The sequence below is a fragment of the Aeromonas fluvialis genome (assembly GCF_000819885.1).
Lineage (GTDB): Bacteria > Pseudomonadota > Gammaproteobacteria > Enterobacterales > Aeromonadaceae > Aeromonas > Aeromonas fluvialis.
Map to the genome: position 1 here is coordinate 1 of NZ_CDBO01000032.1, position 44,619 is coordinate 44,619.

The window sequence follows — 44,619 nt, forward strand, 5'->3', positions numbered from 1 at the left end:
ACTGCAAGCCGGTTATCAATGAGACGGCTGACTGCGCTCGTTGACGCCCGACTGTCTCGCTCATCAACAAACAACATAAAGGGCCAGCCCTCACAGGCTGGCCCTTTGCATCATTGGAGTCACCGAACATGACCCGTCTTATCACCGGACTCGAGGTGCATCGCTATGCCCCCGAGCTCAACAAACTGCATCTGCGTAACCGGCAGACGTTACCCGCTCCCGGCATCACCACCATCAAAGAGGCCAAAGCCCGCCTGTTTGGCCGCTGGCAGCCAGGGCATCAGGTGACCATCACCGTGAGCCACCCCGACTACGTCAACCTCTCCCGGCTCTACCGAGGGCGACTGACAAACCTGACAGACCTCCCAGAGCACCTGACCAGACTACGCCAGCGCCACAACGTGCCTGGCACTATCATCCACACCCTGTTGAGGTATCGCTAATCATGACCACACCCCATCCCACATACTCTGCCACGCACTATCCAGAGCTACAGACTCTCACACCGCTCCCCAGCATTTGCTGGGGTCTGCCGCGTGATATCTCTCCACGCTTTGGCGCTCGTCTGATACAGAGTCGCTACCGGCTCGATTTTCTATCCGATCGAGCCAGTCTGATAGGTGAATGGAGTGAGGTGCAGATAGCCAATCTCGACCAGGCTTTCCCGGAGCTCATCAAGGCACTGGAAGCCAAGCTGCTGACCGGTGAACTAGATGCCCAGCGTCAGCACTGCATCACTATCCAGCACGAAGGGTTCACCTGCGAAGCCGATACCCTTGGCAGCCACGGCTATGTCTACGTGGCGATTTACCCCGCGATAAGCGCGGACATAACGCACTGCGCCAAGGCGTGACCGCATATCCACTGGTGGCCACACTAACACCGTGGTTATGATTCACTACTGACTCACCCAACTAAGAGAACTTCTGATCACCTATTAGCACATGCCTCTGACTAACTACGCCCAGAACACTCCAACAGCCTGAACACCACCAACTAACCCAGCGTTTTCCCCTTCACTAAATACCTCTCCAACCCTGCCGCGCCAACGCGGTGGGGCGATGGCGTATGGAGCACCATCATGTTGCATCACAAACTGATCGCCGGGGAGATCCCCGGCACCTATCTCGTCACTGAGCTGATTAACGAAGAGGACCTGTTGACTATCGCTAACCAGATTGCCCGTCAGAAACTGGCCAAGGGGGTCGCGATTACCGACCAACACTTGGCACAACAGGCACTGCAAACCCTATTGCAGAGTAGGGAGCACGAAGTATTTGCCATGCTGTTTTTGGATAACCAGCATCGGATCCTGGGATATGAAGAACTGTTTCGCGGCACGCTCAGCAGTGCCTCCGTCTACCCACGGGAAGTTGTTAAACGTGCGTTGGCGCTCAATGCTGCTGCTCTGATGCTGGTACATAACCACCCCTCCGGCCACCCGGAACCCAGTAGCGCGGATATCGAGATCACCCAACGATTGCAAAGCGCCTTGGCACTGGTGGATATCCGCACCTTGGATCATCTGGTTGTGGGCGGCGAAGGCATCGTGTCGCTGGCAGAGAGAGGAGTACTTGCCTAACGAATAAGGGCTCAGCCAAGCTATCCTTCGGCCTTGCTGAACCCTTTTCTTTTTATTTTTTCAGGTGAGGCGCAACAATAATCCTAGATTGGCCCCTTGAATATCCAGATCCTATCTAACCACATCACCGCCTCACATCCAGTATTAATCCACGCGCCCGGCAGGGGGCGCGACCTGGTGATCATACCAACAGGGCCGCCCTGGTGTTCACGGTTTCAATCCACGCGCCCGCGGGGGGCGCGACACTCCCTTTGCTCCATTTGTATTGAGCAATCAAAGTTTCAATCCACGCGCCCGCGGGGGGCGCGACTCATCGGCCTGGCGGGCACCCAGTTCACTGTCAAGTTTCAATCCACGCGCCCGCGGGGGGCGCGACCAGGGTCTTTGAATTAATAACACAAGGAGATGATGTTTCAATCCACGCGCCCCCGGGGGGCGCGACTTAGCATCTTCCTTACATTCGCTGGCTGGGTTGGGTTTCAATCCACGCGCCCGCGGGGGGCGCGACTGACTATCGCCATCTGAGCAATACGGATATCGGCGTGTTTCAATCCACGCGCCCGCGGGGGGCGCGACCAATTACAACCTTTCCAACCATATGCCAATGGCTGTTTCAATCCACGCGCCCGCGGGGGGCGCGACACTTCCAGAGGATCTAGTCCGGCACCAATAGCTAGTTTCAATCCACGCGCCCGCGGGGGGCGCGACGCCCACCGCCGCATAGGGGACCCCGCCATGGCCAGTTTCAATCCACGCGCCCGCGGGGGGCGCGACTTTTGATGGCGTTTTGGCGCTTGTCGGGATTGGTGTTTCAATCCACGCGCCCGCGGGGGGCGCGACCTACCCTGTGCGGGTTCGCCCGCTGGAACCCGAGTGGTTTCAATCCACGCGCCCGCGGGGGGCGCGACGCCTTGTACTTTTCTACGAGACGCAGATGGGGGAGTTTCAATCCACGCGCCCGCGGGGGGCGCGACTGCTGGTTGTTGAGCGCGAGCTGGTTCTTGAGCTGTTTCAATCCACGCGCCCGCGGGGGGCGCGACTGCTCGCCAGCTCTGCCAGCAGCAGGCCACAAATGTTTCAATCCACGCGCCCGCGGGGGGCGCGACCAGGGCGGCCAGCACCGGGGAGAGTACAAAGCGGTTTCAATCCACGCGCCCGCGGGGGGCGCGACGGCCCACTATGACCGCGCCATCCTGGATCGGCATGTTTCAATCCACGCGCCCGCGGGGGGCGCGACCGGGGTGAGCGGACTGATAGAGGCCCGCCAAAATGTTTCAATCCACGCGCCCGCGGGGGGCGCGACCATGGCAGTACGCCAGCCGCTGGCGCCCGGTGTTGTTTCAATCCACGCGCCCGCGGGGGGCGCGACGCTTACACCGGATGCGCCAATGACGTGGCGAACATGTTTCAATCCACGCGCCCGCGGGGGGCGCGACGGTGCGGGTGGCTTTTCTCCAGCGCTTCGAGCATGTTTCAATCCACGCGCCCGCGGGGGGCGCGACGAGGCTTCGACTGGGCAGCAGGGGGTAGAGCTTGTTTCAATCCACGCGCCCGCGGGGGGCGCGACTAGATGCCTTGGTCGCAGTGGCGCAGCATGTATTGTTTCAATCCACGCGCCCGCGGGGGGCGCGACACAGGCCCGCCTCGATGCCGAGCGCCGCGAACGCGTTTCAATCCACGCGCCCGCGGGGGGCGCGACCGGCAACGTCAACCGCTAACAGACAGCAGTGCAGGTTTCAATCCACGCGCCCGCGGGGGGCGCGACGTGACATCACTAGCTGGCATCGGAAAAACTTTGCGTTTCAATCCACGCGCCCGCGGGGGGCGCGACATGGTGGTCATCCCCTGGCGCTGCAGCTGGTTGAAGTTTCAATCCACGCGCCCGCGGGGGGCGCGACTCCCGACGGTGCGGGCAATCAGCTGGTCAAAGCTGTTTCAATCCACGCGCCCGCGGGGGGCGCGACGATGGATAGTGTGCTCGGGCGCATCATGCAGCTTGTTTCAATCCACGCGCCCGCGGGGGGCGCGACAATCGAGGCTGCCAAACCAAAGATTGTTGTGTGGGTTTCAATCCACGCGCCCGCGGGGGGCGCGACTTCGAGCACCACGTTGTTATGGAGGAGAGAATTGGTTTCAATCCACGCGCCCGCGGGGGGCGCGACTCAGGGGTCGTGTCAGCTAGGTCAACAAGGCAGAGTTTCAATCCACGCGCCCGCGGGGGGCGCGACTTAAAGTCACCCCTTTTGCCAGCCGCGCCAGCCTGGTTTCAATCCACGCGCCCGCGGGGGGCGCGACGCCCCCCTTCTTGGCGGGTGGCGACTCTTCCTGGCTGTTTCAATCCACGCGCCCGCGGGGGGCGCGACTGTTTGGATTAACGAGGCCCAGTTCCTCGACCTGTTTCAATCCACGCGCCCGCGGGGGGCGCGACAGTCTTCTTGCAAAGACAGAAACAGCCTATCGGAAAACGGTATTCTGCGCCAACCCATGTCAGTTGGATCACAGATAGTCGATCCCGAAAGGCTGCTTTTCAATATATCGCGATTTATCAATTAGTTAAAAAATTGCCAATCTTCCGGATTTTTAATGAGCACTAGCGGTTGGCGTTCAGATAATCAGGTCACTCTTGAAGATATCGAGGGCGGGTTTGGCGCCATGATGCTCCACCTTGCTGCGCCACTCCTTTCCGAGACGATAAAAACGCAGGCTATCGACATCCGGATCATAGGTCTTTAACAGTTGATCCCGAAACCGCACCCACTGATCTGGTTCCACTTCGCATTCAAACACCGAGTACTGTACGCGCACACCATAGTCCAGACAGATTTTTGCCAGATGGCGCAGACGCCGAGGCCCGTCAGGATCTTCCAGAGAAACATCGTAGGTCACCAATATCATCATGGCTGTACTACCTCACCGATGAACATAGGGCGGATATTCCGCCAAATCACCGCGCAGATGTTGCGCAAGCAACATGGCCTGCACATGCGGCAGCAGGCCGACGGCTACTTTTTCACCCAAGAACGGATGGGTAACTTCTTCCTGTTTTCTGGCTTGCCAGCTCTGTAACAACAACCGCCGGGTATCTTCCTTCATGGCGACTCCGCCCAGCATATCGGTTGTAAAATCACCCACCTTGACCTGCTGACGATTGATCAGGGTCAACACCAATCGATCCACTATCGGCGCTCGAAACTCCTCCAGCAAGTCCAACGCCAGGCTATCCCTTCCCGGCCGTTCTTCGTGCAAGAACCCCACTTGTGGATCCAGACCCACGCCCTGCAGCGCGCCACTGATCTCTTTCGAAAGCACGGAATACATAAATGACAACATGGCATTGACGGGATCCTTCGGAGGGCGCCGAGTCCGGCCATCAAAAGTGAACCCCGTTTGCGCGTTGATCAGCTGACTGAATACCCCGAAATAATGGCGGGCTGCCTCCCCTTCAAAACCCAGGATGCGCGCCGGATCGCTCTGGCTTTTCAACTCGGTTACGATCTGCCGTAACCGATGCGCCGCTGCAGAGACATCCGGATTTGAACCATACGTTCGAAGATGCCGTTGCAGCACTACCCGCGAGGAGTGCACCTTTGCCACGACAATGTTGCGGGCAATATGGTTTTCACGACTATCCCCACAATCCGCGAGGCGAAACTGGGCGCGCCGTAGCAAGACATTCCCGGTTTGTTTACCCACCACCCGGGCCTGAAAACGACCAAAGGCATCGTAAAACGCCAGTTGTGTGCCGTTTTCACCACAAAACCCCATCAACTGCGGCGATACCATCACATTGCCAAAGCAAAAGATGTTACCCACCGAATGAATGGGTATCTGCAACAATTTTTTGCGTTGCCCCTCGACCGTCTGCTCCACCAGCAGCGTTTCCCGCTCCTTGTGCAGATAGGCGCCATCACGAGTGATATAGAGACTGTTTTGCAATTTTTTCACTCGTCGTCCTCCTGCATTGAGAATAGATCCGCTACATAGGCCACTGAGCGATCCCTTGCCTGATATTCCGGCTGACACCACTCCCGCAACGAACAGGCCTGGCAGTGCTTGCCCGGTTTTACATGTGGGATCTCACCCGATTTCAGCAATAGGGCGACCTGCGCGATAACCTGATGCGTCCGCTCCCGCAATACCGCATCCAGCGCCACCTCCGTTCGACGCCGTATCTGCCAGTACCAGAGCGCACCCCGCTGTATAGACTGGCCGGTCATCTCCTCCAGACACAGCGCCTGGGCACACAACTGGATAGCATCGGCATCATGGCTCTTGGGTTTGCCACGCTTGTATTCCACAGGCAGCAGCTCCCCGCTGACCAGATCCTTTTCCAGCAGATCAAGCTTGCCGGTCAGACCAAGGCGGAGGGCACTGACCAGTACCCCACGCTCATAACGCACGCCCTTGCGCGTTTCCGGCTCGCCCTGATCCACGCGCTGATGCAGCAACTGCCCTTGTGCTGTCAGCCAGTTTTCGGCCCAAACTTGACCGTTATGAATCAGGGCACATTGCCTTGGGCAAAACGCATAATGCTGCAATGCCGAAAGTGGGATCAGGCGGGGATCGTCCATCGTTTTCACCAACAGTGATCATCCAAGGCAATGACAATCAAAAGCCTTCGATAATTTCCGGCATCAAGCCGTCAAGGGATTCGACAGAAATGTCACCTTCTGCATTAACCATCAGAGAACGATGTACCTTAGCCGAGGAGTATTGGCCTGCTTTACAATTGTGTTTCCACCAAATGACCTTGACGACTTCCATGCTACCTTCTGGCCGTGCAGATGAGGCATCATTCTCGAAAAGCCGGGGCAGTACAGATTTGAATATTTCAGCATCTGCATCACTGAAGCCGGTTTTTTCAGCCAATTGCGGATTAATACTGCCGTAGCACTCATAAATGCTCGTACCATCGACGCGATGCTTCATGCCCATGGTGTCAGAACTACGCTTGCTGCCATCGCCTTCACCATTCACGCTCTTGGTGATCTGAGTACTGGTGATGCTGACCGGTTCTTTACTAAATGCAGATTGCACCGTTACCGGGCCACGAATAGGGATGGAGACGCCACTCGCATCTGCTTCTTTGCCAAAGGCAAAAACCTGGCCGAAGGCGCGCACATCGAACCACTTGGCACAAGCCTTCTTGGCTGCGTCGTCCTTCTTGGTTTTTTTCGGGTTCCAGTTGTCTTTACCCAAACCATTCAGACTGGACTCGGCACGATTACGCAGACTGGTTTCGTCATCCGTTTTGCGATCATCAGATTGCACAAAGATGGATTGACCAGCCTCCTGCAGCCGATCACGCAACTTGCGTTTGATACAAACATCGGTGATCTCACCAAAGCCACCGTAATCGGTGCGCGGGCGATTGCCATTGAGCGGATCACCATTGGGATTGGCATTCTTCACACGCAGGACGAGGGCGAAATCGATCTTGTTTTGTAATGTGTTCATGTTGGCCTCCTAGGCTTATACGCTTTCTTCGGTGAGTTGTTCTTCGGATTCGGCCACTTCGCCCTTGCTCCAGAAACTGTGGCGCTGGGAATGAAACCCAAGCAGAAACTCGCCTGTCAGTGGCGTGTCACTGGTGCGTTCTGGAATTGTGTCAAGCAAAGCCACTACTTCATCCAGCAGCTTCTTACGCTTGGCAAGAAACCCCGCAGATTTGTCACTGCCCGCTTTTAGACGCGCCATATAGGGAGTTAAGGCCAACTCAATCGTCGTCCAGGTTGAGAACGGACGCGCCGCAAAGCGCTGCATGAATCGCGCTGCAGTGGTGTCGCGCTTCTTACCCTCTTCCGTCAAACGCAAGGCGTAGCTCTCAATGCTGTCGGCAATAGCCAGCAATTGTCCGTACAGATAGTCGCGAGTTTTTCGATCCTTCTCCAATTCCATTTGGTAGCCCCTCTCTTTGTGATATCCCTTGAACAAAGCGCAGGCGATGCCAAGGGTCTTTTCCCATTGGCCTTCGTAGCCTGACTCACTCTTCTTGAAACCGATCCTGTTAATGGCACGCTGAAAAACTGATTCGACAACATCACGCGGCATTTCTTGTCCGTCGACAATGCATGGGAGCAAACGCTCTACCGTCGATTTCAGTATCTTTTCATCGATGATCGTCTTTCGCTGAACGTCATCCCAGCGCCCGAACGCCGCAATGGCAATGTCGCGTGGCGATGGTGCACCTATAAACTTCTCATCCGCGCCGAAGTTCTGCGGCCACGCACATTTCGCATGCCAGTCTTCAATACGCCCCAAGAACTCTGAACCCTTCAGTTCGCGGTAGTAGGTAATGGCCATGCGCCCTGGCGTCGCAGAATCGACCCCCATGACCATGACGTCTGCTTCTGGCTTCAGTTTCGCGCCATAGCCAGCAATCGCACGAGCGAGCCGTAAGGCAAACAACTGCCCCGAATCGGAGAAGCCTTTGAACTCTTGGGGTGCCTCAGGCAGCTCATCGCTGAAAAGATCAAACGAACTGGCACATGGGTCGGGAATGGGCTGGCCGGAAACCGCCCAACTCACCACCGCCAAATCAGCTGCGCGGTTCTTGTAGCCTTGCCGTGCAATAAGCCAGCGTAGTGCGTTGTGGGCCTTCTGGCTTACTTCGAACCCGACGCTGCAAACCTGTTTCTCGTAATCAGCCTTGTCGTCGGTGAAGCGGCCTTTGAAGGTCAGGCCGCTAAAGTCATTGGCAGATATGAGCTTCGCTCCGTCTCCGGGGTAGCGCAGAAACCGAGGGTGATTTTGCGCCAAGCGTGTCGGCACCCCTGTCGCTACACACAAGCCCAAGCGACTGTTCTTGGCCTCATCAAACTTTGCCCAAGCCTCAATCAAGGTTTTGTCGTCCCATGTCCCGGAAGCATCATCCCCCGGAGTTTCTATACGCCACCGAACAAAAACCTTGTCATCCTCAACTTTTGTCTTCGCTCCGCTGCTGTTCTTGATACTCAGCGGGAAAATCCCTTCGGACGAGAGATCCGACCAAAGGCGTCCTTTCTTCAGATAGCACAGTATCGAAGCGGCTTTCGGGTGCTTGAAACTCGACGCGCACCATTCCTCAAGCAGCCTGAAATACTCGACGTGCTTTTTTGCATACCTCAAATTCTGCTTGGTGAGGATGTCTGGCACCGCCTGCAAATACTCTGGCAGTAGGCCTTCACTTCTCAGCCGCTCTAGCGCTTTCTGCAGATCAGCGACTTTCGGTGCCTTCTCATCGTCTTCATCTTCGTCGTCTGGCTCGGCCTCTTCACTATTCCCATTCGAACCTGCCAAGCCCAACCATTGCTTGTATGACAAGGCCAGCTCTTTCAGCTTTCCGTGCGCCTTGGTGAATGATTGCCCAGGAACCGACGTGCAAAAGTCTTCCAGCAACTGGACGTAGTTCTTGATGCCCTGAAGATGCGCTTGCTCCGGCAAATCCATTGCCATGTAGCCGACTTCTTCGCACAAAGGATGGGGGGCGACACCAGCGGTTCGACCAGCTGATTTTTCTGTAGCCGGGATCAGCGTTGCCGCTTCATCCCACTCCAGCTTGCGTGTTCGTCCCTTGCGAAAGTTGCCGTCCCCATCCAGGACAATTTCAATATGTGCTTGTTTTACAAAGTGCGAGACAGGCCATGGCCTTTTTCTTGGGTCTTCATCAAGCGAATGGCAGGCTTCGTAAGTTTCATACAGCTTCTGAATCCACCTCATGCTTGCCCCTCCAGCTCGGCCCATTCGTCATCGGCAGCGCGCACGGTGTCACTCAGCCCGAAAGTTTTCACACTCATCGCGCGCACCCGCTTTCTAACGGAACATTGCTCAGGCCGGTCGAAGCGGATCACGCCGTCACGCATCACGATACGGGCGAAGCGCGCATGGAGCGCATCACCACCGACTTCGTCGGGGTAGTCGAAACCATGAAACATCAGGCCCAACGCCAACTCGTCAGCACTATCTAGTTCACTGGCTCCCGATCCAAATTCACAGGGTTCGACATAGCCCTGGCAGTCACGAGTGCCGAGGAAAATATCCTGCCGACCGCCGCGCTCCAGCATGCGTCGGGCGATGTTGTGGTGCTTGTGCTCGTTGCGGTCGGCTTCGAGTTCAGGGCGCGCAGTATTCCATTCGAAATGGGCGCGAACTTGATACTCCACATCGGCCAAAAAGGTGTAGATCGCCAGCGTATTCCCGCCACTGTACTCCTGCGGCTTAGTGCCCTTGGTTTGGGTTCGGATGCGCTTCATCACGCGAATCTCATCAATGACCCAGACCAACGTCGGTTTCCAGTAGATGGATTTACAGATACCTTTCAGTGCTTCATACGTCGGCACCTGATACGAAAACTTCTCGCCACCCACTTTGGTGAGCGGATCAGTGAAAAGGGCATAACGCCCCCACACCCTGAACTCAATACTGTTGCGATGCTCAGTCGACATAGATCGTCTCCATCATGGATACGGGTTCGGTTGAGATCCCGAACTGCGGGCTGTAATAACGAGGATCAAGGGTCAGGAAACGGGCCTGTTTGTTAGGGTCAGCCGAATGAACGGCACCAACTTTCACGAGTTGCTCAAACACATTGGGAAAGACATTGACCGTAAATTGCTGAGCACGGCGTAGCAGCGGCACATCCAATTCCACATCAAAAGATGCATGCAACTTCGCGATGATATCTGTGCCTTCCGGGCCATAGGGCACAATGACACCTTGAGTTGGGGCGTCGATGGCCTTGAAGGCTTTCGCTGCCGCCATGAAAGACTGATTCAGCATACGCTCAGGCGTTTTTCCATATTTGCGACGGCAGTCGGCATCGGCTCCCGAGTTTTCAGCCAACAGGTTAGCGATGGTGTCATCACGCCCCAGTGCCGAGGCCGAGACACAGTAGTCCATTTCTTTCTGACGCTCGAAAAAGTAGTACTGATAGAAGTCGCTCAGTGCCACAGGCCCGAACAGGTTGTCGGCGTAACGTGCGGGGACAACGGCATAGTCATCCAGCAGCCGCAATGCGACGTCGCGCCCCTTGGCAATGTCCGGCAACCAGGTCAGTTTTTCGTCTTCGGGTCGAGGATTGACGATATGGACAATACCTGGCTCTGGCCGACCATTTCGATTGCAGCGGCCGGCCGCTTGCGCAATGGAATCCAGACCTGCGAGATAGCGGATGACCACACCAAAATCGACATCCACGCCCGCCTCGATCAGTTGCGTGCTGACGCACAGGGTCGGTAAGCCTTCCGCCAGACGAGCCCGAACGTTGGCAAGCTCATCCTTACGATGGGCCGGGCACATATCGGTGCTGAGATGGAAAGCCTGTCCCTGCTCTAGCTGTGTGTGGCAGAGCTCGAAGACTGCTTGCGCGGCCCGCTTGGTATTAACGATGACAAGGCTGCTGCCTGCACGCCTCAGCTCATCCAGCGCGAGCTGTGCTACCTCAGCCACGCTCCAGCCACCCGGTTTACGTTGGTCGCGCACATCGACGCGCTTCAGATCGGCAAAGAGCTTGTGCACATCCGGCATGATTTCGTGCTGTGCCGCCAGCCGGATCGCGCCTTTTTCCGCAGCCACCTTGTGAAGCAATGGTTGCGTGGCGGTGCAAAGCACAACGGTGCTATTGCACTGTTCGGTAAGAAAGTTGATGGCGTTATTGAATAGGTGGGTGCATTTGATGGGCAGGGTCTGCACTTCATCGAAGATCAGCACCGTATTGGCGAGCTGGTGCATGCGCCGGGCGCCACGGGTTCCAGCCCCGAACAAGGTCTCCAGAAGTTGCACCATGGTGGTGTAAACCACGGGGGCGTCCCAGTTCTCACACAGGATCTTTTCGCGCCAAGTCTGTTGCTCAGGCGTGACGCTGCTGTGATGTTCCAGCACTATTTTCCCGTGATCTTCCGGTGCATCTGCAGGTTCAAGGATGTCACGGACGACTTGCGCATTCTGCTCGATGATCGATGTGAAGGGGATAACATAGATAATCCGATCAAGCTTGCGCTGTTGTGCGTGATGGAGCGCAAAACGCAGGCTGGCTAGCGTTTTGCCACCACCCGTTGGAACGGTCAGCGTATAGGTACCGCCGGGCCGTGTTGCGGCATCAAGGCAGTGCTGCGAAATGTCCCTGCGCAAATGGTCGATAGGCCGTGTGGGTAACATGGCCGAGAGCTTGCGTTCCAACCGAGTAATCAACGCTGGCCATTTGGCGTAGTCGCCGTTCGGACGGAACAGTTTGACTCGCTGGTGTTCGAAATCGGCGGTGTCTATCCGGTCTGCGTCGATCAGGCAACTGAACAGGTAGCGCACTGCCAGCCCGATTTGTTGGTGGGCGTTTCGGAGCTTCCCTTTGTGGGGCTCACGGTTTTTGGCAAAGATGTTGCCGATGCTGTTGCGCAGTTCTGTAAACAGTTCGGGCATACCCAGCAGTTCATCGATCCGCGCCATGATCTCGGTATCAGCGGCGCGACACACTTCATCCAGGTGTGTCTTGTCCTTAGCCTTGTTCATTCGACGGGAGAAGTTGTCTTCACCTCCCACATCCAAGCAATCAATCAGGCCGGAGTGATGCGATGCCACGCAAAGGGCAAGTACTTGAGCAAAGAGGGACTCCAGCCCCCCCCTTTCGGACAAAGCTCGCCAAATGTACTGCGCTCCTGCGCTAGAGTGATCTACTTTGCCACGCTGGGCATCAGCATCCACATAGTCATCTTCGTCACAATTCACTAGACCAAGTGCGGATTGGATATAATCCTGAAACTCTTGGCTGTACTTGCCAATGTCATGCAATAACCCAATCAACTCACCTGCCAGAGCAATATTCAACTTCCCGGCAAATCCGGCAGCTAGTAACCCCACGCTCTGCAGATGTTCACCGACCAAATGCGTTGTATTGTCACGCTTTCGGTAATGAGCCATCGCTGGTTTAACAGTCAGAGGATCCATTGACTGCCTCTTGTTAAAAAGGGATTGCTCGCTATGCATGGGATCCTCATGATCTACAAATAACTACTCGTTGCTGAAGCCGTTGATTAAAAAAAACAAGTTTCTAGTGAAGCCATCATACAGAGTATTCATTACATCCTAAACGGGTGTATAAATGCACATGTCGCATTTTGGAGCACATATGCCCGCCAACGAACTCACCTGGGATCAAACCCTGCGCTTTCGCCTGTTGGAGATCGTGTTGCAATGGGAAGGACGGCTGACCACCAATCACCTGACAACCGCCTTCAATATCGGCCGCCAGCAAGCCTCGCGAGACATCAATCGCTATATGAGTGACTACGCCCCTGAGGGGCTGGTCTATGACCGACGCCTGAAAGGGTACAAACCTACCGCGCAATTTGTGCCCCGCTTTAGTGAAGGCAAGGTGGACGAATACCTGATGCTGCTGCACCGTGAAAAGCAGCACCAACGCCAACATGAAGCGGGGCTGTTGACCCTGCCGCTGATGGATTTGCGCTACGGCCATATCGAGATCTTGGATGTACCCAACCGTCATATCGACCCCAAGATTGTGCGGGGTCTGGTGCAAGCGGCTCGCGGTCAGTTGCGGGTCGATGTCGATTACGTATCCCTCAGCTCAGAGGAGCAGAGCGGCCGCAATATCGTGCCCCATACCTTGGTCTATGACGGGATCCGCTGGCACGTTCGCGCTTACTGCGAGAAGAAAGGGGGGTATCTGGATTTTGTGATGAGTCGGTTTCGTGGGGAACCTGAGCTACTGGATACCTCCCCTCACGGCCGGGATCAGGATCTTGAGTGGAACACCCAGGTCACTGCGGTGGTCATACCCAATCCAACCCTCAGCGCAGGACAACAGGCCATCATTGCCAGTGACTATGCCATGCCAGATGGCAAGCTGCTGCTCAACCAGCGCATCCCTTTGATGCATTACGTGCTGGAGCGCATGCAGGTGAGCTATAACGGCGATCACGAACAGCATCCGCTGCTCTACCCGCTGGTGCTGGCAAACCGGGGCGAGTTGGTAGCCAAGGGCTGCATCTTCAAGCTCCGAAGCCCGGATTTGCGCGAGAGTTAAGGGACTTAGGGTGTTCCCAGAATAAAAACATGACTACAGGAAGGATAGCCCCGTTTGTATCTACCTACTTGCTCGAGAAAATAGCTGCCCAGCTCACCCTTATGCTGGTTCGCTTCGCTTTCTGCGCTGGCCAAGTGACCGTTGCGCTCCTTCCATACCGCATATGCGGCTGCCTTCTCGACCTCGACCCGTTCTTGCTGCTCTTTCGGTAAGGCACACAGATGGTGACCAATACTGACTTTTTTGTTATTTGCTGGCGCCATGGTGCGCCATCAGTGGCATGCGGGACTTGCACTGGTTCAAAGGTGGCGCGCTATAATGGCTGTATGTAAATACAGGTGTTTTGCCATGAAGCTGTTAACCCCAGACCCATCACCCGCCGAGGTGACCATCCCGCTGTTCTTGCACCGCGCCTCTTGCGGCTTTCCCAGCCCAGCCAGCGACTATCTGGAAGGGAAGTTGGACCTCAACACCCACTGCGTGCCGCATCCTGCAGCAACCTTCTATCTGCGTGCCGAGGGGGAGAGCATGACCGGGGTCGGCATCTTTCCCGGTGACTTGCTGGTGGTCGATAAGAGCCTCACCCCGCGCCATGGTGATGTGGTGATTGCACTACTCGATGGCGGCTTCACGGTAAAGACCTTGCAGCTCAAGCCGAGGTTGCGGCTGTTGCCAGCCAATCCGGCGTTCGCGCCTATCGACCCTTGCATGAGCCTCTCTCTGGAGTTGTTCGGAGTGGTCACCCATGTGATTGGCAATTTGAGGCAGCGTGATGGCTATAGCGCTCGTTGATGTAAACAACTTCTACGCCAGCTGTGAGCGGCTGTTTCGCCCTGAGCTGCGTGGCCGCCCGATCGTGGTGCTCTCCAACAACGATGGATGCGTGGTGTCGCGCAGCCCCGAAGCCAAGGCGATGGGTATCAAGATGGCTGGGCCCTACTTCAAGATCCGCGAGCAGTTCGAGGCGCATGGCGGTGTGGCATTCAGCTCCAACTACGCGCTCTATGGCGATATGTCTGGCAGGGTGATGAGCACGTTGGAGACCATGGCCCCCGAGCTGGAGGTCTACTCCATCGATGAAGCATTTCTGTCACTGTCGGAGTCGTTTGCCGGGGACCTGACAGCCTATGGGCAACAGATCCGGCAGCGAGTGTGGCAGTGGACCGGCCTAACGGTAGGGGTTGGGATCGGCCCCACCAAGACCCTCGCCAAGCTGGCTAACTATGCAGCCAAGAAGTGGCCTGCCACTGGCGGCGTTGTGGACTTGCGTGACGAGCTGCGCCGTGCCCGGCTGATGGCTATCACCCCGGTGGATGAGGTATGGGGCATAGGGCGGCGCTTGGGAGCCAAGTTGGTGGCACAAGGCATCAACACCGTTGCTGACCTGGTGGCTAGCGACGCCAAAGGGTTACGCGCCCAATACGGCGTGGTGGTCGAGCGGATCGTACAGGAGCTGCGTGGCCTGCCTTGCGCGGAGCTGACCGTTGAACCGGCGGCGAAGCAGCAGATCCTCTCGAGCCGTTCCTTTGGGGATCGCGTAACTGACCGTGGGGAAATGGCTCAAGCGTTGTCAGGCTTTATGGCTCGCGCAGCCGAGAAGCTGCGGGCCGAGGGGATGTGTTGCCAGCGGGTGCACCTGTTCGTGCGAACCAGCCCCTTTGATGAACGAGCCCCTTACTACAGTGAGCAGGCTGGCGTCCGGCTGGTCTGCCCTAGCGATGATACCCGGTTACTGCTGCAGCAAGTGAACGTGCTGCTACTGCAGATTTGGCGCGGCGGTTACCTCTATCAGAAGGGGGGCGTCATGCTGAGTGAGTTCACCCCCAAGGGGCAGCAACAGGCAGATCTGTTTGCCCCGTCCTCCGCTCAATCAGATGCGCTGATGGCCGTGATGGATCAGATCAAAGCCAAGGGATTGGGGCGCGTAGGCTTTGCCAGCCAAGGCACGGGGTCGCCTGAGTGGATGATGCGACAAGAGCACCTGAGCCCCTGTTACACCACTCGCTGGGAAGATCTGCCAGTGGCGAGGTAGTCCTGAGCTCGCTGGCCTGCGGTTTGGTCAACCCAAGTGATGACACTAGGTTGCTGTAGCTCAAAACAGTCGCTTGCCATAAACGCATCCTCAGTTCAGTCGGGGCACCTGATTCACCGAGGGTGCCATATACACTGACTGCTCACCTAGATAGATAGCTACATTACCGCTGTGCCAATGACATAAAGCCTGTATCAAGCGACAATGAGCACAGATTAAATAGATTGGTGAAGCAGAATCCTAATCAGGCTGTAGAAGCTGTACACAAATCAATATGATATAAATAAAAAGGACACCAGCTTCACACTGGTGTCAAATGAGAGGTTCTTTTAGCTCTATCACAATACGTTGTGTATGTATCTAAATTACTAAAGACAAAAATATCAAGTCACTCAATTTCATTTATATCGAGTACCATAAACCTAATTTCAGTACTTGGAGAGGCCTCATATATAACACCTATATCCTCGTTACCATTAGCTCCTTGCTTTTCAAGTTTTACAAGATCTGAATAGGAACTATAACCATCTCGTAATTGAGTTCTCTTGGTGAAATTATAGTTACCCGCGCCATCATCAATTGCACTCCAAATGGCTAAATCATTTCGATCAGAACTCACTGCTGCATTACCCTGTGGGCCAGACATTAGGGAAGGTGCGAATAAGCGGGGAAATTCTTCTCGGCTGACTCAGTCATTTCATTTCTTCATGTTTGAGCCGATTTTTTCTCCCGTAAATGCCTTGAATCAGCCTATTTAGACCGTTTCTTCGCCATTTAAGGCGTTATTCCCAGTTTTTAGTGAGATCTCTCCCACTGACGTATCATTTGGTCCGCCCGAAACAGGTTGGCCAGCGTGAATAACATCGCCAGTTGGTTATCGTTTTTCAGCAACCCCTTGTATCTGGCTTTCACGAAGCCGAACTGTCGCTTGATGATGCGAAATGGGTGCTCCACCTTGGCCCGGATGCTGGCTTTCATGTATTCGATGTTGATGGCCGTTTTGTTCTTGCGTGGATGCTGTTTCAAGGTTCTTACCTTGCCGGGGCGCTCGGCGATCAGCCAGTCCACATCCACCTCGGCCAGCTCCTCGCGCTGTGGCGCCCCTTGGTAGCCGGCATCGGCTGAGACAAATTGCTCCTCTCCATGCAGCAGATTACCCAGCTGATTGAGGTCATGCTCGTTGGCCGCGGTGGTGACTAGGCTGTGGGTCAGGCCACTCTTGGCATCGACACCAATGTGGGCCTTCATGCCAAAGTGCCACTGATTGCCTTTCTTGGTCTGATGCATCTCCGGATCGCGTTGCTGCTCTTTGTTCTTGGTCGAGCTGGGTGCCTCAATGATGGTGGCATCGACCAAGGTGCCTTGAGTCATCATGACGCCTGCTTCGGCCAGCCAGCGATTGATGGTCTTGAACAATTGGCGGGCCAGTTGATGCTGCTCCAGCAGGTGGCGGAAATTCATGATGGTGGTGCGGTCCGGCAAGGCGCTATCCAGGGATAACCGGGCAAACAGACGCATGGAGGCGATTTCGTACAGAGCATCTTCCATCGCGCCATCGCTCAGGTTGTACCAATGCTGCATGCAGTGAATGCGTAGCATGGTTTCCAGCGGATAAGGTCGCCGGCCACTACCAGCCTTGGGGTAAAACGGCTCGATGACTTCCACCATGTTTTGCCATGGCAGAATCTGCTCCATGCGGGACAAGAAAATCTCTTTTCTGGTCTGACGGCGCTTACTGCTGAATTCACTGTCGGCGAAGGTAAGTTGATGACTCATGATGAACCCTGTTCCATGGCTCCAGATGACAAACATGATCTCATATCAGGGACTTGTTCGCACCTTCCCTAACAGAATAGCTTTATTAAACTAATAACGATTTATGCATTTTCATTACTGCTTTTTTGAGCGACATTGGAGTCTCAATGCAGCATCCCGGTTTATGTGGTTGCTCCGGAAAAAATATTGCAAACATACCAGGTGACAATAGCAATTCAGATTCACAGGAAATCGAAGATACGAGATAATAATCATTGATTTCATCGTACTCTTTAAAAACAGGGTTTGTAGTATTTTCCAGCCCAAAAAAAATGCGCTCTTGCCCACTGATAAGGAACTGAATATCAATGTATTCACGATGTACTTCTGCCTGTTTTTGCTCAGAAAAATTCGTATCAAACTCCATCACGTTAACATACAGCAACTCCTTTTCCAGCTCGTAACGTCCTACCGGTAGATTGTACATATCGGTTTGCTTTAAATAGCTAATAGCCTGTTTTAATATCGGCGATAAATAAGAGTATGTCTGCGGCTGATGGATATTTCCTAAAATCATAATCTAACTCCGGAGCTGTAGGGCATTTGACCTTTAAAATGGAAAGTGGGAGGTCCTGGTCCGTTATCAATATGTGTTAGCGGACCAGAAGAAAATCAAACATTACAAAGAGAAAGAGTAAGCTCTCAATTAGTCAGTTCTATAAAGACAAGGCTTCCACATTCTCAGGTCGCTTAAAATTCTTGAACAACGGTGCAGTAATATATCCAACAAAAACCACCATCATGGTACCTATCGCGCCGTAGAAGAAAAAGTTCAGGTCAGTGAATGATCGAACCAACAAAACAGAAGCTACCGCTGCAATCACTCCAACTAATGCGCTGTTTGCATTTGCGCTACGGACAAAAATCCCCAGCATAAACAGACCGGTCATTGGACCACCCATCAGGCCTAACAAACTGTTGAACGCATCCCATAATTCACTTTCGTTGGACATAATCAGATAAGTGGAGGCCAATACCCCCAGCACACCCGCAATAACGGTCACAGTACGGCCACTTTTCAGGTTCTGTTCCGACGATTTAGCTTTACCAAAACGACTGTAAATATCTGATGAATAGCAGGCCGAGATACTGTTCAGACTACTTGATATGCTGGATTGGGACGCAGCAAAGATCGCGGCTATAATCAATCCGGCCAGACCGGCAGGCATATCTGTGATAATGAAGAAAGGCAGAATACCACCAGTGTTAAAATTCGTTGGTAACAGCTCAGGATGCTGGCCATAGTAAGCATACAACGCAGCCCCAATGGCAAAGAAGAAGACCGGAATACAAGCTACTAGTTTAGCATTGGTGATCAGTGCTTTTTTAGTCTCTTCAACTGACTCAGTCACGATATAACGCTGTACTACGTCTTGGCTGGCTGTGAACTGTTGTAAACTAGTGAAAAAAAAGCCGAGCATCAGTACCGGTACTGTGCTATTGGTCCAACTCCAACTCATTTGGCTTGCCGGGAAATATTTATCTGCGGCTGCAGATACCGCAAATATTTCAGTGATGCCGCCATCGACTTTGAAGCAGATCATGATGAAGATTAATACCGCAGCTCCAGATAGCATAATCCCCTGAATAACGTCAGTCCAGATAACCCCTTCAATACCACCGAGGAAAGTGTATATAATACACAAGACCCCAATCAGGAAGACGATCATCAACGGGTCCATATCTACAAATGGCATCAGAGCAAGCGCGGTCAAATAAGTTATGATAGCAATTCTGCCAACATGAAAAAGCATAAAAGAAATACTGGCAAATAGCCGCATTCGGATATCAAATCGTTTCTCCAAATACTCATATGCCGAAGTAAGATTCAACTTTCTGAAAAACGGAATATAGTACATAAATACGAATGGCAGGATTGCAATTGTAATGTACTGACCAATCAGAAATGTCCAATCACCGGTATAGGCTTTCGCCGGAATAGACATGAACGTAATCGAACTCAGCGTAGTGGCAAACACGCTAACCCCAGCTGCCCAGCCAGGAATACGTCCGCCAGCTTTAAAATAATCGTCCGCTGATTTTTGGCGCTTAGCAAAATACACACCGACTAGCATAATTATCGCAAGATAGCCGGCAAGAACCAGATAGTTCAGCGTACCAAACGGATGCGTCTCCATGAATATTCCTCTGTTCTTTGTAGTGTAGATGGTTAAAGGGTAGGTTATTGTTTTTCCTTGCTGATCGTTGCCGCCCACTGAGCAACGCCGAGCAAACCGGCATCGGTATGGCAACGCGCGGGGAATAATTTTGGTCGATACAAGGCAGGCATTTTCCCCAACGCCTGCTCCACTAACCCGATATAATTTTCAGCCAACCCGACCCCTCCTCCGATAATAATTGCATCGAGATCAAGGGTAATAGTGAGGTTGGCGATTAACTCAGCGACCGCGTCAGCGGAGCGTTGGATAATGGCTGTCGCTTGGGCATCACCTTGCAAATAATGCTGATAAACCTGCATGCCACTGCACTTGTCACCAAACACGGCTTGCCCGGCAGCAGCAATCGCACGCCCTGAGGCAATCGCCTCTACACAACCACGACGACCACAACCACACAGGGGACCATTGGGGTCAGCAAGCATGTGACCGGAGTGTCCGGCAATGCCACGCGGCCCTGTGAGCAGCTGATGGTTGAGTACTAATCCGGTGCCCACCCCCGTCGACACTGTAATAAATGCCAGATCGGCAAATAACTGCTCGTACGCCAGATATTCAGCCCAAGCCGCAGCCTGCGCATCATTGATGAGGTAAACGGGAAGATCGGTAATCTGAGCGATCACTTTGTGCAGAGGGAACCGATCCAGCCCGCCCAAATTTTGCGGATTCAGTGCGGTCAAGATGCCGTGATCGATAATTCCGGTAGACGCTACTGCCACGTAATTTGCAGATGCTGCCAACGGTTCGAGCAGTTCGGCCAATGTGGCAATGAGTAGCTGTGGATTGCCAGACGAACGCGTCTCGGCCAGATGACGTACAATCATGCGCGGCTGGGATGCCGAGTCCATTTCAATCAAAGCAGCCGCCAGCTTGGTGCCGCCAATATCAACAGCCAGACAGATAGTCATGCTACGGCTCCGTGACATTCGCGTTTCGCCCCTTCCACCGCTTCGGCAAACCAGCCGCAAATATGCTCGATACGCGTGATCGCCGAACCAACAGTGACACAATCTGCACCGGCCAAAATAGCCTGTGCCGCCAGTTGTGGGTTGTTATAGCGCCCTTCCGCCATAACAAAGCACCCTGCTTGCTTAAGCGCAGTGACCAACGCCAGATCCGGCTCTGCCGGCGTTACCGGGCCGACATAACCGGACATGGTCGTACCGATGATTTCCACACCCAGATGGAATGCGGCAATGCCCTCGGCATAGTCGGAGCAATCCGCCATCGCAATACAACCAGCGTCATGGATCGCCTCTACCAGCACCTCGACGCTAACCGGACGCAGACGTGCCGTTGCGTCAATAGCAATAATGTCAGCACCAGCCTCTGCTAAGGCCTGCACATCGTCCAGATACGGAGTGATTCGCACAGGAGAATCAGTCAAATCACGTTTAACAATACCGATAATTGGAGCAGAGACTAGTGTCCGCGCCGCCTGAACGTTCTCAACGCCCTCAATACGAACAGCCACAGCCCCTCCAGCAATAGAAGCCTGTGCCATAGCAGCAATAATTGCTGGCGAGTCCATTGGACCGTCATCAATAGGCTGGCAGGAGGAGACAAAACCAGTCTTCAAGTGGGCTAAAACGGAGTATGCACAAACTAACATAAAGTTTAACTCCAAGAATTCATTCTGTAGTGAAGTTTTAATTCAATCTACTGACATTGGAGTTAAACTTCAAACAACAACACCAACAATGGAGATCTACGCCTCATTTTTTGCCTACCTTAGGCATAAAAATGAGATAGCGGTTGGATTTTTAGCCCAAAATGGAACGTGAAACAGGCCAGAGAAAACAGCCAAAGAAGGGAAATACCAGACAACAGTAATAGCAGTTAGCTCGATGTCAGCAAGCGCCATAAACTTGCTTCGGCGCTTACTTACTACTGCATCACAACACTGTATCAGAGAGGCTCAAATATCCAGCGCACGTGTCGTACGCTGTTTCTTGTCAATTGAAGCACTTATATCGTCTTTAACCAGAAGGGTATAGAGCAAATCCAGTACATACAACTGCGCAATCTTGGTACCAATGGAGTCACCTTGCATCTGCCCTTGTCTGTTACCGTTCAATAGCACCGCGTCAGCATACTCACAAAGAGTGGATTTCGGGTTATGGGTCAATGCAACCGTATAAGCGCCTGCCTCTTTGGCCAATCGTAACGCCTTGATGGTTTCCACCGAGGAGCCTGAATGACTGATCCCGATGGCAAGATCACAGGGCTGTAACAGTGTAGCTTTCATGTACATGAAGTGGTTATTGGTCAGCGCATCCACATTTAATCCGATCCTCATGAATTTATTTTTCGCCTCTTCTGCGGTGATCCCAGATGAGCCGACACCAAAAATGTAAATCCCGCGGGCCTCGCGGAGCTGGTTCGCCACAGTTTCCATTGTCTGAAAACTAAGTAGATTCAGCGTTTCCGACAGAACATTATGAATACCCTGCTGCAGCTTTTGCCCAATCAGCTCCACGTTATCGTGCGGAGCAATATCAGTATCTAGAATCGAACGATCATTCTGATGCAAGGAAGAGAGCTCGATGGCCAAGTCCATCTTAAAATCCTGAAAACCTTTAAATCCGAGCAGACGGCAAAATCGGATAATCGTTGCGTCGCCAGCATCAACTTTATGTGACAACTCGGCAATTGAGAGCTTGGTCACCTCTTCAGCATTCTGTTGCACAAAGTCGGCAATACGACGAGCAGATGGGGTCATGCTTTCAAGCATGCTTCCCATCATATCTAGTACTTTTCCTGTTTTTATTGGCAAGTGCTTGGCGACCATAAACTGCTCCACATCATCTACATAAGTCATTGATATTATTCTTACATTTCAAGCTGTTCTTGTGAAGTAAAGCTCCAATGATAAGAATGAGTTCGATCTCAATTTACCGCAAAACAACCTCGTGAAAGAGGGTGTTATCCCAATCACATTTTGTACATCTGCCTAGCTCTTTTGGCGAATAGTGATTGCACGATGAAGTTTTACTCCATAACATCAAAACTCCAAATCAAAAAAATTATGTGAAGTTTTACTTCACGGAGCTCTTAACGATGGAAAAACTCTCTGGACTGATTGCCGCCCCGCACACCCCGTTTGATGCCAACGGCAACGTGAACTTCGCCAACATCGACAAAATTGCCGCCCACCTGATCCGTGACGGTGTGCGTGGCGCCTATATATGCGGTACCACCGGCGAAGGGATCCACTGCTCGGTTGCAGAACGTAAAGCCATTGCCGAGCGTTGGGTCAGTGCAGCCCAAGGTCAACTGAAGTTGATTGTCCATACTGGTGCTCTGAGCATTGTCGATACGTTGGAGCTGACCCGCCACGCTGAAACCCTAGATATTTTTGCCACCTCGGTGATTGGCCCTTGCTTCTTCAAGCCAAGTTCACTGGATGACTTGGTCACCTACTGTGCAACCGTTGCGGCAGTTGCGCCGTCTAAAGGTTTCTACTACTACCACTCAGGAATGTCTGGTGTGAACTTCGACATGGAGCAGTTCCTAATCAAAGCCGATGCGCGTATTCCTAACCTGTCGGGCTTGAAGTTTAACAGCCCTGACTTGTACGAATACCAACGTTGCCTACGCGCATGCGGCGGCAAGTTTGATATTCCATTCGGTGTAGATGAGCACTTACCTGGCGCCTTAGCTGTGGGTGCAACCAGTGCAGTAGGCAGTACCTATAACTACGCAGCGCCACACTTCCTGCAAATTATCGAAGACTACCAAAATGGCAATCACGACGCAGTTTACCGCGGTATGAATAGCGTGATCGAACTGATCCGCGTATTGGTGGAGTTTGGTGGTGTGGCCGCCGGAAAGGCTGCGATGGCTCTGCATGACATTGATGCCGGCGACCCACGACTGCCACTACGCGCACTGACCGTACAACAAAAAGAAATCGTTGCAGAAAGGATGCGTAACGCCAAGTTTTTACTTCAGCACTAAGCAAACGCCCACAAAGACTTAGGCGAACCCCACCAAAGGGCTATGATCACAATATTTGTCAATTAATAGCCCATAGTTCGATCCGTTGGGCATGTAAAAATCCGAACCAATCAATTGGTTTCGGATTTTTTATGCATATCGTACAGACTCCCGACTTCCTTCATACCTGCAATGCAGTCTAGTTTGAGTCACTCGCTGAATTTATTCCCCATGCCAATCACGACGTGGCTTGGCCAAGGGGACTGTACTGGTCGACTTGCCAATCCACATCGCGACTTGCTTGAGCGTTATGGTCGGCTCAGCCGCCAGTTCCGCCAAGATGGCCTGCGGTGTTTTGACCCGCCTTTCTGCCTGCGTTTCAACCTTCGTTTCTACCCGCATTTTTTCCTGATGAGGTGATACTGCTGCTGGTTGAATCGCAATCGCTTGAGCCAGCGCATCGCGCTGCGCTTCCAGTAAAAAGAGGATGAACTCGGTACAATCACTGCGACTATCAGCCTGACTTAGCTGCCGATAATAGTGCTCCTTCCGTGCCTTGATCACCGTCTACCATAAGCCCCCCATCCGATGGAGGATCTGGATAGCGGGAGATAATCGAATAACGAGACCTGATTGTCCCAGTTACCAGGCTAGGAAAGCTCTATCTACGGGTACTGGCTATCCCCGCGCTTACCAAAGGCCGCTTGCTGAGTCTCACGTTCCGTCGCAGGCTGGCAAATCTGTTTCAGATCTGCCGCTATTGCTTTGTAGCCCTTCCAAGAATACAAACCTAATCCCGCATAACATGTCATGACCTGACGAGTGTCCATAATCCGCAATATTCTTAATTGCGCTGACAACATCTTGTTCTCGGGCTGTCACCAGTTGCAGTAAACGCTCGCCATAATGGCCTGCTCCCCCCATTTTAAGCATCACGGCACTGATCTCCGTTGTACGTGTTAGCAGAGGTAACAAAGCAGCAACAAACTCATCCCTACCTTGAAATGCCGTCCACTCCAAAGCAAACAGAATCCCAAGCAGAAAGTCATCACCGGAGGGCGTCAGGCCATGCCCATAACCAAGCAAAGGGGTGAGAACAGGACCCAGCTCCACCTTGGCGCCACCCAACCAATTTTGCAGGGCAGTTAATGGTGGAAGCAGATAGTCATGATCTTCCCCATGCCATTGGGACCAGAAACCACCAACAGGAGGGGCAAATGACAAGAAGTGATCCAGCGAAGGTAACAGACATGGCATGAGCCCCTGACCCGCGGTGAGGCGGGTCGACTGCCACTGACAATCGACAAGCCGGATCTTACTGTGAGGCCCCACCAGTGTATTCTCGTGCCAAAGCCAGCGACTCCCCGGTTGCATGTCATCAGGTAAAAATTCTGTCGCCAGTTCCATCCCAGCAGGGGGCAAAGCCACGCCATTTATCACCAAAGTCAGCCATTCACCTTGGTCCGATATAAAATTGCAACTGCGCTGAAAACGAGAGTGAACGATCAACACATCCTGCTTTGGCATCGCCAGGACACGCTGGCAACCACGAATGACCGAGAGAGAACGCTGTGACAAAAGGGGCTCCTTGAACATGGATTGGCGAGAGGGATCACAGTTCTATGATTTGCTTCACTGCCTGCTGAACCGACGGTCATGTGATACCGATATGGTGCAATCCCAGCAATGACCGGACTCTTAGCCATTGTGCCATCAGCATGAATTACCATCCCTCAAATCTTTTGTCGGTTGTGCTCAATTTCTTTCTGCGCACCCCCTCAACGCCCTCCATAGACTGGCCATGAATCATCCACCTCGTAGGAGAACACAATGAACAAGCGTATCAGTGCACAGCCCTTCGATTTCACCTTCGACCCGGCAACCACCGCCCTCATCGTGATCGACATGCAGCGTGATTTCGTCGAACCGAATGGATTTGGTCATGCCCTCGGTAACGATGTTTCCCTCGTGCGCCGGGCCATCGAACCCTGCCGCAAGGTGCTGGATGCGGCTCGAGCCAAAGGCATGTTGGTCATTCATACACGTGAAGGTCATCGTCCGGATCTGACCGACTGTCTGCCGGCCAAGCTGGTCCGCGGCGGCAAGCGTTTCATCGGGGAGCAAGGCGCCATGGGCCGGATCCTGGTGCAAGGTGAAGCGGGCCACGACATCATCCCCGAGCTCTATCCCATCGCTGGCGAACCGGTGATCGACAAGCCTGGCAAGGGGGCTTTTTACTCCACCGACCTGCACCTGATCTTGCAAGCCCGCGGCATTCGCTCCCTCATCATCTGCGGCGTTACCACCGAGGTCTGCGTGCAGACCACCGCTCGTGAAGCCAACGACCGTGGCTATGAGTTGGTGATCCCGGCAGATTGTTGCGCGTCCTACTTCCCCGAATTCCACCGGGTCACCCTCGAGATGATCCAGGCCCAGGGCGCTATTGTCGGCTGGGTTAGCGACGCCGAACAACTGGTCGCAGCCCTAAAAGACTGATTCTTGGGGCCTATCGCCCCAACCTTCAACTGACTGACAGAAGGCCCGTGATCGGGTCAGGGTCTTCTGCACCCGTTTACTACGGAAACGCTGACATGTTGCACTACAAAATCTATTCAAATCTCTACAAGGACTCTGTCTCGCTGATGCAAGTATCCTCCCGCCTAAGCGGGCTGGAGGGTGTGCGTCAAGCCTCCGTCGCCATGGCGACCGATGCCAATCTCGATCGGATGCGCGATGCGGGAATGGCGATTTCCGTGGCGGCCAAACCCAGCGATCTGCTGATCGCCTTGCTGGCCGATGAAGATGTTGGCGAGAAGGCGCTGGCACTGGCCGACGAGCTGCTGCGCCCGGCAGCGGTTGACGACACCCCTGGCGCGGTCGGCCAGCGACCTGCCACCTCTCTGGCCATGGGCAAGGAGCGTAACCACGATGCCAACCTCGCCCTCATCTCGGTACCCGGTCGTTACGCTGCCGCCGAAGCCCTCAAGGCATTGCACCTTGGTATGAACGTGATGCTGTTTTCCGATAACGTGCCCGAAGCACAAGAGCTTGTCATCAAGGAGTTTGCCTTCCGTCAAGACCTGCTGGTGATGGGTCCCGACTGCGGCACCGCTATCGTCAATGGCATGCCGCTGGGGTTTGCCAACGTGGTACGCCGAGGCTCCATCGGCCTGGTAGCCGCGTCCGGTACAGGCCTGCAAGAAGTGAGCTGCCGCATTCATCATCTGGGCGAAGGTGTATCCCAGGCGCTCGGCACCGGCGGGCGCGACCTGCATGAAGAGATCGGTGGCCTGAGCATGCAACAAGCGCTCCGGATGCTGGCCGCCGATCCAGGCACCCGCCTTATCGTCCTGATCTCCAAACCGCCCTCAGAAGCCGTGAGCCAACAGGTGCTGACCCTGGCCCGTGAGTGCGGCAAGCCGGTTGTGGTGCATTTCCTTGGCGCCGACTGCGCCGCATTGGCAGCACAAGGCGTCCTCCCCGCTACCAGCCTGCAACATGCAGCTGATATGGCTGTGGCCTCCCTGCGTGGTGAGGAACTGCCCCCCCCTGCCTGCCTTGATGATGCGGCCCTTGAGAAAGCGCAAAGTACCCTTGGTGCCATGGCACAAGGTCAGCGGGATATTCGCGGCATCTTTGCCGGCGGCACCTTCTGCTACGAAGCACAGCTTGCCCTCATCGCTGCCGGTCTCGAGTGCGAATCCAACGCGCCGGTTAAAGGCGCAAGAGCGCTGCAAGACCCCGCCCGTGGTTATGGCCACAGCTTGGTGGACATGGGTGATGACGAGTTCACCCAAGGCCGCCCTCACCCCATGATCGACCCTACCCTGCGCAACGCACGTCTGTTGCAGGAGGCCACCGATCCCACTACCGCCATCTTGCTCTTTGATGTGGTACTGGGCTATGGCGCGAGCCTCGATCCTACTGGCGAATTACTCGTCACGCTGGCGCATGCGCGCCACAAGGCTGGGCAGGCAGGCCGCCAGCTCATCACCATCGCCCACGTCTGCGGCACCGAACTCGATCCCCAACCTCGCCAACAGCAGATCGATCGTCTGCGCGAGGCGGGTGTGCTGATCGCCCAAAGCAACATGCAAGCCGCCCAGCTTGCCGCCCGACTGGCCCTGCAACTGAAGTGAGAACCAAGATGAGCATTCAATCCGCCAACTCCCTGTTTCAACAACCGCTCCGGGTTCTGGGGCTGGGCCTGCAGAGCTTTTCTGACAACCTGACCGACGCTGGTGGCCAAGTATTGCATCTGGCCTGGCAGCCGGTCGCAGAAGGGGATGATGCCGCCAACTGGACGCTGGCCACCCTACTGGAAGATCCGCGTATTAAGGCTGCCAACGAGCAGGCCATGCAACGCTACCTCGAAGCCCAACCCACCTTGATCGGTGTGAGCGTTGCCAGCCGCGAAATATCAGCCCTGAATGGCAAACACCGCATCCTGCACGCGGGTCCTCCAATCGATTGGAGCGACATGTGCGGCCCAATGCAGGGCGCCATCGCAGGAGCCATCGTGTTCGAAGGCTGGGCTAAGGATGTTGACAGCGCCATGGACATGGCTGCACGGGGTGATATAGCACTCGAGCCCTGCCACCACTATCAGGCCGTCGGTCCCATGTCCGGCATCATCAGCCCTTCTATGCCTATCTGGGTGGTAGAGAATCGTGCCCACGGCAACCGTGCGTTTTGCAACTTCAATGAAGGACTCGGAAAGGTCCTGCGTTTTGGTGCCAACAGTGATGAGGTGCTGAACCGCCTGCGCTGGATGGGGGGCGTACTGGCCCCGACCTTGGCCGCGGCTCTCGAACAATGCGGCGCAATTGAACTCAAGCCTCTTATTGCCCAAGCCTTGCATATGGGTGACGAGTGCCATAACCGTAATGCCGCAGCCAGCGGCCTGCTGTTCAAGCGGCTTGCTCCGACCCTCGCCAGACTTGAGCATGGCCCCGAGGTGCTGGAGTTCATCGCTGCCAACGATCACTTCTTCCTCAACCTCTCGATGGCCGCCTGCAAAGTGATGCTCGATGCGGCGCATGGCGTGCCTCACAGCACCATGGTGACCGTGATGGCCCGCAACGGAGTCAACTTCGGCATCCGCCTCTCCGGCACTGGCGATCGCTGGTTCCAAGCTCCGGCCAACCCGGTAAACGGCCTCTTCTTCCCCGGCTACGGCGTCGATGACGCGGCCGCCGACCTCGGCGATTCCGCCATTACCGAAACGGCAGGGATCGGCGGGTTCGCCATGGCCGCTTCACCTGCCATCGTCAAGTTTGTTGGCGGTACCCCGGCTGATGCCATCGGTCACAGCATGGCGATGCAGCAAATCACGCTGACCCAACATCCAGCATTTACCCTGCCTGCACTCAACTTTGCCGGTTCTGCAGCCTGTATCGATGCCCGCAAGGTTGTAGATCGCAACATCCTGCCTGTCATCAACACCGGTATCGCTCACAAGCAGGCTGGCGTTGGCCAGATTGGCGCGGGGATCACGACTGCCCCGCTAGCCTGCTTTATCAGCGCTCTCTCGGCCATCGCCGGCAATCTGGAGGAATAAGCATGCAGAAGAAGAAACTTGCGGTCGTTGCTGTTGGCGGCAATGCCCTGATCCGAAGCAATGACGAAGTGTCACTCGACCAGCAATACGATGCGGTAGTCGAAACAGCACGCCATGTGGCGGACCTGATTGCTGCGGGCTGGCAGGTGGTGTTGACCCACGGCAATGGGCCACAGGTGGGCTTTATCCTGCGCCGAAGCGAGCTGGCCAGTGCGCAAGTGCCGACCGTGCCGCTCGAGTACGCCGTTGGCGATACCCAGGGCGCTATTGGTTTTATGTTCCAAAACGCCCTCGGTAACGAGCTGCAGCGCCGCGGACTGGCACACACCAAGGTCATCGCGCTGGTCACCCAAACCCTGATCGATCGTTGTGACCCGGCCTTTGCTCATCCCGACAAACCCATCGGGGCGCACATGAGCCAACCGATCGCCGAACAGCTAGCCGCAGAGCAGGGCTGGCAGATTGCCGAAGATGCCGGGCGCGGCTGGCGACGAGTGGTCGCCTCCCCGGCACCACTTGGCATCGTCGAGACTCCCACCATACGAGCCCTACTCGAGCAAGATGCGCTTGTCATTGCCTGTGGCGGTGGCGGCATTCCTGTCGTTAGGGAAAACGACGGTTCCCTGCAGGCAGCACAAGCGGTCATCGACAAAGACCGCGCCTCTGCCCTGCTCGCTATCGAGCTGCAAGCCGACATGCTGTTAATCCCGACCGGTGTCGAACAGGTTGCCATCCATTTCGGAACACCAGAACAACGTTGGCTCGAGACCCTGAACCTTGCAGAGGCAACTCAACTGCTGGCCGACGGCCACTTCGGTGCCGGCAGCATGGGGCCCAAGGTAGAAGCCATGTTGAGCTACCTCAAGGGATGTCCTGATGGGGTGGGTCTTATCACTAATCCGCCTTCCATGGGCAAGGCTGTGCTTGGCCAAGCCGGAACCCGTTTTCTGGGTCACTGATGACAAGCGGGGCTGGGTGCCCCGCTGCAAGAAACACATCACCACGTTATTTAAGGAGTACTCATGTCTGACAACAAGGTTCTGCTCGCAGTCAACGGTACGCTGATGCGCGGCCTTGAACTGAATCCCAACATGCTGGCCGTCGACGCCGAGTTTGTCGCCGAGTCAACCACCACCGCGGATTACCGCTGCTGGAGCATCGGCGATCGCCACCCCGGCATGATCCGCTTCCCTGGTGAAGGTGCCGAGATTGCACTGGAGCTTTGGGCCGTACCGCCCGCAGGGCTTGGCAGCATCCTGCAAAAAGAGCCAGCTGGCCTCTCGATTGGCAAAGTCACCCTCAAGGACGGTCAGGAAGTGCTGGGTGTGCTGGCTGAGCCTTGGCTAGTTGAAGGCGAACGGGAGATCACCGAAACCGGCGGCTGGCGCAATTACACAGGTCACCACCACATCAACTAAGCAAGGAAGAGCATCATGCGCAAAACCGAAACGAGCCCGGGAACGGCATCCGGCCTGCATATCACCATGATCCTGCTGGGTATCGCCATGACCCCAGTGCTACTCTCATCATCCAGCTTGGGTAACCAGTTGCTGGAGGGGCAGCTGATCAGCGTCGTTGCATTGGGGGGAGCTATCCTGGCCATCCTCTCTGCCATCACCATCAGCGTGGGAGAAAAGGCCCGACTACCAACCTATGGCATAGTCAAATTCTCTTTTGGCAATAAGGGCGCCATTGCCATCAACATTCTGATGGCAATCAGTCTGTTTGGCTGGATCTCGGTCACAGCCAACATGTTTGGGCACACGGTACAGGATCTGTTCGCACAGCAAGGCGTATCCGTCCCGGCGCCCCTGCTGGTGGCAATTGGCTGCGTGATTTTCACCATATCGACAGCTTTCGGTTTTGCCGTGCTTGGCAAGGTGGCTCAGTTGGCCGTGCCAGTGATTGGTCTGATGCTCTGTTATATCCTGAGCGTGGTACTAGATACCCAGCCCGCTCCTGTCACCGAAGCCTTGAACGGAATGGAGACTGGCGTCGCGGTGTCCAGTGTGGTCGGTACCATCATCGTCCTAGTGGCAACCTTGCCCGATTTTGGCAGCTTCGTGCATAACCGAAAGCATGCTCTTATCGCCGCAGTGCTGACTTTTATGGTTGCCTACCCTCTCCTGTTCTGGGCCGGCGCAACCCCAAGCAACATCACGGGGCAAGGCTCCCTGTTGGGGGCGATGGCACCGCTCGGTGCAGCACTACCCGCGGCCCTGTTGCTAGTCTTTGCCTGCGTCACCGGTAATGCCGGCAACATGTTTCAGGGCACACTGGTGGTCTCGACCTTGCTCGAGCGCATACCGAAATGGCAGATCACCATCGCGCTTGGCGTTTTGGCGACTGTGGTGGGCAGCATGGACATCATGAGCTGGTTTATCCCCTTCCTGCTCTTCTTGGGTATCGCAACGCCGCCGGTGGCCGGCATCTACATCGCCGACTTCCTGCGCTATCGCAGCCAAGGGTATGACGAGCAACTACTGGCTCAGGAACCAACAATTAAGTGGAGCACATTTGTGGTCTGGGTCCTCGGTTCACTGGTTGGCTTCTTGACCGCCAACGGCGTCATCACCCTGACCATGATCCCGTCGCTGGACTCCATTCTGGTCGCTAGCCTCGGTTATCTAGCCCTAAGCCGCCGTCCGGCGCTTATCGCCAATGAGCGGGCCAACTGATTATCCGTATAACCAAAAGGCCGCAGATGCGGCCTTTTTTACGGACAAACCGGCGCTAGCCGAGTGCCCCCAGCAACCCTTGTTGTAAGGCTGGATCACGCAGTTGCTGCAACCACCAGCTAAAACAGGGACGCGTATGCTGGCGCTGCCAGGCCAGAAACAGTGGGGTCGGCTGTTTCGGCGACTCTATTGTCATCACCTGAAGACGACCGTCGTCAATCAGTGGCTGGCCAAAGTGACGCGGCACAAAACCGATACCGACCCCTTCAGCCTGAAGCGAGAGCTTGCTGTGAAAATCGGGTACTTGTAGCGCCTTCTGACCACGCAACAACCAAGCTTCCTTGGGCTTGAGCTGTACAGAGGTATCTCGAATGCAAATCGCCGGATAACGTCGCAGGGCGCGTTCAGTAAGGGGCTGGGGTAACTTGGCTACCGGATGGTTCGGGCTTACGGCAAAGACCCAGTCCACCATTCCCATCGGTTCTGCACCTATTTCACTGTTGGCAATCACCTGGTTGGGCGCACCTACAGCAATATCGGCACGTTTGCCCAACAGGGCATCCCAAACCCCATCGTGAACATCAATGGCGAGCTGAATTTCAGTTTGGGGGAAAAGCCGCTCGCATTCATGTAGCAAAGGGGTGAGAGGCGCCAGCGAAAGGATGTTGTTAAAAGAGAGGCGGATCGAGGGCTCCACTCCCATGGCAATCAGGCGAGTCGAGTCCTCCAGACTGTTAAGCTCTCCCAAGATCAGCTCACCGCGCTTGATAAAGTGGTAGCCAGCCTCGGTAAGCACCAGCTGCTTTCCCTGACGCTCGAACAGACTGACACCGAGAGAGTCTTCAAGTTTGTGAAGAGTGTAACTGAGCGCGCTCGGTACCTTGTGCAACTCTTGGGAGGCGGCAGCAAAACTGCCACAGCGGGCAATGACAATAACAACTTTGATCGCGTCAGCGGTGATAACCATGCAAAGCAACTCCTTTCCCTACCATCACCATAGCATCACTACTCACTGTATTCATTGACCACTATCATCAAGTGCTTCAATGCCCATCACAAAACGGTAGATCGCATTAATGTAGCCAACTGTGATGGATAGGTCAGTCCATCATATCACTACACCCAGCGCAGCATTGGAACCAGAGAGCTCTGAACGGACCGTCACTCATCGATTACCGCCACCCGGCTTTGCATAGAGTAGGTCGGGGTGAAAGGCGGAAATGGGCGACCATGGGTTACTCCAATTGACGCGGCAACAAATGAGGGTTGGCTTAACAGATCCAGGAGTTTCTGCTCCTGGATCAGATGCCGCCTATACAGTCGCAGTAAAAGTAATTTATCAACTCCAATAAACCTTCAAAGGTTACTCCCCCCGAAACACTGATATCCCTCTCCACGGCGCTTCGATTCCTTTTTGGCAAGGTAGGCGGCATGGAGCAGCACTTTTTTTATAGCCACAGGATCATCTGAGAACACTTCGTGCTGTCCCTCCTCAGAAAGTTGAACCAACCCTCGCCTCCTGCAAAAATCAATTGATAAATCCGTTTCAAAGACGGCTCGATGCCAAGCCACTCGAAGCTTGTTTGCCAGATTCATATTCTCAGACTTAAATCTTCCCAGAGAGCAATAGGCATCCCCATTTAAGAAAAACATCAAGTGATAGTGAGGAACGACAGCCTCTGCTGTTTGCTCCCTCGCCCAAACATATCTGATTACTGTTTTGCGAACCCTTTTCCCATTTGTAGCTTGGCACAGCTGATCCAGCACAAACAGTTTATCAAGTTCCGCAAAGAATGCTTTCAGCACAGCGCCATGATAACGTGAACTACCTTCTGATAGCATCCTAGTAAACAAATTATCAGGGAAGCGAAGGTCAACTCTAAAGGCAAAGACCCTAGAGTATTGAGTAAAAGCATCATTCATCACAGCAACAATTTTACTGAGGTTATCCTTATCGAAAGTATATCCATTTTTCTGATAGTGGCGTTCAGCCGCAACTCGATATTCATTAAGAGTGTCGAACATATTAAACTCCATAAATAAAAGCATGGCCACATGCTTCGAATGTATGCCTGCATTAAAATTAAGGTAGCGGTTTGCAAGTGTGCATTAGCACATCTGCATTGAAGATTTGAAACAGTACTATCAGCTTAGCGATATGATGGGTTATGGATTTCGGTATGCTGATGGTTATGACATCCACATGTTTGTACTGTTGTTCTGCATACTTGAGTATGCAGTGTTATTCGATGTTTACTTGCACTCCTTATTTATATATTACTATTGCCGACACCAAAGTATTGAATGTAAAACCAACCAAATAACTCTAACCACAGATAGGACAAGACTTGTAACCTGAACAACGAGCCAATTTATTTCAATTGCTCGTCAGAAATTAGCCCTAGCGAAGATTTATTTTCTCTTCAATCCACGACTCTATTTCAGAGCTAACCCAAGCAACAGATCTTGGGCCTATCTTGACTGATGCTGGAAATTTACCGTCATTCATCTGACGATAAACTGATGCTTTAGAGAGTGATGTCATTGCGATGACATCTTTCAACTTAAGTAGTTTCATGATGAGCTCCTTTGTCGTCCATAGGACGTGGTGCTCGTGTAAAAACATAGCGAAACAGAAAACGTAAACCCCATATATCTTGATCAAATTCCGTTACCCAAGAGAGCCTTTAAAAGGCACAGGTCTACATCTCATTAGTAGAGCTGAGGCACCAACTTGGTGAGCTAAGCTAAATACCTGATCCTAATAGTGCTACACCTTCTCTGTTTCATAGCCATTTCTAGGGAGAGACGACACTGTATCCATGAAGTGCTTCACTCAAGCCAATAGGTTGACCATTCCTCTGCATTGGTGATTGCGTGTGATGGCTTCATGTAACTTGTGCCATGTATTCAACGCTAACGATCCAGATATCATTACCCAACATTCACTAAGTGAAGGCATCTCTTTATGCTCCTCACTCACAGAGGATAACGTGGCCCAATTATGGGCACAGGCATTCAAGTGCCTAGGGTTGTACTGCGCGCCTATCAACATGCCCGTTGATAGAGATTACATGCCATCCTCCCCGACACCGTAGGCCTTCAATACCTTCATCGGAACCCAAGAAAGTAAGCTGGTGATGGACAAAAGCACGGTGATGCCGCGCTCAAGCATGGAAAAACATGCTACAAAAAGACATTGCAAATCACTCAAAAACAAGCTAAAAAATAACCAACAAACAACCTGAAACAGCAACAAAATTACTTAGTAATGCATTTTTGATAGGCTGATAAAATTATGCCAACAATATATAGTGAGAATGGTCTAGAAATAAAACCCACTATCTCTTTATCCAAAAGGGAAAGGGAGTTCACCCTCAGATTATTAAATAAAGGCGTATCCTTACCTGTAACTGATGAGGAAATAATCAGTTACCTTTCCAATAATAGTAGCATCCTTATAAATAGAGCTAATTGTGGACTTGGCTCTCCCCTCAAAAATTTTGAGGGGAGCATTGCCCCTCGAGAGTTAATAATAAGTAGTATTAAATCTGAGTGTATAAACGAAACAAATTTTAATTGGATAGATACAAAAAACGATCGCTTGTGTAATTACGTATGGGCATACATACGCTCTTTAACTAAATATCCTGATGCATCACCTTTAACTATGGACGTTGGGATCAGAATAGATGGCGCATTTGAAGCACCCCAGACATTTCATGTATATAACAACTGGAGTCTAGACCTTTCACCAACTAACAATATCAGCAAAAAAAATGGCATCATTTCTTTTTTTGATATAATCGATGCAAAAAATGAACAGAAAATAAAGGATGTTGAATTTTTAAAATTGAGATGGCAAAGTACTGGCCAAAAAATGGATGTGAAGACATGGATAGAAAATTGTGATAGCAAATGGGCATGGAGTTATTTGTTTGAAAATCCAAAGACAGGAAATAATAATCCTCCGATATGGTTTATCAACAGAGATAATTCTTCGGCAACCAAAGACTGCATTGTTACACTCTTTGACCTGCTAAATGAAGTTCCACCAGCCAGAGAACTGACGCTTAGAAAAATGAAGTCAGCCTGGTCACAAAAATCATTTCGTGACAAGAACAATGGGAAAAAATCAGTTAGTGTTGTCTTGCCAGAAAAGATAATTAGCATGCTAGACGAAATTTGCATGAAAACTGACAGAAGAAAAAATGAAGTAATAATTAGACTCATTAGGGATGAGTACGAAAAGATATCCAAATAAAAAAACACCAGCATTTGCTGGTGCTTTCTTATTTTTTCCTTCTGAAATCCACAGAAACTATATTTCCAGTATCATTTTCTTCCATGGTTACGGTAATTACTGACTCTATGAATCCGCCCCATGATAAGAATAGCACTCGCAACTTATCTGCCATCCCTCCAACTTGGTAGGTCCTAATGAGACGGTCTTTTGGTACATGATTAAGTAGTAATTCAATTAGTCGTTCTGGTGCATCCAAATATTCTGCTGTACCTGTTGCTACACTTCGACGCAGATCATGCGGGCTGAATGGTTCAAGCTCAGCTAAGTATTTTATCCTTACACGTTCTAACGCCTTGGTAACCGCATCACCAGTAATAGGATGTCCAATCTTGCTAGTAGATTCAAATACGAATTGTCCCTGTGATAAAGCCTCTTGTTGTTTCAGTATACGCTGCGCTAGTGGGCATAATGTTACAACATGCGTTCGTCCATTTTTCGTTTCAGGAATTGTCCAACGATCACCATTAATTTGTTCCCATTTCATAGCTACAGCTTCTGAGCGCCGGACAGCAGTTAAACAAATTAGTCGTAAACAATTTGCGACCGAAAGAGACAACACCACATTAGAAGCTATACCACGCCCTCCATTCGCTTTGGCGCCAGCTCCTGATGTTGCTTGCTCAAGTGCAAGCCATAATTTCCTTAATTCCTCTTTAGCCAGCCACCGCTCACGAGGAGGCGGCATTGATGCTCCAAACATGGCTGGTTTTAACAGTCGAGCGGGATTTATTTCAATGTAGCCTTGAAGAACCGCATGATCCAGACATTGATTCAACACGATTAATCCCTTTCGTGTCCCTTCAGCCGTATCTACTTGGCGAAAATGCTCATACAGTACGGCACGTGACAAGTCACAAACACGAAGATTGCCCAAAGCTCTTTCAATATGGCGTGTAAAAGTTCCCTCATAGTCAGCCAGTGTTCGTGGACCTATTGGCTTTGACTTGGCGCGTAACATCAACCAATCACGATACACTTCCCGCAGTGTTGGCATCTGGGTATTTTTGATCTTGACCTCTTTCGCTGCCTGGCGCGGATCAATTCCCTGCTTCACAAAAGCAACAGCATCAGCATGGGCGAGACGAGCAGCAGCCAAACTCATAGCGGGGTGACTTCCCAGCAGCAACTCTCCTTCTTTTCCAGCCAATTTGTAACGATAGATAAAACGCTTCAAACCGTGCCTACGAAGCTCCAACTTCAAGCCGCCACCATGCTTGGACTGAACTGCAAACCGCTGCACTGTTGCACCTTCTCTCAAGGCCGCAGCAGAGATTTCTGTAGCTGTATTGAGTAGCTTATTCACCACGTTTCATACCCCTCTCCATACCCCGCTTTTGTGATGATATGGCGTGGAACTACCTGAGACAACATGAGTCTTCAAAAAGATCGCATTCTATTGATTTTATTTATGTTATTTAAAATTTGTCGTTCTTGGTGAAACTTCTTGATTCTATAAAAATCTGGATTCGTAATGCGAAGGTCAGGAGTTCGATTCCCCTTATCGGCACCATATAAAACAAAGGGTTAGTGTGGTGGCAATGCCGAGATTGTGTGATTTATAGCGCTATACCCGGTCTCTTAATACAAAAATCCCCAGCCAATGCTGGGGATTTTTGTACAAGAGACAGCCTTTAGCCTGCGAGCGACCCGACTTGGTAAAGAGTGGCTGCGCCTGGTCCAACGGGTAGTTCCAACAGAAAAACCCAGATATAGAAGAAGACGCTCCAACCGACCAGAAACACCAACGTGTACGGTAGCATGGTGGCAATCAGCGTGCCGATCCCCAAATTTTTCTGATAACGTACGGCCACAGCGAGGATCAGACCGAAATAGCTCATCATAGGGGTAATAATGTTAGTCACTGAATCCCCGATCCGGTAAGCCGCTTGAATCACCTCTGGCGAGTAGCCGATTAACATCAGCATTGGTACAAAGATCGGCGCTGTGACTGCCCACTGTGCCGAAGCTGAGCCGATCATCAGGTTGATAAACGCGCACATCAAGATAAAGCCGAAAAACAACCCAGGTCCGGTCAGACCCAGAGCCTGTAGCAATTCCGCTCCCTTGACCGCGAACACAGTGCCAAAGTTGGTCCAGGAGAAGTAGGCTACAAACTGGGCGGCAAAAAAGACGAGCACGATATACATACCCATTGTGCTCATACTGGCTGACATCGCATTGATCACCTGCTTGTCGCCACGCATGGTACCTACAACCCTGCCATACACTATGCCTGGAATAGCGAAGAAGACGAAGATAAAGGCGACAATGCCGTGCAAGAACGGAGAGCCAGCCACTAATCCGGTTTGTGGATGGCGCAAGATACCGTCGTCCGGAATCACGGTCAGAGCCAGCAAACCTGAAAGCACCAGAACCGTGACCAGCGCTGCCCACAGGCCACGTTTTTCTCTGGGGCTCAATTGCTCAGCTTTTTCATTCAGCTCGACGCTGGCCTGATCGGCATTGTATTTGCCAAGCTTGGGCTCCACGATCTTCTCTGTCACCCAGGCGCCCAGGCCTGTAATCAAAAAGGTACTGGCAAACATGAAATACCAGTTTACTTCTGGGCCCACCAAGTAACTGGGATCGATGATCTGTGCCGCTATTTGGGTAATGCCAGACAGTAAAGGATCGACGGTCCCAAGTAGCAGGTTGGCAGAGTAACCACCAGAGACACCGGCAAAGGCCGCTGCTAAACCTGCCAGGGGGTGGCGACCCAGCGAATGGAAGATCATTGCCGCCAGCGGGATCAACACCACATAGCCGAGTTCAGAGGCTGTGTTCGAAACAATCCCCGCAAACACCACAGTGATGGTCACCATTCGACGTGAGGCGCTCATTACCAGGCCACGCATTGCGGCGCTCAGCAGGCCGGAATGTTCAGCAATGCCAACCCCGAGCAGTGCGACGAGCACGGTGCCCAGTGGTGCAAAACCGGTAAAGTTGCTTACCAGATTGCTGACAATCCGCTGCAAGCCCTCGGCGCTAAATAGGCTGACGACGGTGATCATGCCGGTGGTGCTGCGTCCGGGAGCCCCTTCAGGACGTGGATCGACCACGCTGATATCGAAGGCCGCAGCGATGCCCGAGGCAACGATCAGTGCGACGCTGAAGATAAAAAATAGAGTGACAGGGTGTGGCAACAGATTGCCGAGCCACTCCACGCCATTGAGAAAACGATTAAATAAACTAGCCTGGGTAGGGGCTGGTCTGAGGGTGCTGGTCCTTGATGTCACTTGTTTCTCCTTACATCCTTATGGCAGTGCGGTAAGGCTGTGAACCACTCTTGCTGGTTATGGATCAGGGTTGTCGAGACGACGAGTAAGCCAGAGCAGAGGTGGGCACAGCCTCGATCAATTCAGATCAAATTGCGCCATGAGGTTATAGGAAAGGGCTATTGAATCAGGGCTGAATAGGTATGTCTTTTGCCTGTTAATGGGTATTGCGTGGGTGTTTTTTTTTGAGCCATGTCGCACTTTTGTCGAGCTAGTGTGGCGATTGATATAGCGGGGGAGCCTAGGCGTTCCAAGCCCTCAATCAATGAAAATGAGCCAGGTAGAGGTTGTTCCCAAATGCTCGCGGTGCTGGTTCTTTGATGAGGAGAAGCGACATTCCATCAGGTTCTTTTCCGGGAAGTAATCACTCACAGGCCATCAACAGAGCGTTGTGTTAACCAAGTCCCCGGGCGCCACGGGCTTCAACAAGTCGGGCCAGCAAGTTTCCTGCGTTGTATTCGGCAACGAGGGCGGTGATGCCCTCGTTGAACGGGATCTTTAACGCATGACCTGCAGCTCCAAATTGACGAAAATTTTCGTTTTTCAAAACTGGTTGCTATCGCACATCCAGGGAGGGGCAGCGGGCCAACCCTCCCGGCAAGCTGTCACTCAGGTGGCAACCAAGTGGGGCTTGCTACCCCACTCAGGCTAACTCGATGTCTGCCTCCTGCATGATGTGTTGTTCTGCTAACAACGGGCTCTCCAGCTTGTCGATGCGCACTGCCGCCACCTTGAACTCGGGGATCCTGGCATGCGGGTCGGTGGCATTGATGGTGAGCCGGTTGGCCGGTGCCTCGGCGAAGTGGAACGGAATAAACACTACCCCCGGCTGCATCCGCTTGGTGACGAAGGCGGGCAGATCGATATGGCCGCGGCGACTGGTGACCTTCACCTGCTCGCTGTTGCTGATCCCCATCCGCTCGGCGTCCTCCACGCTCATCATCACCCGCGGGCCAGCCAGCTTGTCGAGCCCTTTGGTCTTGCGGGTCATGGTGCCGGTGTGGAACTGCTCCAGCAGGCGGCCGGTGGTGAGCACGATGGGATAGGTCTCGTCGGGCAGTTCGGCGGCATAGCGGAATGGGGTGGCGACCATCTCCCCCTTGCCACGGGTAAACTGCTTGCTGTGGAGCAGGCGAGTGCCTTTGGGAGCTGCGTCGTTGCAGGGCCACTGCAAGCCCGCCGGGCCCACCTTGTCCCACGCGATACCGGCATATTGCGGGGTGACCCGGCAGATCTCGGCGGTGATCTCGGCCACGTTCTGATAGTGCCAGTCGCCCCCCATGGCGTTGGCGAGCTGCTGGATGATCCACCAGTCTTCACGCGCCTGCCCCGGCCCCTTGATGGCGGGGGAGAGACGCTGCACCCGCCGCTCCGTGTTGGTGAAGTGGCCGCTCTTCTCGGCAAAGGAGCAGGAGGGGAGCACCACATCGGCCAGTTGGGCGGTTTCGGAGAGGAAGATATCCTGCACCACCAGGAAGTCGAGGCGCTTGAGCCCTTCGATGACGTGGTGCTGATCCGGATCGCTCAGCACCGGGTTCTCTCCCATCACGTAGAGCCCCTTGATGCTGCCTGCACAGGCGGCATCTATGGTCTCGGTGAGGGTAAGGCCGGGCGTGGTAGATAGCCAAGGGGCCTGCCAGGCGGCTGCGAAGCGGGCATGTACCTCGGGATTAGCCACCTTCTGATAGCCGGGCAGGCAGTTGGGCAAGGCCCCCATGTCACAGGCACCCTGCACGTTGGATTGGCCCCGCAGTGGGTTGATGCCGCCCCCTTCGATGCCGATGTTGCCGCACAGCAGCTGCAGGTTGGCAATAGCGCGCACGTTGTCGTGGCCCGTGGTGTGCTGGGTGATCCCCATGGAGTAGTAAACGGCGGTGCGCTCGGCGGTGCCGATGAGGCGGGCCAGCTCGATCACCTGCTCGGCCGGTACGCCGGTGACAAGGGCTACCTTGTCCGGTGCATAGGCGGGGGAGAGCACCTCCGCTTGCAGCGCCTCGAACCCTTCTACTCGTGCGACAATATAGGCCTTGTCGTGCCACTCGTTCTTGATGATCTGCTGCATCAGGCCGTTGAGCAGCATCACGTCGGTGCCGGGGCGGTGGGCCAGATAGAGGCTGGCATGGTCCGCCATCTCGATCTGTTTGGGATCCGCTACCACCAGTCGTGCCTTGCCCTCGCGCACCACCCGCTTGATGTGGGAGCCGATGATGGGGTGGGCTGCCGAGGTATCGGATCCGATGATAAAGATGAGATCCGAGTGATCGATGCTCGGGATGTCGTTAGTCATGGCGCCGCTGCCGAGCGATGCCTCCAGCCCGGTGACGGTCGAGGCGTGGCAGAGCCGCGCGCAGTGATCCACGTTGTTGGTGCCAAGCTCCCGGCGCATGAACTTTTGGAACAGGTAGTTCTCTTCGTTGGTGGTCTTGGCCGACGAGAATCCCGCCAGGGCGTCGCTGCCATGCTTGGCCTTGATGGCGCCAAAGTGCCCGGCCACCAGGGTGATGGCCTCTTCCCAGCTGGCGGACACCAGCTCGCCATCTTTGCGAATAAGTGGCGTGGTGAGGCGCTCCTCGCTCTGGATAAAGTCAAAGCCAAAGCGCCCTTTCACGCAGAGCTGTCCCCGGTTGACCGGGGAGTGGCGGTTGCCCTCCACATAGCGGATGCGTTGCTGCGTTTCATCCACATAGAGGGTGACGCCGCAGCCCACTCCGCAGTAGGTGCAGATGGTGTTGACCGGGGTGAGCAACTCGGTGCGCCCCTGGGACTTGTCGCGGGCATCCACCAGGGCGCCGGTGGGGCAGACTTGTACGCAGGCGCCGCACTGCACGCAGCGGGAGTCACCCATCGCTAGCCCGCTGTCGAACTGCGGGCGGTTCGACAGGCTGCCATCACTGTGCTTGGCAAAGCGCAGCACTCCTTGCACCGCCTGCTCATTGCATGCCTGCACGCACTGGCCGCAGCCGATGCAGCGGTTGGCATCAAAGACGATAAATTCGCTGCTGTTATCCACCGCAAACTTCTGGCACTGGCTGGTATCGAGGGCGCGCTGGTCGACCTGGTATTCGGTGGCGTAGTCGCGCAGTGCACAATCGGTGTTGGCCTGACAGCCGCACTCGAGGCAGCGGCTTGCCTCGGCCCGGGCGGCGGCTTCGTCAAAGCCCTGCTCCACCTCGGCAAAGCTGCCGCTGCGCTCGGCCAGATGGGGCATGATGCTGCGGGCGACTTTTTTCAGGTGAGCAAACTGGGCGGGATCGACCTGCTTGAGTGTGGGAGCCTTGCAGGCGTTGAAGGGGCGAACCGGGTCGACCATGTTGCCATGGAGGAACTGATCGATGGCCAGCGCCGCCTTGCGACCATCGGTGACCGCCTCGATGGCGGTGGCCGGGCCCCGGCGCAGATCGCCGATGGCAAACAGATTGTGGTGGCCGCTGTGCATGGTCTCGGGGTGGGACTCTAAAGTCTGCCAGCGGGTGAAGGGGAGCGGCATAAATTCCCGCTCCATAAAGCTCAAGTCCGGTTTTTGCGACACCGCCGCGATGACGGTGTCGAACGCCTCGACGATAAACTCGCCGGTGGGCTCGGGGCGGCGGCGACCGGAGGCATCGGGCTCGCCGAGGGCCATCTTCTCGAGGCGCACCTGACAGACGCGGCCCGCTTCATCGGCCAGATTCTCCACCGGGTTGGTCAACATCAAAAAGCGCACCCCTTCGTGCTCCGCCTCGTCGATCTCATAGGCCTCGGCAGGCATCTCGGCGCGGGTGCGACGATAGATAAGGGTGGTCTCGGCCCCGAGGCGCACCGCGGTGCGGGCGCAGTCGATAGCGGTATTGCCGCCGCCGATCACCGCAACCCGTTTGCCGGTGGTCAGGCGCTGCTCGAGCATCCGATCTTTAAGGTAATCCACCCCGAGATAGCAGCCTTCGAGGGTGCTGCCCGGGTACTCCATGGGCACCGCCTTGGAGGCGCCGACCGCCAGACAGACGGCGTCGTAGTCGCGGCACAGAGCCGAGAGGCTGAGATCCTGCCCCAGGCGTTTGCTAGTGTGGATCCGCATGCCACTCTGGCACATCAACGCGATCTCCTGATCGAGGATCGCCTTGGGCAGGCGGTATTCGGGGATGCCGTATCGTAGCCAGCCACCCGCTTCGGGCATCGCCTCGAACAGGTCGACCTCGAACCCCTCATAGCCCAGGTAGTAACCGCAGGTGAGGCCCCCCGGGCCGCTGCCGATGATGGCGACCCGCTTGCCCTTGGCGGGCTTTTTCGGGGGCTGGTAGGGGGTCATCCCGGCGAGATCCAGATCGGCGGCATGGCGCTTTAGCTGACGGATGGCCAGCGGCTCATCCACCAGGGCGCGACGGCATTCGGCCTCGCAGAAGGCCGGGCAGACCCGGCCGATGGAGAGCGGCATGGGCAGGGTCTGCTTGATGACGGCGGTGGCCGCCTGGTGATCTCCCATGGCGATATGGTGCAGATAGGACTGGATATCCACCCCGGCCGGGCAGGCTCGCTGGCAGGGGGCTTCGCAGTCGGCGTAGTGATCCGAGAGGATGCGACCGAGCGCCGCCTTGCGATGGGCGCTTAACGCCGTCGAACCCGTGGTGATCACCATCCCCTCGACCGGATGGGTCTGGCAGGCACGCCGGATGCCGACGTCGGCTATCTCGACCACGCAGAGATCGCAGGGGGTATGGGGGTCGTGCGGGTGGTCACCGCACAGGGAGGGAATATCGATCTGGTGCTGTTTAGCTATTTGGAGCAGGGTTCTGGTCGGGTCAACCGTCAACTGAGCCCCATCGAGGGTGATGGTGATCATGGCGTCATAAACTCGCTTTCAAGGCGCAGAGAATGCTGCATCTGGCTGGGCGGCCAGCAGGGGAGCGATAGAGAGGATCGCTTGGTATGTCCTCACCATACCAAAGATGATGTGCAACTTTATTTGATTTAGCTCAGATTGTTTGCCTAAAAAGAAAACGATTTCACTGCGGGTGATATTCTTGGCGGACACTCTGGATGTTGACTAGCTATATCGAGTTAAAACATGGCATTACCTGTAGTTTTATGGCCATTAAAGCAGCCATAAGCGGCATGTAATATGGTGATTACTCGTGATAACACGATGAGGGATACCCTAAAATATGCAACTTTTGTTTCGGTGTTGGTAGGGGGCAACGTGACTGCTCCCCGCCGCAAGCAGCGAGGCTTCCCACTTCTTAGGCAGCTACTGCCGAATTGGCAG

37 protein-coding genes, 2 pseudogenes and 1 CRISPR repeat array are annotated in these 44,619 nt (G+C 54.1%); of the genes and pseudogenes, 14 read left to right on the plus strand and 25 right to left on the minus strand.

Annotated features, from left to right (window positions below):
* Window positions 1–128: 128 nt before the first annotated feature.
* The 3 genes from BN1125_RS06600 (at window position 129) to radC (ending at window position 1,582) form a co-directional block, all read left to right on the plus strand.
* Window positions 129–443, plus strand: coding sequence for a hypothetical protein (locus BN1125_RS06600; RefSeq protein ID WP_042011351.1), 315 nt, complete (start codon window positions 129–131; stop codon window positions 441–443).
* Between the two features lie 2 nt (window positions 444–445).
* On the plus strand, window positions 446–853 hold the full coding sequence (locus BN1125_RS06605) for a type IV toxin-antitoxin system YeeU family antitoxin (RefSeq protein WP_084202272.1): 408 nt from the start codon (window positions 446–448) through the stop codon (window positions 851–853).
* Window positions 854–1,081: 228 nt separating this feature from the next.
* Window positions 1,082–1,582, plus strand: coding sequence for a RadC family protein (gene radC / locus BN1125_RS06610; protein WP_042011352.1), 501 nt, complete (start codon window positions 1,082–1,084; stop codon window positions 1,580–1,582).
* Between the two features lie 212 nt (window positions 1,583–1,794).
* Window positions 1,795–4,010: a CRISPR direct-repeat array (repeat unit 32 nt; unit sequence GTTTCAATCCACGCGCCCGCGGGGGGCGCGAC).
* Window positions 4,011–4,186: 176 nt separating this feature from the next.
* Here radC and cas2 read toward each other — a convergent pair.
* Genes cas2 through BN1125_RS06645 form a run of 7 tightly spaced genes read right to left on the minus strand, consistent with a single transcriptional unit; the run spans window position 4,187 to window position 12,499 of the window.
* Window positions 4,187–4,480: a CRISPR-associated endonuclease Cas2 gene (gene cas2, locus BN1125_RS06615; protein ID WP_042011353.1), complete on the minus strand. Its 294-nt coding sequence runs from the start codon at window positions 4,478–4,480 to the stop codon at window positions 4,187–4,189.
* Between the two features lie 12 nt (window positions 4,481–4,492).
* Window positions 4,493–5,527 carry a type I-C CRISPR-associated endonuclease Cas1c gene (gene cas1c, locus BN1125_RS06620; RefSeq protein ID WP_042011354.1) on the minus strand — a complete coding sequence of 345 codons (1,035 nt, stop codon included), beginning with the start codon at window positions 5,525–5,527 and terminating at the stop codon, window positions 4,493–4,495.
* Window positions 5,524–6,153 (minus strand): CRISPR-associated protein Cas4, encoded by a 630-nt coding sequence (cas4, locus tag BN1125_RS06625; protein WP_042011355.1) that lies wholly within the window; start codon window positions 6,151–6,153, stop codon window positions 5,524–5,526. The genes cas1c and cas4 overlap by 4 nt, the downstream gene beginning before the upstream one ends.
* A gap of 37 nt (window positions 6,154–6,190) precedes the next feature.
* A complete protein-coding gene (gene cas7c, locus BN1125_RS06630) occupies window positions 6,191–7,039 on the minus strand; it encodes a type I-C CRISPR-associated protein Cas7/Csd2 (protein WP_042011356.1) in 849 nt (282 codons plus the stop codon).
* A 15-nt stretch (window positions 7,040–7,054) separates the two neighbouring features.
* On the minus strand, window positions 7,055–9,280 hold the full coding sequence (cas8c, locus tag BN1125_RS06635; RefSeq protein WP_052446088.1) for a type I-C CRISPR-associated protein Cas8c/Csd1: 2,226 nt from the start codon (window positions 9,278–9,280) through the stop codon (window positions 7,055–7,057).
* Window positions 9,277–10,005: a type I-C CRISPR-associated protein Cas5c gene (cas5c, locus tag BN1125_RS06640; RefSeq protein ID WP_042011357.1), complete on the minus strand. Its 729-nt coding sequence runs from the start codon at window positions 10,003–10,005 to the stop codon at window positions 9,277–9,279. The genes cas8c and cas5c overlap by 4 nt, the downstream gene beginning before the upstream one ends.
* Entirely contained in the window at window positions 9,995–12,499 is a 2,505-nt protein-coding gene (locus tag BN1125_RS06645) for a CRISPR-associated helicase/endonuclease Cas3 (RefSeq protein WP_052446092.1), read from the minus strand. The genes cas5c and BN1125_RS06645 overlap by 11 nt, the downstream gene beginning before the upstream one ends.
* Window positions 12,500–12,680: 181 nt before the next feature.
* Here BN1125_RS06645 and BN1125_RS06650 point away from each other — a divergent pair, with 181 nt between their 5' ends.
* A complete protein-coding gene (locus tag BN1125_RS06650) occupies window positions 12,681–13,598 on the plus strand; it encodes a BrxR family helix-turn-helix transcriptional regulator (protein WP_042011359.1) in 918 nt (305 codons plus the stop codon).
* Window positions 13,599–13,603: 5 nt separating this feature from the next.
* Here BN1125_RS06650 and BN1125_RS18485 read toward each other — a convergent pair whose 3' ends face one another.
* Entirely contained in the window at window positions 13,604–13,861 is a 258-nt protein-coding gene (locus tag BN1125_RS18485; RefSeq protein ID WP_244268474.1) for a DUF3283 family protein, read from the minus strand.
* Window positions 13,862–13,946: 85 nt separating this feature from the next.
* Between BN1125_RS18485 and umuD the strand changes: the two genes are divergently transcribed.
* Together umuD and umuC are read left to right on the plus strand one after the other, a co-directional pair.
* Window positions 13,947–14,390, plus strand: coding sequence for a translesion error-prone DNA polymerase V autoproteolytic subunit (gene umuD / locus BN1125_RS06660; protein WP_024945037.1), 444 nt, complete (start codon window positions 13,947–13,949; stop codon window positions 14,388–14,390).
* The gene (gene umuC / locus BN1125_RS06665; protein WP_042011361.1) at window positions 14,371–15,630 is read left to right on the plus strand and encodes a translesion error-prone DNA polymerase V subunit UmuC; all 1,260 of its coding nucleotides are present in this window, start codon (window positions 14,371–14,373) and stop codon (window positions 15,628–15,630) included. The genes umuD and umuC overlap by 20 nt, the downstream gene beginning before the upstream one ends.
* Before the next feature lie 388 nt (window positions 15,631–16,018).
* Here the strand turns inward: umuC and BN1125_RS18490 are convergent, their stop codons facing one another.
* From BN1125_RS18490 to BN1125_RS06695, 7 genes are all read right to left on the minus strand, one after another.
* Window positions 16,019–16,249 carry a hypothetical protein gene (locus BN1125_RS18490; protein ID WP_208854227.1) on the minus strand — a complete coding sequence of 77 codons (231 nt, stop codon included), beginning with the start codon at window positions 16,247–16,249 and terminating at the stop codon, window positions 16,019–16,021.
* A gap of 176 nt (window positions 16,250–16,425) precedes the next feature.
* Window positions 16,426–17,406, minus strand: coding sequence for an IS5-like element IS5 family transposase (locus BN1125_RS06670; protein WP_042011362.1), 981 nt, complete (start codon window positions 17,404–17,406; stop codon window positions 16,426–16,428).
* An 85-nt stretch (window positions 17,407–17,491) separates the two neighbouring features.
* Window positions 17,492–17,962: an N-acetylneuraminate anomerase gene (gene nanQ / locus BN1125_RS06675; RefSeq protein WP_021229602.1), complete on the minus strand. Its 471-nt coding sequence runs from the start codon at window positions 17,960–17,962 to the stop codon at window positions 17,492–17,494.
* Window positions 17,963–18,101: 139 nt separating this feature from the next.
* Window positions 18,102–19,583, minus strand: coding sequence for a sodium:solute symporter family protein (locus BN1125_RS06680; protein WP_042011363.1), 1,482 nt, complete (start codon window positions 19,581–19,583; stop codon window positions 18,102–18,104).
* A 44-nt stretch (window positions 19,584–19,627) separates the two neighbouring features.
* On the minus strand, window positions 19,628–20,530 hold the full coding sequence (locus BN1125_RS06685; RefSeq protein ID WP_042011364.1) for an N-acetylmannosamine kinase: 903 nt from the start codon (window positions 20,528–20,530) through the stop codon (window positions 19,628–19,630).
* Entirely contained in the window at window positions 20,527–21,249 is a 723-nt protein-coding gene (locus BN1125_RS06690) for an N-acetylmannosamine-6-phosphate 2-epimerase (RefSeq protein WP_244268475.1), read from the minus strand. Before BN1125_RS06690 ends, BN1125_RS06685 begins: the two co-directional genes overlap by 4 nt.
* A gap of 291 nt (window positions 21,250–21,540) precedes the next feature.
* Window positions 21,541–22,443, minus strand: a complete 903-nt coding sequence (locus BN1125_RS06695; RefSeq protein ID WP_231554881.1) for a MurR/RpiR family transcriptional regulator — start codon at window positions 22,441–22,443, stop codon at window positions 21,541–21,543.
* Between the two features lie 239 nt (window positions 22,444–22,682).
* Here BN1125_RS06695 and BN1125_RS06700 point away from each other — a divergent pair, with 239 nt between their 5' ends.
* A complete protein-coding gene (locus tag BN1125_RS06700) occupies window positions 22,683–23,582 on the plus strand; it encodes a dihydrodipicolinate synthase family protein (RefSeq protein ID WP_042011366.1) in 900 nt (299 codons plus the stop codon).
* A gap of 201 nt (window positions 23,583–23,783) precedes the next feature.
* Here the strand turns inward: BN1125_RS06700 and BN1125_RS06705 are convergent, their stop codons facing one another.
* Window positions 23,784–24,125, minus strand: coding sequence for a hypothetical protein (locus BN1125_RS06705; protein WP_042011367.1), 342 nt, complete (start codon window positions 24,123–24,125; stop codon window positions 23,784–23,786).
* A 234-nt stretch (window positions 24,126–24,359) separates the two neighbouring features.
* A pseudogene (locus tag BN1125_RS18105) lies at window positions 24,360–25,157 on the minus strand (oxamate carbamoyltransferase subunit AllH family protein); the annotation flags it as partial.
* A gap of 234 nt (window positions 25,158–25,391) precedes the next feature.
* On the opposite strand from BN1125_RS18105, the gene BN1125_RS06715 reads away from it, so the two are divergent.
* The 6 genes from BN1125_RS06715 (at window position 25,392) to BN1125_RS06740 (ending at window position 31,799) form a co-directional block, all read left to right on the plus strand.
* Window positions 25,392–26,057 (plus strand): cysteine hydrolase family protein, encoded by a 666-nt coding sequence (locus BN1125_RS06715; RefSeq protein WP_042011368.1) that lies wholly within the window; start codon window positions 25,392–25,394, stop codon window positions 26,055–26,057.
* 95 nt (window positions 26,058–26,152) lie between these two features.
* Window positions 26,153–27,700: an acyl-CoA synthetase FdrA gene (fdrA, locus tag BN1125_RS06720; RefSeq protein WP_042011369.1), complete on the plus strand. Its 1,548-nt coding sequence runs from the start codon at window positions 26,153–26,155 to the stop codon at window positions 27,698–27,700.
* An 8-nt stretch (window positions 27,701–27,708) separates the two neighbouring features.
* Window positions 27,709–29,121: a YlbE family protein gene (locus tag BN1125_RS06725; RefSeq protein WP_042011370.1), complete on the plus strand. Its 1,413-nt coding sequence runs from the start codon at window positions 27,709–27,711 to the stop codon at window positions 29,119–29,121.
* Between the two features lie 2 nt (window positions 29,122–29,123).
* Complete coding sequence (locus tag BN1125_RS06730) at window positions 29,124–30,080, plus strand: carbamate kinase (RefSeq protein WP_042011371.1); 957 nt, start codon at window positions 29,124–29,126, stop codon at window positions 30,078–30,080.
* 63 nt (window positions 30,081–30,143) lie between these two features.
* Complete coding sequence (locus BN1125_RS06735; RefSeq protein ID WP_042011372.1) at window positions 30,144–30,539, plus strand: allophanate hydrolase-related protein; 396 nt, start codon at window positions 30,144–30,146, stop codon at window positions 30,537–30,539.
* Between the two features lie 15 nt (window positions 30,540–30,554).
* The gene (locus tag BN1125_RS06740; protein WP_042011373.1) at window positions 30,555–31,799 is read left to right on the plus strand and encodes a cytosine permease; all 1,245 of its coding nucleotides are present in this window, start codon (window positions 30,555–30,557) and stop codon (window positions 31,797–31,799) included.
* A 55-nt stretch (window positions 31,800–31,854) separates the two neighbouring features.
* Here BN1125_RS06740 and BN1125_RS06745 read toward each other — a convergent pair whose 3' ends face one another.
* From BN1125_RS06745 to BN1125_RS19000, 4 genes and pseudogenes are all read right to left on the minus strand, one after another.
* Entirely contained in the window at window positions 31,855–32,766 is a 912-nt protein-coding gene (locus BN1125_RS06745) for a LysR substrate-binding domain-containing protein (RefSeq protein ID WP_042011374.1), read from the minus strand.
* Between the two features lie 389 nt (window positions 32,767–33,155).
* Window positions 33,156–33,824 (minus strand): YagK/YfjJ domain-containing protein, encoded by a 669-nt coding sequence (locus BN1125_RS06750; RefSeq protein WP_167562311.1) that lies wholly within the window; start codon window positions 33,822–33,824, stop codon window positions 33,156–33,158.
* A gap of 376 nt (window positions 33,825–34,200) precedes the next feature.
* Window positions 34,201–34,377: a helix-turn-helix transcriptional regulator gene (locus BN1125_RS06755; RefSeq protein ID WP_042011383.1), complete on the minus strand. Its 177-nt coding sequence runs from the start codon at window positions 34,375–34,377 to the stop codon at window positions 34,201–34,203.
* Window positions 34,378–34,569: 192 nt separating this feature from the next.
* A pseudogene (locus BN1125_RS19000) lies at window positions 34,570–34,704 on the minus strand (IS630 family transposase); the annotation flags it as partial.
* A gap of 393 nt (window positions 34,705–35,097) precedes the next feature.
* Here BN1125_RS19000 and BN1125_RS19005 point away from each other — a divergent pair.
* Window positions 35,098–36,063, plus strand: coding sequence for a hypothetical protein (locus BN1125_RS19005; protein ID WP_156993169.1), 966 nt, complete (start codon window positions 35,098–35,100; stop codon window positions 36,061–36,063).
* Window positions 36,064–36,091: 28 nt separating this feature from the next.
* On the opposite strand, the gene BN1125_RS18500 is transcribed toward BN1125_RS19005, so the two are convergent.
* The 4 genes from BN1125_RS18500 to fdhF form a co-directional block, all read right to left on the minus strand.
* A complete protein-coding gene (locus BN1125_RS18500; RefSeq protein WP_084202276.1) occupies window positions 36,092–37,408 on the minus strand; it encodes a tyrosine-type recombinase/integrase in 1,317 nt (438 codons plus the stop codon).
* Between the two features lie 328 nt (window positions 37,409–37,736).
* On the minus strand, window positions 37,737–39,341 hold the full coding sequence (locus BN1125_RS06765; RefSeq protein ID WP_042011377.1) for an AbgT family transporter: 1,605 nt from the start codon (window positions 39,339–39,341) through the stop codon (window positions 37,737–37,739).
* Window positions 39,342–39,774: 433 nt separating this feature from the next.
* Window positions 39,775–39,927: a hypothetical protein gene (locus BN1125_RS19235; RefSeq protein ID WP_167562310.1), complete on the minus strand. Its 153-nt coding sequence runs from the start codon at window positions 39,925–39,927 to the stop codon at window positions 39,775–39,777.
* Window positions 39,928–40,023: 96 nt separating this feature from the next.
* Window positions 40,024–44,196, minus strand: a complete 4,173-nt coding sequence (gene fdhF, locus BN1125_RS06770) for a formate dehydrogenase subunit alpha (RefSeq protein ID WP_042011378.1) — start codon at window positions 44,194–44,196, stop codon at window positions 40,024–40,026.
* Between the last annotated feature and the right edge of the window lie 423 nt (window positions 44,197–44,619).

Coding starts and splice junctions, on each gene's coding strand:
- BN1125_RS06600 (WP_042011351.1), top strand. CDS start 129: ATGACCCGTCTTATCACCGGACTCGAGGTGCATCGCTATGCCCCCGAG.
- BN1125_RS06605 (WP_084202272.1), top strand. CDS start 446: ATGACCACACCCCATCCCACATACTCTGCCACGCACTATCCAGAGCTA.
- radC (WP_042011352.1), top strand. CDS start 1,082: ATGTTGCATCACAAACTGATCGCCGGGGAGATCCCCGGCACCTATCTC.
- cas2 (WP_042011353.1), bottom strand. CDS start 4,480: ATGATGATATTGGTGACCTACGATGTTTCTCTGGAAGATCCTGACGGG.
- cas4 (WP_042011355.1), bottom strand. CDS start 6,153: ATGGACGATCCCCGCCTGATCCCACTTTCGGCATTGCAGCATTATGCG.
- cas7c (WP_042011356.1), bottom strand. CDS start 7,039: ATGAACACATTACAAAACAAGATCGATTTCGCCCTCGTCCTGCGTGTG.
- cas8c (WP_052446088.1), bottom strand. CDS start 9,280: ATGAGGTGGATTCAGAAGCTGTATGAAACTTACGAAGCCTGCCATTCG.
- cas5c (WP_042011357.1), bottom strand. CDS start 10,005: ATGTCGACTGAGCATCGCAACAGTATTGAGTTCAGGGTGTGGGGGCGT.
- BN1125_RS06645 (WP_052446092.1), bottom strand. CDS start 12,499: ATGGATCCTCTGACTGTTAAACCAGCGATGGCTCATTACCGAAAGCGT.
- BN1125_RS06650 (WP_042011359.1), top strand. CDS start 12,681: ATGCCCGCCAACGAACTCACCTGGGATCAAACCCTGCGCTTTCGCCTG.
- BN1125_RS18485 (WP_244268474.1), bottom strand. CDS start 13,861: ATGGCGCCAGCAAATAACAAAAAAGTCAGTATTGGTCACCATCTGTGT.
- umuD (WP_024945037.1), top strand. CDS start 13,947: ATGAAGCTGTTAACCCCAGACCCATCACCCGCCGAGGTGACCATCCCG.
- umuC (WP_042011361.1), top strand. CDS start 14,371: ATGGCTATAGCGCTCGTTGATGTAAACAACTTCTACGCCAGCTGTGAG.
- BN1125_RS06670 (WP_042011362.1), bottom strand. CDS start 17,406: ATGAGTCATCAACTTACCTTCGCCGACAGTGAATTCAGCAGTAAGCGC.
- nanQ (WP_021229602.1), bottom strand. CDS start 17,962: ATGATTTTAGGAAATATCCATCAGCCGCAGACATACTCTTATTTATCG.
- BN1125_RS06680 (WP_042011363.1), bottom strand. CDS start 19,583: ATGGAGACGCATCCGTTTGGTACGCTGAACTATCTGGTTCTTGCCGGC.
- BN1125_RS06685 (WP_042011364.1), bottom strand. CDS start 20,530: ATGACTATCTGTCTGGCTGTTGATATTGGCGGCACCAAGCTGGCGGCT.
- BN1125_RS06695 (WP_231554881.1), bottom strand. CDS start 22,443: ATGACTTATGTAGATGATGTGGAGCAGTTTATGGTCGCCAAGCACTTG.
- BN1125_RS06700 (WP_042011366.1), top strand. CDS start 22,683: ATGGAAAAACTCTCTGGACTGATTGCCGCCCCGCACACCCCGTTTGAT.
- BN1125_RS06715 (WP_042011368.1), top strand. CDS start 25,392: ATGAACAAGCGTATCAGTGCACAGCCCTTCGATTTCACCTTCGACCCG.
- fdrA (WP_042011369.1), top strand. CDS start 26,153: ATGTTGCACTACAAAATCTATTCAAATCTCTACAAGGACTCTGTCTCG.
- BN1125_RS06725 (WP_042011370.1), top strand. CDS start 27,709: ATGAGCATTCAATCCGCCAACTCCCTGTTTCAACAACCGCTCCGGGTT.
- BN1125_RS06730 (WP_042011371.1), top strand. CDS start 29,124: ATGCAGAAGAAGAAACTTGCGGTCGTTGCTGTTGGCGGCAATGCCCTG.
- BN1125_RS06735 (WP_042011372.1), top strand. CDS start 30,144: ATGTCTGACAACAAGGTTCTGCTCGCAGTCAACGGTACGCTGATGCGC.
- BN1125_RS06740 (WP_042011373.1), top strand. CDS start 30,555: ATGCGCAAAACCGAAACGAGCCCGGGAACGGCATCCGGCCTGCATATC.
- BN1125_RS06745 (WP_042011374.1), bottom strand. CDS start 32,766: ATGGTTATCACCGCTGACGCGATCAAAGTTGTTATTGTCATTGCCCGC.
- BN1125_RS06750 (WP_167562311.1), bottom strand. CDS start 33,824: ATGTTCGACACTCTTAATGAATATCGAGTTGCGGCTGAACGCCACTAT.
- BN1125_RS06755 (WP_042011383.1), bottom strand. CDS start 34,377: ATGAAACTACTTAAGTTGAAAGATGTCATCGCAATGACATCACTCTCT.
- BN1125_RS19005 (WP_156993169.1), top strand. CDS start 35,098: ATGCCAACAATATATAGTGAGAATGGTCTAGAAATAAAACCCACTATC.
- fdhF (WP_042011378.1), bottom strand. CDS start 44,196: ATGATCACCATCACCCTCGATGGGGCTCAGTTGACGGTTGACCCGACC.